The organism is Streptomonospora arabica, assembly GCF_039531585.1.
In the GTDB taxonomy this organism is placed as follows: Bacteria; Actinomycetota; Actinomycetes; order Streptosporangiales; family Streptosporangiaceae; genus Streptomonospora; species Streptomonospora halophila.
On sequence record NZ_BAAAQI010000028.1, the window covers coordinates 1 to 41,336 of the forward strand.

At 73.3% G+C, this 41,336-nt stretch carries 32 protein-coding genes; 14 read left to right on the forward strand and 18 right to left on the reverse strand.

Going from position 1 to position 41,336, the window contains the following annotated elements:
• Positions 1 to 118: 118 nt before the first annotated feature.
• Positions 119 to 1,087 (reverse strand): uroporphyrinogen decarboxylase, encoded by a 969-nt coding sequence (gene hemE / locus ABD284_RS24885; RefSeq protein WP_344148698.1) that lies wholly within the window; start codon positions 1,085 to 1,087, stop codon positions 119 to 121.
• Positions 1,088 to 1,565: 478 nt separating this feature from the next.
• Here hemE and ABD284_RS24890 point away from each other — a divergent pair, with 478 nt between their 5' ends.
• The 3 genes from ABD284_RS24890 (at position 1,566) to ABD284_RS24900 (ending at position 4,718) form a co-directional block, all read left to right on the forward strand.
• A complete protein-coding gene (locus tag ABD284_RS24890) occupies positions 1,566 to 2,147 on the forward strand; it encodes a DUF3000 domain-containing protein (protein ID WP_344148613.1) in 582 nt (193 codons plus the stop codon).
• Positions 2,148 to 2,300: 153 nt separating this feature from the next.
• Positions 2,301 to 3,581 carry an HRDC domain-containing protein gene (locus ABD284_RS24895; protein WP_344148616.1) on the forward strand — a complete coding sequence of 427 codons (1,281 nt, stop codon included), beginning with the start codon at positions 2,301 to 2,303 and terminating at the stop codon, positions 3,579 to 3,581.
• Positions 3,582 to 3,848: 267 nt separating this feature from the next.
• Complete coding sequence (locus ABD284_RS24900; protein ID WP_344148619.1) at positions 3,849 to 4,718, forward strand: tetratricopeptide repeat protein; 870 nt, start codon at positions 3,849 to 3,851, stop codon at positions 4,716 to 4,718.
• Positions 4,719 to 4,774: 56 nt separating this feature from the next.
• On the opposite strand, the gene ABD284_RS24905 is transcribed toward ABD284_RS24900, so the two are convergent.
• Positions 4,775 to 5,125, reverse strand: coding sequence for a hypothetical protein (locus ABD284_RS24905; protein WP_344148622.1), 351 nt, complete (start codon positions 5,123 to 5,125; stop codon positions 4,775 to 4,777).
• Positions 5,126 to 5,511: 386 nt separating this feature from the next.
• Between ABD284_RS24905 and ABD284_RS24910 the strand changes: the two genes are divergently transcribed.
• The 3 genes from ABD284_RS24910 (at position 5,512) to ABD284_RS24920 (ending at position 9,595) form a co-directional block, all read left to right on the forward strand.
• Complete coding sequence (locus ABD284_RS24910; protein WP_344148625.1) at positions 5,512 to 6,714, forward strand: thiolase family protein; 1,203 nt, start codon at positions 5,512 to 5,514, stop codon at positions 6,712 to 6,714.
• Positions 6,711 to 8,840 (forward strand): 3-hydroxyacyl-CoA dehydrogenase NAD-binding domain-containing protein, encoded by a 2,130-nt coding sequence (locus tag ABD284_RS24915; RefSeq protein WP_344148628.1) that lies wholly within the window; start codon positions 6,711 to 6,713, stop codon positions 8,838 to 8,840. Before ABD284_RS24910 ends, ABD284_RS24915 begins: the two co-directional genes overlap by 4 nt.
• 197 nt (positions 8,841 to 9,037) lie before the next feature.
• Positions 9,038 to 9,595: a hypothetical protein gene (locus tag ABD284_RS24920; protein WP_344148631.1), complete on the forward strand. Its 558-nt coding sequence runs from the start codon at positions 9,038 to 9,040 to the stop codon at positions 9,593 to 9,595.
• Positions 9,596 to 9,645: 50 nt separating this feature from the next.
• Here ABD284_RS24920 and ABD284_RS24925 read toward each other — a convergent pair whose 3' ends face one another.
• Positions 9,646 to 11,877 carry an MMPL family transporter gene (locus ABD284_RS24925; protein WP_344148634.1) on the reverse strand — a complete coding sequence of 744 codons (2,232 nt, stop codon included), beginning with the start codon at positions 11,875 to 11,877 and terminating at the stop codon, positions 9,646 to 9,648.
• A gap of 166 nt (positions 11,878 to 12,043) precedes the next feature.
• Here ABD284_RS24925 and ABD284_RS24930 point away from each other — a divergent pair, with 166 nt between their 5' ends.
• Both ABD284_RS24930 and ABD284_RS24935 read left to right on the forward strand, forming a co-directional pair.
• The gene (locus ABD284_RS24930; RefSeq protein WP_344148637.1) at positions 12,044 to 12,811 is read left to right on the forward strand and encodes a TetR/AcrR family transcriptional regulator; all 768 of its coding nucleotides are present in this window, start codon (positions 12,044 to 12,046) and stop codon (positions 12,809 to 12,811) included.
• Positions 12,812 to 12,999: 188 nt separating this feature from the next.
• Positions 13,000 to 14,031: a neutral zinc metallopeptidase gene (locus ABD284_RS24935; protein ID WP_344148640.1), complete on the forward strand. Its 1,032-nt coding sequence runs from the start codon at positions 13,000 to 13,002 to the stop codon at positions 14,029 to 14,031.
• Positions 14,032 to 14,061: 30 nt separating this feature from the next.
• Here the strand turns inward: ABD284_RS24935 and ABD284_RS24940 are convergent, their stop codons facing one another.
• The 8 genes from ABD284_RS24940 to ABD284_RS24975 all read right to left on the reverse strand — a co-directional run bounded on the left by ABD284_RS24940 (position 14,062) and on the right by ABD284_RS24975 (position 23,933).
• A complete protein-coding gene (locus tag ABD284_RS24940; RefSeq protein ID WP_344148643.1) occupies positions 14,062 to 15,423 on the reverse strand; it encodes an FAD-dependent oxidoreductase in 1,362 nt (453 codons plus the stop codon).
• Positions 15,424 to 15,613: 190 nt separating this feature from the next.
• Entirely contained in the window at positions 15,614 to 17,536 is a 1,923-nt protein-coding gene (gene dxs, locus ABD284_RS24945; RefSeq protein ID WP_344148701.1) for a 1-deoxy-D-xylulose-5-phosphate synthase, read from the reverse strand.
• Between the two features lie 111 nt (positions 17,537 to 17,647).
• Complete coding sequence (gene mug / locus ABD284_RS24950; RefSeq protein ID WP_344148646.1) at positions 17,648 to 18,283, reverse strand: G/U mismatch-specific DNA glycosylase; 636 nt, start codon at positions 18,281 to 18,283, stop codon at positions 17,648 to 17,650.
• A gap of 10 nt (positions 18,284 to 18,293) precedes the next feature.
• On the reverse strand, positions 18,294 to 19,016 hold the full coding sequence (locus ABD284_RS24955) for a sulfite exporter TauE/SafE family protein (RefSeq protein ID WP_344148649.1): 723 nt from the start codon (positions 19,014 to 19,016) through the stop codon (positions 18,294 to 18,296).
• A gap of 206 nt (positions 19,017 to 19,222) precedes the next feature.
• On the reverse strand, positions 19,223 to 20,494 hold the full coding sequence (locus ABD284_RS24960; protein ID WP_344148652.1) for a sugar ABC transporter permease: 1,272 nt from the start codon (positions 20,492 to 20,494) through the stop codon (positions 19,223 to 19,225).
• Positions 20,494 to 21,270: an ATP-binding cassette domain-containing protein gene (locus tag ABD284_RS24965; protein ID WP_344148655.1), complete on the reverse strand. Its 777-nt coding sequence runs from the start codon at positions 21,268 to 21,270 to the stop codon at positions 20,494 to 20,496. Before ABD284_RS24965 ends, ABD284_RS24960 begins: the two co-directional genes overlap by 1 nt.
• A 113-nt stretch (positions 21,271 to 21,383) precedes the next feature.
• Positions 21,384 to 22,496 (reverse strand): ABC transporter substrate-binding protein, encoded by a 1,113-nt coding sequence (locus ABD284_RS24970; RefSeq protein WP_344148704.1) that lies wholly within the window; start codon positions 22,494 to 22,496, stop codon positions 21,384 to 21,386.
• Between the two features lie 267 nt (positions 22,497 to 22,763).
• A complete protein-coding gene (locus ABD284_RS24975; protein WP_344148658.1) occupies positions 22,764 to 23,933 on the reverse strand; it encodes an ROK family transcriptional regulator in 1,170 nt (389 codons plus the stop codon).
• A gap of 58 nt (positions 23,934 to 23,991) precedes the next feature.
• Between ABD284_RS24975 and ABD284_RS24980 the strand changes: the two genes are divergently transcribed.
• Positions 23,992 to 24,594 (forward strand): nucleoside/nucleotide kinase family protein, encoded by a 603-nt coding sequence (locus tag ABD284_RS24980; RefSeq protein WP_344148661.1) that lies wholly within the window; start codon positions 23,992 to 23,994, stop codon positions 24,592 to 24,594.
• Positions 24,595 to 24,765: 171 nt separating this feature from the next.
• On the opposite strand, the gene ABD284_RS24985 is transcribed toward ABD284_RS24980, so the two are convergent.
• From ABD284_RS24985 to ABD284_RS24995, 3 genes are all read right to left on the reverse strand, one after another.
• The gene (locus ABD284_RS24985; RefSeq protein WP_344148664.1) at positions 24,766 to 24,981 is read right to left on the reverse strand and encodes a hypothetical protein; all 216 of its coding nucleotides are present in this window, start codon (positions 24,979 to 24,981) and stop codon (positions 24,766 to 24,768) included.
• A gap of 161 nt (positions 24,982 to 25,142) precedes the next feature.
• Entirely contained in the window at positions 25,143 to 25,529 is a 387-nt protein-coding gene (locus ABD284_RS24990) for a hypothetical protein (RefSeq protein ID WP_344148667.1), read from the reverse strand.
• Positions 25,530 to 25,635: 106 nt separating this feature from the next.
• Positions 25,636 to 27,483, reverse strand: a complete 1,848-nt coding sequence (locus tag ABD284_RS24995) for a molybdopterin-dependent oxidoreductase (RefSeq protein WP_344148670.1) — start codon at positions 27,481 to 27,483, stop codon at positions 25,636 to 25,638.
• Between the two features lie 219 nt (positions 27,484 to 27,702).
• On the opposite strand from ABD284_RS24995, the gene sigK reads away from it, so the two are divergent.
• Together sigK and ABD284_RS25005 are read left to right on the forward strand one after the other, a co-directional pair.
• Positions 27,703 to 28,278 (forward strand): ECF RNA polymerase sigma factor SigK, encoded by a 576-nt coding sequence (gene sigK / locus ABD284_RS25000; protein ID WP_344148707.1) that lies wholly within the window; start codon positions 27,703 to 27,705, stop codon positions 28,276 to 28,278.
• Positions 28,275 to 29,336, forward strand: coding sequence for an anti-sigma factor (locus ABD284_RS25005; protein ID WP_344148673.1), 1,062 nt, complete (start codon positions 28,275 to 28,277; stop codon positions 29,334 to 29,336). Before sigK ends, ABD284_RS25005 begins: the two co-directional genes overlap by 4 nt.
• Positions 29,337 to 30,638: 1,302 nt before the next feature.
• Here ABD284_RS25005 and ABD284_RS25010 read toward each other — a convergent pair.
• Entirely contained in the window at positions 30,639 to 33,203 is a 2,565-nt protein-coding gene (locus ABD284_RS25010; protein ID WP_344148676.1) for a serine/threonine-protein kinase, read from the reverse strand.
• Between the two features lie 364 nt (positions 33,204 to 33,567).
• Complete coding sequence (acnA, locus tag ABD284_RS25015; protein ID WP_344148680.1) at positions 33,568 to 36,303, reverse strand: aconitate hydratase AcnA; 2,736 nt, start codon at positions 36,301 to 36,303, stop codon at positions 33,568 to 33,570.
• A 464-nt stretch (positions 36,304 to 36,767) separates the two neighbouring features.
• Here acnA and ABD284_RS25020 point away from each other — a divergent pair, with 464 nt between their 5' ends.
• Positions 36,768 to 37,085: a hypothetical protein gene (locus ABD284_RS25020; RefSeq protein WP_344148683.1), complete on the forward strand. Its 318-nt coding sequence runs from the start codon at positions 36,768 to 36,770 to the stop codon at positions 37,083 to 37,085.
• Positions 37,086 to 37,107: 22 nt separating this feature from the next.
• Here ABD284_RS25020 and ABD284_RS25025 read toward each other — a convergent pair whose 3' ends face one another.
• Together ABD284_RS25025 and ABD284_RS25030 are read right to left on the reverse strand one after the other, a co-directional pair.
• Entirely contained in the window at positions 37,108 to 38,040 is a 933-nt protein-coding gene (locus tag ABD284_RS25025) for an LLM class F420-dependent oxidoreductase (protein ID WP_344148686.1), read from the reverse strand.
• 173 nt (positions 38,041 to 38,213) lie between these two features.
• Positions 38,214 to 39,518, reverse strand: a complete 1,305-nt coding sequence (locus ABD284_RS25030) for a class I SAM-dependent RNA methyltransferase (protein WP_344148689.1) — start codon at positions 39,516 to 39,518, stop codon at positions 38,214 to 38,216.
• A gap of 248 nt (positions 39,519 to 39,766) precedes the next feature.
• Between ABD284_RS25030 and ABD284_RS25035 the strand changes: the two genes are divergently transcribed.
• Positions 39,767 to 40,450: a potassium channel family protein gene (locus ABD284_RS25035; RefSeq protein ID WP_344148692.1), complete on the forward strand. Its 684-nt coding sequence runs from the start codon at positions 39,767 to 39,769 to the stop codon at positions 40,448 to 40,450.
• Position 40,451: 1 nt separating this feature from the next.
• Positions 40,452 to 41,123, forward strand: a complete 672-nt coding sequence (locus ABD284_RS25040) for a potassium channel family protein (protein WP_344148695.1) — start codon at positions 40,452 to 40,454, stop codon at positions 41,121 to 41,123.
• Positions 41,124 to 41,336 lie beyond the last annotated feature (213 nt).

Consider the following 41,336-nt stretch of genomic DNA (forward strand, 5'->3'; position numbering starts at 1 on the left):
GCGCATCTGCGCGCTCAACGCCGCGATCTGGCACAACTGGCTGATCGGCGCCCCGGTCAAGCGGTCACTGATCGCCTACGACCACTGACCGGGACACACAACAACTCCCATCAACGATCTAGCGGGCCGTCGCGGTGTGGACGTACTCCGTCAGGCGGGCGAGGACGTCCGGGTCGGTGTCGGGCAGCACGCCGTGGCCCAGGTTGAACACGTGGCCCTCGGCCGCGGAACCGGCGGAGAGGACGTCGGAGGTCCGGCGGGCGACCGCGTCCCAGGGCGCGAACAGCGTCGCGGGGTCGAGGTTGCCCTGCAGCGCGGTGCCCGGCTGCACCCGTTGGGCGGCCTTGTCCAGCGGCACCCGCCAGTCCACGCCGACCACGTCGGCGCCGGCCTCGCTGAGCAGGCTGAGCAGCTCGCCGGTGCCCACGCCGAAGTGGATGCGCGGGACGTCCAGCTCGGCCAGGCGCTCGAAGATCCAGGCGGTGTAGGGCAGCACGGACTCGCGGTAGTCGTCGGCGCTGAGCGCGCCCACCCAGGAGTCGAACAGCTGCACCGCGCCCGCTCCGGCGGCGGCCTGGACGCGGAGGAACTCCACGGTGATGGCGGCCAGGCGCTGCATCAGGTCGGCCCACAGCTGCGGGTCGCCGTACATCAGCGCCTTGGTGTGCTCGTGGTTCTTGGAGGGCCCGCCCTCGATCAGGTACGAGGCGAGGGTGAAGGGTCCGCCCGCGAAGCCGATCAGCGGGCGGTCGCCGAGTTCGCGCACCAGCTCGCCGACGGCCTCGGTGACGAAGGGGACGTCGCCGGGTTCGAGCGGGCGCAGCCGCTTGACCCCTTCGGCGCCGCGGATGGGCTCGTCGACGACGGGTCCCAGGCCGGGCTTGATGTCCAGGTCGATGCCGATCGCCCTGAGGGGCACGACGATGTCGCTGAAGTAGATGGCGGCGTCGACGTCGTAGCGGCGCACCGGCTGCATCGTGATCTCGACGATCATGTCGGGCCGCGCGCACGCGTCGAGCATGGGCACGTCGGCGCGTACCCTGCGGTATTCGGGCAGTGAGCGCCCTGCCTGGCGCATGAACCACACCGGCGTGTGCGGCACCGGCAGGCGCCGGCAGGCGCGGAGGAATGGAGAGTCGTGCAGCGTCACACCTCGATCGTGCCATGCGCGCGGAGCGCCCGTGTCCGCTCCGCGGACCCGCGCGGGGCCGCGGCCCGATCCGGCCGCGGAGGCGCGCGCGGCGGCGGGCGGCCCGGCCCCGGAACTCCGCGCACCCGCTCGGCGGTCGAGGCGCGCCGCCGGCCCGCTGCCCCGCGGTCGGCGCCCCCGCCGCGCCCGGTCCCAAGATCATTACAAATGGCCGACACGCCGGAAAAACTCCGCGTGATGGCCCGTGACTCGTGCCACCGTCATGGGGTACCCGCCGTCACGCGCCGCAACCTCCGGTGCGCTCTGCTTCGGCGGCGGGCCGCGGACGTGCGTCCGTCAGCTTCCCAGGCGCACGGGTCGCGGTCTCCGGTGCTGCCAGTGCCCCGCAAACAAGATTAAGGCTGTCGTTTCCATCATGCCCCCTCTCGGTAGGGTCGATGACGCGCCACCCGCGTTCCGACGAGCGGTCGAGAGTCTGCGCGCACCCGCGGTCCGATCGGAGATCGCGGTCGAGGACATCCCCGCCCCCAAGCGCCTCGCCCCGCACGCCGTGGCCATGTCGGCCACCGTCCGCTCTGAGGACGAGGACGCCGCGTTCGGCCGGCTGATCGTCCTCTACGACCCGGAAGGCACCCGCGACTGGCCCACCCCCTTCCGCGTCGTGGTCTGGGTCAGCGCCGACCTGGAGACCGAGATCGCCGCCGACCCCCTGCTCGGCCAGGTCGCCTGGAGTTGGCTGACCGAGGCGCTGGAGGGGCGCGGGGCCCCGCACCGCGGGCTCAGCGGCACCGTCACCCGCGCCACGACCGAGGGCTTCGCCGGCAAGGCCGACCAGCCGGTGACCACCGAACTGGAGCTGCGCGCCTCGTGGTCGCCCGACGCGGAGGAGCTGTCGGCCGACATGGAGGTGTGGCTGGACCTGCTGTCGGCCGCCGCGGGCCTCCCGCCGGTCGACGTCGCCGATATCACCCAGCGGCGCGGGCGCGCCGAGGGGTGAGCGCACCGGCGCTCTGATAGGGCCCGAACCCCCACCGCAGCGGCGTCCGGGCCGCGCGCACCGGCCGACGGCCGCGGGGCCGGTCACCGTGCCGCGTCCGCGCAAGCGCGCTCCGGGCGCGCCCGCGGCGCGGCGAGCGCATACCGTGGAGGGGTGGCGAACGTGCTGAACTCGAAGACAGGTACCCCCGATCCGGACAACGGGCAGGGCGATGCGCGCGAGGAGGCCGAACCCGAGGCGCCGCTGCTGCGCGAACCGCGCGAAGGGCTGCCGCCGGTGGTCGCCGACTCCGCGCGCCTGGACCGGGTCGCCGAGGCGTTCGCCGCGGGCACGGGACCGGTGGCCGTCGACGCCGAGCGGGCGTCGGGCTACCGCTACGGCCAGCGCGCCTACCTGGTCCAGCTGCGCCGCGCCGACGCCGGCTCCGCGCTGATCGACCCGGTGGCCTGCCCGGACCTGTCGGGCCTGGACGCCGCACTGTCCGGTGTGGAGACTGTGCTGCACGCCGCGCACCAGGACCTCCCGTGTCTCAGCGAGGTCGGGCTGAAGCCCGCCCGGCTGTTCGACACCGAGCTGGCCGGGCGGCTGCTGGGCTACCAGAAGGTGGGCCTGGGCTCGATGGTGGAGCGCGTCCTGGGGCTGCGCCTGGCCAAGGAGCACTCGGCGGTGGACTGGTCGGTGCGCCCGCTGCCCGAGGACTGGCTGACCTACGCCGCGCTGGACGTGGAGGTCCTGGTGGACCTGCGCGACGCGCTGCAGGGCGAGCTGGAGGAGGCCGGGAAGCTGGAATGGGCGCGCGAGGAGTTCTCCTGGGTGCTCCAGGCCCCGCCCAAGGAGCCCCGGCCCGACCCCTGGCGCCGCACCTCCGGCATCCACCGGGTGCGCAACCAGCGGGGACTGGGCGTGGTGCGCGAACTGTGGCTGGAGCGCGACCGCATCGCCCGCGAGCGCGACATCTCGCCGGGCCGGGTGCTCCCCGACTCCGCGATCGTCGAGGCCGCGACGGCGATGCCCGCCACCGCTCCGCAGCTCACCGCGATCAAGCCGTTCAGCGTGCGGCTGGCCCGCCGGTACGTCCCCAACTGGCTCAAGGCGGTCAACCGCGTGCGCGGCATGCCGGCGGCCGAGCTGCCCCAGCCCAGCGCCCCGGGCGACGGCCCGCCGGCCACCAACCGCTGGGCCGACCGCGACCCCGCCGCCGCGCGGCGCCTGGAGGCGGTGCGCGCGGACCTCTCGGCCGTCGCCGAGCGGATCGCGATGCCGGCGGAGAACCTCCTGCAGCCCGACACCGTCCGCCGGCTGGCCTGGTCGCCGCCCGAGCACACCGACGCCGGGTCGGTCGCCGAGCACCTGCGCGAGCACCACGCCCGCGAGTGGCAGGTCGGCCTCACCGCGGAACGCCTCGCGGAGGCGCTGCGCCGGGCGGCCGACTGAGCCGTCGGCGGCCCGCTCCGGCGTTCGCGCGCCTGCTCGTACCCGCTCGGGTACGGCGGGTCGCCTCCTTTGTCCGTCGATGGCGTTGTTAAACCCCCTGTTTACGCTGATGAGGCGAATTGTGGCTTAGATCACCACTGGGGACCCCGCGCCTTTATCTCGCATCAACCGGAGGGCGGATTATGTTATGGAATCGTGCTGTTCTTGATGCGAAGTGGCGAGGTTCCGTGGCGTGCGAGCGGTGTTACCGATTGGGGGGTGAGGCTTATGGCGTTCTGGCGTTCACTGCTGAACAGGGCCGGCTTCGCTCCCGCTGAGCCGGGGACCTCCACCCGCTCGGCCGACGGAGAGCACGGGCGCACCCCGGCGCTGCGCGCCGCCGCGCTGGAGCAGATCCTGCAGGAGCACGTCGCCGCCCTGGGCTCCGACCACCCGCGCACCATCACCTCGCGCAACAACCTCGCGAGCAAGTACGCCCAGATCGGCCGGCGCGAGGCGGCCGTCGCCCAGTTCGAGCAGGCCCTGCTCGACGCCGCGGTCCACTACGGCGAGGACCACGGGCAGACCGACGTCATCCGGGAGAACCTGGCCTGGAGCTACGAGGACTCCGGGCGCCACGCCGACGCCGCCGAGCAGTGGGAGACCCTGCTCAAGCGCCGCGACGAGCACCTTGGCCCGGTGGCGGGCGACACGGTCGCCGCGCGCAGCCGGCTGGCCATCAACTACCGCAAGAGCGGGCGCTACGACGCGGCGATCGCGCACTACGAGAAGGCCATCGAGGACGCGGGAGTCCCCGAGGCGCGCGAGGACCTGCGTTTGGGCCTGAGTCTGGCCTGCGCCTCCGTGGGCCGCGACGAGGACGGCATCCAGCAGCTGCGCATGGTCTTGGCCCAGCGGCGCCGCCGCCTGGGCGCGCGCCACCTGGACCACCTCCTCGTCCAGCACCGGCTGGGCCGCGCCTACACGCAGGCGGGGCGCCTGGAGGACGCGGTCGAGTCGCTGCGTACGGCCTACTTCAACGGGCTCTCGGCGGCGGGCGACCCCGACATCCGCATGCTGACCCTGCGCATGCGCCGCGACCTGGCCGGCGCCCTCAGCGCCCTGGGCCGCCACCGCGAGGCCGCCGCCCTCTTCTGACCAGGTCCCTCCCGCCCACGGGGCTCTCAAGCCGAGGGCCGCCACCGGAGCGGCACCTACGCAGCCCTCAGCTCGACCCCGCCGGCGGCCGGGGCCTGAGCCGGCTCGAAGGCCGGCCGATTGCCGGTACCCGCGCCTGCGGCGTGCAGAGCGGTACGCACGGTGTTGAGGAAGAACTGAGCGCCGTCTTCCTGCGTGCGGGCTTCGATCACCATGGTGATCGACATGCTGCGATCGGTGAGCCGACCGGCGACGCCGGGGTCGTGGACATTGCCGATGACGGCTTCGAGATCGAAGAGTTCGTCGACAACGCGGTCCACGAAGGCGTCGAAGCTCTCCGGCGTGTCGGAGGCCTCCGGTCCGCTGGTGGCGGTGAAGCTCAGGTCCATCGCGATGTGGTACTTCACGTCAGTCCTCCCAGCAGGTGCTCCGCCGAAGCTGTCGCATGGTGTTCTTCGGGTCGGGTCTGAAGGCGCCGAAGCGATCGCCTTGAAGCACCCCCCTCGGACACGGAGAGTGCATTCCGAAATGCTTTCCGCCTCCGATTCTCCGGCTATTTCGCTCCGCCGCCCTGAGTAGCCGCTCAAGCTCGGGCTCGGGACAGCGATTCTCGCGGACCGGCGTGCGGGGCGCCGGGGGTGGCCGGATGCGGCCACGGGGAGCTCCCTCCCGCCGGGGCGCGGTTTTTTCTCGGACACGGCGACGCTCGCGGGCCCTGCTCGCCGCACTAGTTACCGGCGAGTAGCATGTGCTCGTACCGGTCACCCGTCCGTTGGAACCAGGAGGGCAAATCGTGCCGCGAACTGCCCGCGATGTCGTTTTTGTCGATGGAGCAAGGACTCCGTTCGGCAAGGCCGGCAAGGGCCTCTACGCCGAGACACGCGCCGACGACCTCGTCGTGCGCGTCATCCGCGAGCTACTGCGCCGCAACCCCGGCCTGCCGCCGGAGCGTGTGGACGAGGTGGCCATCGCCGCCACCACCCAGATCGGCGACCAGGGGCTGACCATCGGCCGCAGCGCCGCGCTGCTGGCCGGGCTGCCCCGCAGCGTCCCCGGCTACGCCATCGACCGCATGTGCGCGGGCGCGATGACGGCCGTCACCACCAGCGGAGCGGGCATCTCCTTCGGCGCCTACGACGTGGCCATCGCCGGCGGCGTCGAGCACATGGGCCGCCACCCGATGGGCGAGGGCGTCGACCCCAACCCGCGCTTCCTCTCGGAGAAGCTGGTGGACCCCTCGGCCCTGGTCATGGGCAACACCGCGGAGAACCTGCACGACCGCTACCCCTCCATCACCAAGGAGCGGGCCGACGCCTACGCCCTGCGCAGCCAGGAGAAGGTCGCCAAGGCCTACGCGGACGGCAGGATCCAGCAGGACCTGGTCGAGGTGCTCGTACGCTCGGCCGAGCAGGGCTACGGGCTGGCCACCGCCGACGAGCCGCCGCGCCCCGAGACCACGCTGGAGGGCCTGGCCGGGCTGAAGACGCCCTTCCGCGCCCACGGCAACGTCACGCCGGGCAACGCCGCCGGTCTCAACGACGGCGCCACCGGCGCGATCATCGCCGCCGAGGACGTCGCCGCCGACCTGGGCCTGGACGCCCGCATGCGCCTGGTGGACTTCTCCTTCGCCGGGGTCGACCCCGAGGTGATGGGCGAGGGTCCGGTGCCGGCCACCGAGCGCCTGCTGCGGCGGCAGGGCATGAGCATGGACGAGATCGGCCTGATCGAGATCAACGAGGCCTTCGCCGTGCAGGTCCTGGCCTTCTTGGAGCACTTCGGCCTCGCCGACGACGACGCCCGCGTGAATCCGTGGGGCGGCGCGATCGCGCTGGGCCACCCGCTGGCGTCCTCGGGCGTGCGGTTGATGATGCAGCTCTCGCGCCTGTTCGCCGAGCGTCCCGACGTCCGCTACGGCCTCACGACCATGTGCGTGGGTATGGGCATGGGCGGGACCGTGCTCTGGGAGAACACCAACTGGGAAGGGAGCGCCAAGTGAGCGGCACCGACGAGCGGGGCGCGGGCGGCGCCCCCGTCTCCCGTGAGGCCCTGCGCGAGGTCTTCGCCGATGAGGTGGTCACCCGCGCGCTCTCCCGCGACGTCCAGCTTCCGTACGGCGCCGGCAAGGCGGTGCTGATCACCCTGGACAACGGGCACGACCACACCAAGCCCAACACCTTCGGCCCGGCCGGGCTGCTCAGCCTCGACGACGCGATCGAGGCCGCGCGCGCCCGCACCGACATCACCGCCGTGGCCGTCACCGGCAAGCCGTTCATCTTCGCTGTGGGCGCCGACCTGACCGGCGTACCGCAGGTGCAGAACCGCGACCAGGCCTACGCGGTGGCCAAGCTGGGCCACGACGTCTTCCGCAAGCTCGGCGAGCTGGACGTGCCCACCTTCGCCTTCGTCAACGGCGCGGCCATGGGCGGCGGCGTCGAGGCGGCGCTGCACTGCCGGTACCGCACCGTGTCCTCGGGTGTGCCGGCCTTCGCGCTGCCGGAGGCGTTCCTGGGCCTGGTGCCGGGCTGGGGCGGCACCTACCTGCTGCCCAGGCTCATCGGGGCCGAGCAGGCGCTGAAGATCGTCATCGACAACCCGCTGGCGCAGAACAAGACGATCAAGGGTCCCCAGGTCCGCTCGATGGGCATCGCCGACGCGATGTTCGAGCCCGCCGACTTCGTCGAGGAGTCGCTGCGCTGGGCCGCGCAGGTCGTCAAGGGTGAGATCACGGTCGAGCGGCCCGAGGTCGACACGGGCCGGGCCTGGGACCAGGCGATCGACAACGCCCGCTTCATGCTGGAGGGGAAGCTGCGCGGCGCCGCGCCGGCGCCGGTGCGCGCGCTGGAGCTGGTCGCGGCCGCCAAGGACCGCAGCCGCGACGAGGGCTTCGCCGCCGAGGACGAGGCGCTGGCCGACCTGATCATGAGCGAGGAGCTCACCGCCGGCCTCTACGCCTTCGACCTCAACCAGAAGCGCGCGCGGCGCCCTGCCGGCGCGCCCGACCCGTCGCTGGCCCGCCCGGTCACCAAGGTCGGCGTGGTCGGCGCCGGCCTGATGGCCGGCCAGCTCGCCCTGCTGTTCGCCCGGCGCCTGGACGTGCCGGTGGTGCTGACCGACCTGGACCAGGAGCGGCTGGACCGCGGCGTGGACTACGTGTACGGCGAGGTGGACAAGCTGCTGGCCAAGGGCCGCGTCAGCGCCGACAAGGCCAACCGGCTCAAGTCCCAGGTCAGCGGTTCGCTGACCATGGACGCCTTCGCCGACGCCGACTTCGTCATCGAGGCCGTCTTCGAGCGCATGTCGGTCAAGCAGGACGTCTTCGCCCAGGTGGAGGCGGTGGTCTCGCCGGAGGCGGTGCTGGCCACGAACACCTCCTCGCTGTCGGTCACCGAGATGGCCGCGAAGCTGCGCCACCCCGAGCGGGTCGTCGGCTTCCACTTCTTCAACCCGGTCGCGGTGCTGCCGCTGCTGGAGGTCGTCCGCGGCGAGCGCACCGACGACGCGACCCTGGCGACCGCCTTCGCCACCGCCAAGCAGCTGAAGAAGACGGCCGTGCTGTGCAAGGACGCGCCCGCCTTCGTCGTCAACCGGCTGCTCACCCTGTTCATGGGCGAGGTGCTCGGCGCCGTGGAGGAGGGCACCGAGCCCGAGGCCGCCGACCGCGCGGTGGCGCCGCTGGGACTGCCGATGTCGCCGCTGATGCTGCTGCAGCTGGTGGGCCCCGCCGTCGCCCTGCACGTGTCGGAGACGCTGCACGAGGCGTTCCCGGACCGCTTCGGCGTCTCCGGCCAGCTGCGCCGGCTCGTCGAGTCGGGCCGGACGGAGATCTTCGGTTCCGACCTCCAGATCGACCCCGAGGTGCGGGAGATGTTCGCCGGCGGCGGCGACAACGCCTCGGGCGAGGAGGAGATCAAGCAGCGGGCGCTGGAGGCGCTGGCCCGCGAGATCCGCATCATGCTCGACGAGGGCGTGGTGGCCGAGCCGGCCGACATCGACCTGTGCCTGATCACCGGGGCCGGCTGGCCCTTCCATCTCGGCGGGATCACGCCCTACCTGGACCGCTCCGGCATCGCGGAGAAGGTCAACGGGGCCCGGTTCCACCCGGACGGCCCGAAGGCGGTCTGACCCGCCCGCCCCGGCACGGGCCGGTCCTGCGCTCCGCCGCGGGACCGGCACCGCCGGCGGCGCACCGCGGACCGGGCGTTTTCCGAGGCCGAACGCGCCCGCGCCGGTCCTCTCCCGCCCCTCCTCCGCTCCGTTGTCCCGCGGCTCCCCCGCCCGCACCCGAGACGCACGGCGTCCGAAGTCCTATGCTGGGGGGCATGGCGGGCGCGACGGCACCCTTCGTCCTCACCAACCGCTTCCGCGTTACGTGGGAGGGGGCGTGGCTGGCTGTCGCATGCACCGTGTTCACCGGCACCGGCGTCGCCCTGATGCTGCGCGGCGGCCTGGTCGACGTCGTCATGGGCCTCCTGGCGGTCCTCGTGTTCGGCGGAGCGGGCGTCGTCTCGATCGCCCGCCTGCTCTCGCCGCGCCCCGTCCTGGTGCTCGACGGCGAGGCGGCGCGGTTCCCCGCGCCCTGGCCGCGCTCGGCCCGCGAGGACATCGTGCTGCCCTGGCGCGACGTCGCGCTGCTGCGCGCCTGCACCCAGGTCGTGCCCCACCGCGGAGGCACGGTGAGCATGCACTACCTGGACTTCGTGCCCACCAGCGAGGCCGACCGGCCGTTCCGCACACCGCCGCCCTGGCGAACCGACCACGCCGTGCGTGTGCGGCCCACCTGGAACCACAGCCTCGACGAGATCGTCGAGGCCGCGCACGCCCACCGGCCCGGGCTGCGCTTCGAGGACCTCCGCGATCCCCGCGGCGACCACGTCTGAGCGGCGCGCGCCTCTCGCGCGCCTCCCGAGCGCCGACGGTGCCCGCCGGCTCAGCCCACCCGCGCGGGCTCGCGCTCGCGGTCGCGCGGCTCCTCCTCGCCGGTGTCCTCGCCCTCGGTGATGCCGATCCGGTCGTGCAGGCGGCGCAGCGGCGCGGGCAGCCACCAGTTGGCGCGGCCCAGCAGCCGCATGGTGGCCGGCACCAGCAGCGCGCGCACCAGCGTGGCGTCGACGACCACGGCCATGGCCAGCCCGATTCCCATGATCTTGAGGAAGAGCAGGTCGGAGGTGCCCATCGCGGCGAGCACGACGACCAGCAGCACGGCGGCGCTGGTGATGATGCCGCCGGTGCGCTGCAGCCCGGTCGCCACCGAGTGCGGGTTGTCGCCGGTGCGCGCGAACTCCTCGCGGACGCGGCTGAGCAGGAACAGCTCGTAGTCCATGGCCAGGCCGAACGCCATGATGACGATCAGCACGATGAACGTCGGGTCGATGGTGCCGACCGCGGTGAAGTCCAGCAGGCCCGAGAGGTGGCCCTCCTGGAAGCCCCACACGACCACACCCAGCGAGGCGCCCAGCGACAGCGCGCCCATCACCACGGCCTTGACGGGCAGCACGACCGATCCGAAGGCCAGGAACAGCAGTACCAGCGTCACCGCCACCACGAACACCAGAGTCGCGGGCAGGGCGTCGACGATCGCGGCGACGTTGTCGATCTGCATGGCGGCGGCCCCGCCCACCAGGACCTCGTCGGCGCCCTGCGGCGGTGCGGCGCCGCGGACGTCGCGCACCAGCTCGGCGGTGGCCGGGTCGTCGGCGTCACCCTCATAGGCCACGGTGATGTGCGCGACGCCGTCCCCGGTGCGGGCGACCTCGGCGGCTTCGGCGCCGTCCAGCCGGCCCAGGCGGTCGGCGAAGTCGGACAGGGCCTCCTGGCCGGCGCCGCCGGTGACGGCGACGTCGATGCGCCCGATGCCCCCGGCCGGGAAGTCCTCGCGCAGCGACTCCATGGCCTGGCGGCTGCCGGCCTCCTGGGGCAGGTAGCGCTGGTCGGTGGAGCCCAGCTCGGTGTAGGCCAGCGACGAGGCGAAGACCAGCAGCACCGCGCCGACGGTGACCAGGTAGAGCGTCGGACGGCGCATGACGCTGTGGGCCAGGCGCGCCCAGCCGCCCTGGCGGTGGCGGGCCTCGGGAGTACGACCCTGCTGCCCGCCGGCCTCCTGCAGCGCCGCGCGGCGCCGGCGGCGGCCGAACAGGCGCAGCGCGTCGATGCGCCGGCCGGCCACCGACAGCAGCGCGGGCAGGGCGACCAGGGCCGCGAGCACGTCGAAGAGCACCACGGCGATGCCGCCCAGGCCGATGGAGCGCAGGATCGGCTGGGGGAAGAACAGCAGCCCGGCGAAGGCGATCATCACCGTGACCCCGGAGAAGGCGACGGTGCGCCCGGCGGTCGACAGGGTGCGCGGCACCGCCTCGCCGACCTCGGCACCGCGCGCCAGCTCCTCGCGGAACCGGCTGACCATGAAGAGCCCGTAGTCGATGGCCAGGCCCAGTCCCAGAATCGTGGCGACGTTGACGGCGAACACCGAGACCTCGGTGACGTGGGTGAGCGCGCGCAGCAGCGTCAGCGAACCCAGGATCGCCAGCCCGCCGACGGCCAGCGGCATCAGTGCCGCGACCACGCCGCCGAAGATCGTCACCAGCAGCACGAGCAGCACCGGCAGGGAGATCAGCTCGGCGCGCACCACGTCGCTCTCGGCCTTGGCGGAGAGCTCCTGCTGGATGGCGACCTCGCCGCCGAGGCTGGTGTCCAGCGGCCCGGCGTCCAGCTCCTCCTTGATCGCCTCGTAGTTGTGCATGCGCTCGGCGTCGGAGCCGCCGGCCAGCGTGATGGGCACATAGGTCGCGTGCCGGTCCTCGGAGACCAGGATGCCGCGCTCGGTCCTGCTGAGGTCGTCGTCGAGATAGGTCTGCATCGACTTGATGCGGTCGTCGGGCAGGTCCTCGCGCAGCTTCTCGATCTGGGCGGCGAAGGAGGGGTTGTCGATGCGGATCTCGTCGCTGCGGTAGACGGCCACGACGTCGACGGCGTCGTGGCCCAGCTCCTTTGCCAGCAGCTCGCTCGCGCGGGAGGACTCGGCGCCGGGCGCTTCGAACCCGCCGTCGCTGACGGCGCCGAAGAGGCCGGTCCCCCAGAACGCGGAGAATGCGGCGAACACCGCCGTGGCGGCGAGCACCGTGATCCGCCACCGGTAGCCGAAGCGGCCGAGAGCTGCGAACATGTCCTATTCCCCATCGTCGCGCAACGTAGAGTGGGAGAAACGTGAACACCGTTAGCGGATTACGACGTTCACCGGAGAACACGCTGTTCACGGTTCGCCTGTTCCGCCACACTAATCTCCTACACGGCCTCCCGGAACGCCCGGCGGGGGCCGAGAAGGACGAGGTTTGACCAGACAGCCCGCATTTCACCAGGTCGAGAACGCACCTTCGGGCTCTCGGCGCGAACGTGTGCGCCAGGCCACATCGCGCGAGATCAAGGAGATCGCGCGGCGGCACCTGACCGCCCACGGGGCATCAGGCGTGTCCCTGCGCGCCATCGCCCGGGAGATGGGCATGACCGCGCCGGGCCTGTACCGCTACTTCGCGAGTCTCAACGACCTGCTGGAGGCGCTGCAGGCCGAGCTCTTCGCCGAGCTCGGTGCCGCCGTGGACGCGGCGGAGGCCGCGCAGCCCGAGCCCGACACCGACGGCCGCCTGCTGGCCGCGCTGCGCGCCGTGCGCGCGTGGGGGCTGGCCAACCGGCCCGAGTTCGCACTGCTGTTCGGCCCGGCCGGCACGCCGCCGGCGTCCTCGCCCGAGGAGAGCCCCGCCGCCGAGGCGGGCCAGCGGTTCGCGTCGACCTTCGTCGCCCTGTTCGACCGGCTCATCGCCGAAGGGCGCTTCACCGTCCCCGACGAGCCGGAGGCCTCGCCCGCCTTGTGCGCACAGCTGGACGCCTTCGCCAGCCTCACCGGGTTCAGCGGCGACCGCGCCTCGGCCGGCGCCGTCCGCGTGCTGCTGAGCTGCTGGGTGCGCTTCTACGGGATCGTGTGCATGGAGGTCTTCCAGCACCTGGGCTTCGTCTCCGACGACATGGAGGCCCTCTTCGAGGCGGAGCTGCGCGATCTGGCCGCCGGCCTGGGCGTGGCCTACCGCCCGCCCGAGGCCGGCTGAGCCCCGCCGCGGCCGCCCGCTCCCCCGACTGATCGACGCCCGCGCTCTCCCGGCCGCTCCCGGTCACACCCCGGGGCCGGGAGCGCGGGGTTGTACGCTACGCTCCGCTGTGCGCCCGATTAGGGTTGTTGGTCACGCTTGCCCCCCTCGCACAGCCGCATAGCCGCACAACCGAGAAGAGTCCCCCCGTGGAGCCCACCCCTGACGGCGAACGCCTGCCGGGGCCCGGCAGCCCTTCTGCGCCGACCGTCCCCCGATCCCCGCAGGCCGCGCCGGGCGCCGCGGCGCCCGGCGCGACCGCCTGGCCCGCCGCCGCGTGGGCCGCGAACGGCCCGCCGCCGCGCCCCGACCGCACACCGGTCGTGTGGGTGGCCGTGGCCGCCGCCGCGCTCACCTCGGTGACCACCTTCACGGTGTGCGTGCTGCTGGTGGTGCTGGCTCCCCCGGCACAGCAGCCGCAGCCCGCACCGGCGGCCGCGGACCCCGCCCGCCACACCAGCGAGGAGTTCGCCGCCCGCCCCGCCGCGGTCGAGGTGGACGTGACCGACCACCCGGCCTACGACCTGCCCGCCCCCGAGCCGGTGGCGTGCTCCCTGCCCGCGCTCGACCCCGATTCCGCCGACTCCTGGCGCGCCTTCAGCGGCACGCTCTCGGGGTGCCTGACCGAGCTGTGGCGGCCGCGGCTGGAGGAGCTGGGCCTGCGCTCCGTCGAGCCGGAGTTCCGGGTCACCCGCACCAACCCCGACGCGGGGTCCGGCCGCCAGGGCATGACCCTGGCCTACTACGAGGGCGAGCCGATGGCCGTCACCGTCGTGCTCCCCAACGTGACCAAGCTGGCCGCGCAGGTGCCGCAGACCGACCAGGTCGGCGTGTGGAGCCAGCTGCTGGCCCACGAGTACGGGCACCATGTGCAGCAGCTCGCCGGCATCCTCGACGTCAGCTACGCCCTGGAGCGCGAGGCGCCCGACGAAGAGGCGCGGATGGAGGCGCTGCGCCGCACGGAGCTGCAGGCCGAGTGCCTGTCCGGCGTCGCCATGCGGGGGCTGGAGGGTGTCGGCGACGACGAGATCGACCGGGTCGGCGCGTTCATCGCCGGCGGCAACGACCTGGACACCCACGGCTCGGGCGGCAACCGCCGCCACTGGTTCGACAGCGGCGCCCACCAGGACACCCTCGGCGCCTGCAACACCTATGCCGCGCCCGATTCCGAGATCCGCTGAGGCGCTCCCGCGCGGGGCCTGCCGGGCGCCTCAGCGGCCGATGGCGCCGTACATGTCCGACCAGCTGCGCAGCTTGACACGCTCGCCGCGGCCCAGGGCGGCGCCGAGCTCGGCCTCGGCGGCGTCGATGCTCAGCCAGTCGCCGTAGTAGGCGACCTCGGCGCCGCTGCCCCGCAGTACGTCCTCGACCGGCTCCAGCCCGCCGGAGGGGGCGGCGGCGCGCAGCTCGCCGGCGTCGTCGAGCAGGCTGCGCACCGTGGCGGCCGCGTCGGACTTGTTGGTGCCGATCACGCCGGTGGCGCCGCGCTTGACCCACCCAGCGACGTAGTCGCCCGGGCGCACCCCGCCGTCGGTGCCCAGCACCCGGCCCTCGCTGTGCGGGACGGTGCGCGTGTCCTCGTCGAAGGGCACCCCCGGCAAGGGGATACCCGCGTAGCCGATCGACCGGAAGACCATGCCGGCCTCGACCGTGTCGAAGGCGCCGGTGCCGCGCAGGCGCCCCTCGCCGTCCAGCTCGGTCTCCTCCACCTGCAGGCCGGCGGTGCGCTCGCCGCCCAGCACCGCGACCGGGCGCGCCCAGAACCGCAGCTCGATGCTGCGGGGGAGGTCGCGGGCGGGACGCGCGGCCCACTCGGACAGGATCTTGAGGTTGGTGCGCGCCGCGCGCGCGGCACCGAGCACGGCACTGCCGTTGGGATCGACGTCGACCTGCTCGGGCCGCACCCGCACCTCGGCGTTGTCGAGCCTGCCGAGGTCGCGCAGCTCGGGCGCGGTGAACTTGGCCTGCAGCGGGCCGCGCCGGGCCAGCAGGGCGATGCGCCGGATCTTGCTGGCGGCCAGCACATCGAGCATGGGCTGGGGGACGTCGGTGCGGTGCAGCTCGTCGGCGCTCTTGGCCAGGATGCGCACGACGTCCAGGGCGACGTTGCCCGCCCCGACCACCGCGACCTCCTCGGAGTCGAGCAGGAAGGACTCGACCTCGGAGTCGGGGTGGCCGCAGTACCAGTTGACGAAGTCGGTGGCCGCCACGCTGCCCGGCAGGTCCTCGCCGGGAACGCCCATCCGGCGGTCGACGCTGGCGCCGGTGGCGAAGACGACCGCGTGGTAGGCGCGCGCCAGGCCCTCGCGGGTGAGGTGGCGCCCGAACTCCACGCCGCCCACGAACCGCACGCCGGGGCGCTCCAGCACCTCGCGCAGGGACCGGGCCACACCTTTGATCTTGAGGTGGTCGGGCGCGACACCGTAGCGCACCAGACCGTAGGGGGTGGGCAGCCGGTCGACGATGTCGACCGCCACCTCTTCACGGCTCTGCCTGGTGAGCGCGTCCGCGGCGTAGATACCGGCGGGGCCGGCGCCGATCACCGCCACCCGCAGGGGCTCGGGAGTGGTCATGGCCCCATTCTGACCCATAGCCCCGGCATCGCGCCGCATCGCCGGCACGGCGGTTCCGGCGCCGCGCCGGGCGCCGGTCGGGCCGCCGGGCGCCGCCTGGGACGGGGCCCGGCGCCCGGCGTCGGGAACCGGGAGGGGGCCGGGAGCGGCGGGCGGCGGTGCGGCCCTCCCGTGAAGGAGCGCGGGACCGCTACTTGCTCGCGGTCTCCTCGGCGGCCCGCCGGTCGGACTGGCGCGAGACGGTCTCGGTGAGCTTTCGGGCCAGGCTCTGGGGGGTCAGGCCCAGCTCGGCGAGGATGTCGTCGCGCTTGGCGTGGTGCAGGAACTCCTGCTCGATGCCGAAGGTGCGCACCGGGATGTCCAGTTCGGCGTCGCGCAGCGCGCGTGCCACGGCGTCGCCCACGGCGCCCACACGGCCGTTGTCCTCGACCACCGCGACCACCCGGTGGCGGGCGGCCTCCTCGACGAGCACCGGGTCGAGCGGCTTCACCCAGCGGGGGTCGACCACGGTGACGCCGATGCCCTGGTCGGCCATGCGGTCGGCGACCTCGCAGCAGGTCTGGGCCATGGGTCCCACGGCGACGAGCAGCAGGTCCTCGCTCTGGCCGCCGCGGGTGGCCCGGCGCAGCACGTCCATCGAGCCGGTGCGCCCAACCGCCTCGATCTCGGGCGCCACCGCGCCGGTGGGGTAGCGCAGCACGGTAGGTGCGTCGTCGACGTCGACGGCCTCGCGAAGCTGCTCGCGCAGCCGGGGCGCGTCGCGCGGCACGGCCAGCCGCAGCCCGGGCACCACCTGCAGGATGGACAGGTCCCACATGCCGTGGTGGCTGGCGCCGTCGGGGCCGGTGACCCCGGAGCGGTCCAGGCAGAAGGTCACGCCCTGGCGGTGCAGGGCGGCGTCCATCAGAACCTGGTCGAAGCAGCGGTTGAGGAAGGTGGCGTAGACCGCGACGACGGGGTGCAGCCCGCCCATGGCCAGCGCGGTGGCCGAAGTCGCGGCGTGCTGCTCGGCGATGCCGACGTCGAAGCAGCGGTCGGGATAGGCCTCGGCGAAGGGCGCCAGGCCCGTGGGGTGCAGCATCGCGGCGGTGATTCCCACGAGGTCGGACCGTTCGGCGCCGAGGGCGACCATCTCCCGGCTGAAGACCTTGGTCCACTTCTGCGGTGCGGGCGCGGGCTGCTCCCCCGTCGCCGGCGCGGGCTTGGCCGCGCCGATGGCGTGGAACTGGTCCTCCTCGTGGTTCTCGGCGGGGGCGTGGCCCTTGCCCTTCTGGGTCAGGCAGTGCACGATCACCGGGCCGCCGAAGTCGCGCGCGCGGCGCAGCGCCTTCTCCACCGCCTGCTCGTCGTGGCCGTCGATGGGGCCGAGGTACTTGAGGCCGAGGTCCTCGAACATCATCTGCGGCTGGATGGCGTCCTTGAGGCCCTTCTTCAGCCCGTGCAGCGCCTCGTACAGCGGCTGGCCCACCACCGGCGCCCGGTTCAGCGCGGTCTTGGCCAGATCGAGGGCCTGCTCGTAGCCCTGGGTCATGCGCAGGGACGCGAGGTGGTCGGCCAGGCCGCCGGTGGTCGGCGAGTAGGAGCGGCCGTTGTCGTTGACGACGATGACCACCCGGCGGTCGGGGGCGGACGCGATGTTGTTCAGCGCCTCCCAGGCCATGCCGCCGGTGAGGGCGCCGTCGCCCACCACGGCCACCACGGTGCGGTCGGAGCGGCGCTGGATGACGTTGGCCTTGGCCAGGCCGTCGGCGTAGGACAGGACCGTGGAGGCGTGGGAGTTCTCGATGAAGTCGTGCTCGGACTCCTCCCGCGAGGGGTATCCCGACAGCCCGCCCTGGCTGCGCAGCTTGGAGAAGTCCCGGCGGCCGGTGAGGATCTTGTGGACGTAGGACTGGTGGCCGGTGTCGAAGAGGACCGGGTCGCGCGGCGAGTCGAAGACCCGGTGCAGCGCGAGGGTGAGCTCGACGACGCCCAGGTTGGGACCCAGGTGGCCTCCGGTGCGGGTGACCTCGGTGATGAGGAACTCCCGGATCTCGGCGGCAAGCCGCGGCAGGTTCTCCGCCGGTAGCCGCTTCAGGTCCTCCGGATTGCGCAGCGAGTCGAGTTGCGTCAACGTCTCGTCAGTCCCCTCGTCCGGCGTGTCCGGCACAGCGGTGCCTCCTGCGCGCCCGGCACGCCCATCCTGCTCGGTTGCACCGAGTCTATGAGCCGCTCGATGCACGTGTTAACCGAACCCGCCACCCGTCCGCGCGGCCGCGGCCACCCGGCGCATCTCGGCCGCGATGCCGTCGGTGCTCCAATGGGCGTTGAGGCCGCTGGGGTTGGGCAGCACCCACACCGGCGTACCGGCGATCGGCTCCGGGCGCGGGCCGATCCGGGCCGCCGGGTCGCCGAACGCCTGGCGGAAGGCGGTCACCCCCAGCACCGCCAGCGCCCCGGGCCGGTGCACGCGCAGCGTGCGCTCCAGGTCGGCGGCGCCCGCCCGCAGCTCTTCGGCGCTCAGCTCGTCGGCGCGCGCGGTGGTCCGGGCGGCCAGGTTGGTGATCCCCAGCCCCCATTGCGGGAGCAGGTCCTGCTCGTCGGGGCGCAGCCGCCGGGGGGTGAGGCCGGCCCGGTGCAGCGCGGGCCAGAACCGGTTGCCGGGGCGGGCGAAGTGGTGGCCGCTCCAGCCGGAGTAGAGGCCGGGGTTGATGCCGCAGAAGAGGATGTCCAGGCCGGGCGCGAGGATGTCGGGGATCACGGCGCCGCGGGCGGCCGCGAGCTCCTCCTTGCCGGGGCGCCGGGCGGGCCTGCCGCCGGGGCCGGCCTCCTCGGGCTCCCGGGGCTCCTGTGCGTCCTCCGGGCTGCGTGGGGCGCTCATCGCCCCGAACCTACCCCAGCACCGACTGCACCAGCAGCACGGCGCCGGAGACGGTGACCACCGCGAGCAGGGCGGTCCGCATGCGGCCCGCGTCGACGACGCGGCACAGCGGGCGCCCGACCAGGAACCCGACCACCACGAAGGGCATCAGCCACAGTCCTGCGGCGGCCTCGTCGGCGTGCAGTTCGCCGCCCGCGGCCAGCATGCCCAGCGACATCAGGGCGCTGACGAGGAAGTAGGCGCCCAGGGTGCCGCGGATGCGGCTCGCGCTCTCGTGCTGGTAGAGCAGCGCGACGGGCGGCCCGCCGATGGAGGTCGCGGTGCCCGTGAACCCGGACACCAGTCCGGCGGCCAGCAGCGACCGGCGCCGGATGCGCACCCGCACCTCGCGGACCGACAGGGCCACCGCGACCAGCACCATCGCGCCCACCCCGCCCGCGATCACCTCGGGGTCCGCGGTGGCCACGAGCCACACCCCGGCCAGCGAGCCGGGGGTGCGCCCCACGACGGCCCAGAACAGCCCGTGCCGGTCGATGCCGCGCCATTCCACCGCCACCGTGAACGCGGGCAGTACACAGGTGGCGATCAGCATCGCCCCCGGCATCAGGGAGGGCTCCAGCAGCGCCACCACGGGCGCGGCCAGCAGGCCCAGCCCCAGGCCGACGCTGGACTGCACGACGGCGCCCAGCAGCACGGCCGTGCCCGCTACCAGAAGGAAGGAGAGTTCGGGCATAGGAGGCCGACGCTATATCCCCCTTTGTCCGATCGGAACTGAGGGGTAGGGCCATGGGACCTCTTCCGGCTCCGCCCCTGCACAGGGCGGCGCCCCCAGAGGGGAGGGGCTCTGGGGGCGCCGGGGGCGGCCGCACCGCACCGGGGGTGGGAGAGGGACGGGGCGGCCGGGGATGCGTGCGCCGGGAGTGCGCACGCGGGGGTCGATCAGCCTCCTCGTGCGTGCGCGCGGCGGCTGCGGCGCGACATCGCGTCGAGGGTGACGGCGATCAGCAGCACCAGGGCGGTGATCATGAACCGCACCGGGGTGCCCATCTGCAGCAGGTACAGGCCCGAGGTGATGGCGCCCAGCACCAGTCCGCCCAGCAGGGCGGAGTAGGCGTTGCCGCGACCGCCGAAGAGGCTGGTTCCGCCGATGACCGCGGCGGCGATGCCCATCATCAGCTCCTCGCCGGCAGCGGTGTCCAGGCTGGCCGAGAAGGAGCGCGAGACCAGCATGATGCCGCCCATGGCCGAGAGCATCGAGGCCAGGGCGAACACCGAGATCCGCACCCGGTCGACGTTGATGCCGGCGCGGCGGGCCGCTTCGGCGCCGCCGCCGACCGCAAAGACCATGCGCCCGTAGCGGGTCTTGCGCAGCATCAGGTCGAAGGCGACCACGAACCCGACGAAGATCAGGAACGCCAGGGGCACGCCCTTGTACTGGTTGAGCACGTAGACCGCGCCGAAGACCGGGACGGCCAGGGCGAGGCTGCGCACCGCGATCTCCAGCGGCGACATGGCGACGAGACCGGCGGCCGCGCGGCGGCGCTCCCCGTAGAGGGTGAAGACCACGAACGCGCCCACCGCCACGGCCGCGATGCCCCAGCCGAAGGCCGGCACGAAGAACGTGTGGGTGAGAGCGGCGATGGGACCGCTGTCGCTGATGTTGATCGTGCCGTCGCTGCCCAGCAGCTGCAGCTGCACCCCCTGCCAGCCCAGGAGGCCCGCCAGGGTGACGACGAACGCCGGCACGCCGACCTTCGCGAACATGGTGCCGTGCAGGATGCCGATGACCAGGCCGGTGGCGGCCGCGGCGGCGATGGCGAGCCATTCCGACACGCCCATCCGCACCGCCAGCACGGCCAGGACCGCCGCCGAGGCGCCGGCCACCGAGCCGATCGACAGGTCGATCTCGCCCAGCAGCAGCACCATGATGACGCCCGTGGTCATCAGGCCCACACCGGCGATCTGGACCGTCAGGTTGGAGAGGTTCTGCGGCGAGAGGAACCGCTCGTGCATCAGCTGGAAGACGATGCAGATGAGGATGAGGCCGACGATCACCGGCAGCGGGCCGAGCTCGCCGCCGCGGATCCGGCGCTTGATCGCGGCCAGCAGGCTCGCGGGGCTGGTGCGGGTGACGATCAGCCGCGGGTCCTGATCGAACGCGGGGTCCTTGCCGGTTCCGGCGTCACTGGAGGCGGGTGCTTGCTGTGCCATCACGCTTCCTCCGTCCGGGTCGCAGAAGCGCGGCGGGAGACCGGGTTGTCGGACGCGCCGGTGATGGCCGCCACGATCTCCTCGTAGCTGGTGTCCTCGACGCCGAAGTCGCCGGCGTTGCGTCCCAGGCGCAGCACCGCGGCCCGGTCGGCGACCGCGCGGACGTCGGCCATGTTGTGGCTGATGATGAGGACGCCGAGTCCCCGGTCGCGCAGGCGCTCGATCAGGTCGAGCACCTGGGCGGTCTGGGCCACGCCCAGCGCGGCGGTGGGCTCGTCCAGCAGCACGACCTTCGGCTCGCCCAGCAGCGAACGGGCGATCGCGATGATCTGCCGCTGCCCGCCGGAGAGGGAGGCGACGGGCACCCGGAGGCTGGGCATCTTGACCGAGAGGGAGTCGAGCAGCTTCAGTGCCCGCCGCTCCATCTCGACCTCGTCGAGGGCGCCGAAGGCGGTCTTCTCGACGCCCAGGAACAGGTTGGCGACGATGTCCAGGTTGTCGCACAACGCGAGGTCCTGGTAGATCGTCGCGATCCCCAGGCGCTGGGCGTCGGCGGGCCGGCCGATCTCGACCGGCTTGCCCTCCCAGAGGATGTCGCCGCTGTCGGCGGGGTTCACCCCGGCGATCACTTTGACGAGGGTGGATTTGCCCGCGCCGTTGTCACCCAGGAGGGCGACGACCTCCCCCGGGCGGACCGAAAGGTCCACCTGGTTGAGCGCCTGTACAGCGCCGAAGCTCTTGGATATCCCGGACAGTTCCAGGACTGGTCTACTCAATGTCGCGTCCTTTAGGCTGCGCCCACGACGGGAGTCGCGTGTCTCGTGTGGTCCCGTTCTCAAGACGGGCGCCGGTTAGCGGACCGGCGCCCGTCCTTCGCGCGGCGTACGCGCTACTGCTCGTCGATGCTCTTGCAGAAGTCGCTGTCGGCGAACCGCTGCGTGCAGATCTCGTCGACGGTGTAGAAGCCGTCGGAGATCACGGTGTCCTCGATCTCGTCGACGGTCACCGGCACCGGCTCGATCAGCACGGACTTGACCTCCTTGCCGTCGCCGTCCTTGACCTTGGTCAGGCCGTAGTCGTCGCCGCCCTGGTACTTCTCGCCGGTGGCCGCGGCCACCGCCATCTCGGCGGCGATGCGGGCCTCGGGCCGGATGGCCTTGTAGACGGTCATGTACTGCTCGCCGCTGACCAGGCGCTGGATACCTGCGATCTCGGCGTCCTGACCCGTGATGGGGGGCAGGTCGTCGACGCCGGCGCTCTTCAGCGCGGCCACGACGCCCGCGGCCATGCCGTCGTTGGCGACGTAGACCCCGTCGATCTCGTCAGCGCCGACGGAGGTGATGGCCTGCTCCATCTCGGTCTGCGCCTCGTCGGGGTTCCACTCCGGGGTGTCGTACTCGGCGGCGATCTCGACCTGGCCGTCCAGGACGTCGTGCGCGCCCTTCTTGAACAGGGCGGCGTTGGGGTCGGTCGGCGAGCCGTTGATCATCACGATCTTGGCGTCCTCGCCGGCGCCCTCCTCGTCGAGCGCCTGGAGCAGCGACTGGCCCTGCACCTCGCCCACGCGGCGGTTGTCGAAGGAGACGTAGTAGTCCACGCCGCCCTGGGCCAGGCGGTCGTAGGCGACGACCGGAACGCCCTGGCTCTTGGCGTTCTTGACGATGCCCGAGGCGGACTCGGCGTCGACCGCGTCGAGCACGAGCACGTCCACGCCCGAGGTCAGCATCGCCTCAGCCTGGGACTGCTGCTTGGAGGTCTCCTGGTCGGCGTTCTGGTAGAGAAGCTCGCACTTCTCGCAGATCTCCTTGAGCGACTCCTGGAAGTACGGCTTGTCGAACTCCTCGTACCGCGCCGTCTTGGTCTCCGGCAGGAGCAGTCCGACCTTGAAGCCCTCCTCCACGCTCGCTGTGCCGCCTTCGTCCGAGGCGCCGGTGGTGGTGGCGCCGCAGCCGGTCGCGAGCAGGGACAGTGCCGCTGCCGCCCCGACCGCGGCGCGGAACATGAATCCGCTTCGCTTATTCAACGGGTTGACCTCCTCTTGCGGTCCCCGAGCCGGATTGCGTGGGGGACATCCAGCGCAGTTGTGCGCCGGATCACTCGGTGGACCAATGCGGTGAAGTCAAACCCCTCCGCGTGTTGGCGTCAAGCCTTGAACACATAACCGAAGTGTCACAGACAGTTCATTCAACCGCTGAAGCCAGAAAAACCGCAGGTCAGAGCCATGATGCCCGAAAAGTGAAGGTCGGTGAACCGTGCTGCGATTTTACGGTCAGGTCTCCGCGGCCGCGGCGGCCGCCAGCAGCAGCGCGCCCCGCAGGGCCGCATCATCGCCCAGGTCACCGCGCACGATGCCCATCTGCGAGAGCGCGCTGCCCAGCGTTCCCAGCTCCAGCGAACGGCGCACCGGCTCCAGCAGCGCCTCGCCGGCCTCCATCAGCTCGCCGCCCAGCACCACCAGCTCCGGGTTGAACGTGTTGGCCAGCACGCCCAGCCCGCGCCCGAGCGCGGCGCCGGCCTCGGCCACCACCCTGCGGCACCCCGGGTCGCCCTCCTCGGCGGCGGCGACCAGTTGCGAGACGTTCGCGGGCGTCTGCTCGCCCTGCTGGGGGAGCATCCCCAGCAGGTAGGGCGAGCCCAGCACGGTCTCCAGGCACCCGCGGTTTCCGCAGCGGCACACCTGCCCGCGTTCGTCCAGGCCGATGTGCCCGATCTCGCCCGCCGTGCCGCCGGCGCCGCGGAAGAGCCGACCGTTCACGACGATACCGGCGCCCACGCCTTCGCTGATGTGCACGTAGATGAGGTGCTCGCAGCCCGCGGCGGCGCCGCCGCGCATTTCGGCCAGCGCGCACAGGTTGGCGTCGTTCTCCGCCTGGACCGGCACGCGCAGCCGCGCCGACAGCGCCTGGGCCGGGCGGAACCCGGCCCACCTCGGCATGCAGGTGATGGCGCCGATCTCGCCGGTACCGAGGTCGACGGGGCCGGGCACGGAGGCGGTGGCGGCGGCGATGGTCGCGTGGTCCACCCGCAGGCGCGTCAGCAGCGTCTCGACCAGCCACACCGCCCGCCGCACGGCGCGCTCGGGCTCGGCGCCGGTGTCGTAGGCGATGCTCTCGCGGGCCAGCACCGAACCCTGGCTGTCGCCCAGGGCGGCGGTGAGGCGGTCCAGGGTGAAGTCCAGCGCGACGACGGCGCCGGGCGGGCGGATCAGCGTGACCGCCCGGGCCCGGCGGCCGTTGGAGGAGGTCTCGCGCACCGAGACGGTGCCCGCCGCGCGCAGGTTGCGTACGATGTTGGAGACGCTGGCCGGCGAGAGTCCGGTGCCCCGGGCGAGTTCGGCCTGGGTCAGGGTCCCTCCGCTGCTCAGCGCGTCCACGACGCGCTGCTGGTTGGCCCGCCGCAGCGCCGCCTGGGAGCCGGGTGTCACCTCGACGTCGGTCACGGGCCCTCTCCTCAGGTGCTGAACGCAGGCGCTGCTGGTGAAAGGGAGCTTACAAGACTTGAATTCAGCGCGGGAGCCGGGCCCCGGCCGCTGCGCGCCCGCGCTGAGCACAGCCGGCGACGACTGGGTCCGCACCCTGGCCGCGATGCTGAGCGACGCGCAGGCGCGGGCCGGAGGCCGCCGGGTGATGGCCGTGGAAGGCCGGTCGGGAGCGGGCAAGACCGAGCTCGCCGGACGCGTCGCCGCCCACATCGGCTGCCCCCTGCTGCACATGGACGACGTCTATCCCGGCTGGCAGGGTTTGGAGGCGTCGGTGCCGCTCGTGCGCGAGTGGATCCTGGAGCCGCTTGCGCGCGGTGAGGACCCGCGCTGGCGGCGCTACGACTGGGAGCGCGGCGCGCCGGGGCCGTGGCAGCGGACGCCCGTCGAGGGGCTGCTGGTCATCGAGGGCTGCGGGTCGGGCGGCCGGGAGCTGCGCCCGTTCCTGTCGCTGCTGGCCTGGGTGCACGCACCGCACGACGTTCGCCAGGCGCGACTGGACCGGCGCGCCGACGCCGCCGCCTACGCCCCCTACCGTTCGATGTGGGCGCGCCAGGAGGAGGCGTTCTACGCCGGCCACCGGCCGCGCGAGCACGCCGACGTGGTCGTACACAACCCCTGACCCGGCACGCACGCGCTGATCCGGTGGTCAGGGTGGAGCGCCCCGAGCGCGGCGAGGGACGCCGGAGCCTCCCACACATGTAGGCACTGCCGTCCAGGTTCGGCCTGTTCGGCAGCCCACGGCAACCCGTGAGCGGGGTTCCGGTCTTGACGCGAACCCTTTGCCTGCCGTCTAGTACCCGCCGCCGTCCTCGCCGTCCTCGTTCTCGCCGTCCTCGCCGCCGTCCTCGCCCTCGCCCTCGCCGCCTTCGCCCTCCTCCTGCTGCTGGGAGTCCTCGCCGTCGCCGCCCGAGTCGTCGTTGCAGGCGGCGAGCGAGAAGACGGCGGCCAGGCCGATGGCTCCCGCGGCGACCAAGCGCCGCAGCGTGCCCACGTTCCGCGTGTGCATCCGGCTCCTCCTCGAAGTGGGACGCCCCGCGCCGATGCCGTCGGCCGCGTATTCCGGCCGATCGGCGCATGTCGGCGACGCGGCGAGTCTAACCCTCCGTACCGGCGGCGGCCAGGAACCGCGGCGGCGGGCCCGCTGCCTGCGCCGCGGGCCCGTGCGGGCTACCGGTCGTCCTGCATGTCCCCGCCTTCGTCCTGCATGCCCTCGTCGCCGCCCATGGACTCCCCCTCGTCCATGCCGTCGCCGGAGCCCTCGTCGGCGGAGTCCTCGCCGCCCATGCCGTCGCCGGAGCCCTCGTCCATGGACTCCTCACCACCCATGTCCTCCTCTCCGCCGTCCTCCATGCTCTCGCCGCCTCCCTCGTCCTGCATGCCCTCTTCCGCGCCCTCGTCCTGCATGCTCTCCTCGCCGCCGCCGTCCTGTTCGGCGCTGACCTCGTCGCCGCCGCCCGAGCCGCCGTTGCAGGCGGCCAACGAGAGAATCGCGGCCAGGCCGATGGCTCCGGCGGCGACCAGGCGGCGCAGGGTGCTGAGGGGTCCGGTGGACATGGGTGTCTCCTCGTACTCGTTCGATCACATGGTGGCGCCGCCGCAGGACACGGCGGGGCCGGGCCGCGGGGCCGGGCGGCCCCGCGGAGTTCGTGGGGAGGCCGTCCTAGGAGACGGTCACGTCGACGGTGTGGTAGCCGGTGGCGCCGTCGGGGGCGGGCCGCGCCTCGTCGGCGGTCTGGGTATGGCCCGACCGGTCGGAGGCGCGCACGCTGATCCGGTGCTCGCCGGGCTCGGCGTCCCAGTCCAGGACCCACTGGCGCCAGGTGTCGGCGGTGTCCTCTGCGGCCAGGCGCGCCGGCTGCCACGGGCCGTCGTCCACGCGGACCTCGACCCGGTCCACACCGACGTTCTGCGCCCAGGCCACGCCGGCGACGGGCACTGTTCCGGCGGCCACCTCAGCGCCCGCGCGCGGGGTGCCGATGCGCGACTGGGTCTTGATCGGCGCCCGCTGCGCCCAGCCGCGCGGCACCCAGTAGGCGTCGAAGGCGTCGAAGGTGGTCAGCTCCATCTCCTCGATCCACTTGCACGCCGAGACGTAGCCGTAGAGGCCGGGCACCACGACCCGGGCGGGGAACCCGTGGTCGGCGGGCAGCGGCCGGCCGTTCATGCCGATGGCCAGCATGGCGTCGCGGCCGTCCATCACCGCCTCGACGGGGGTGCCGATCGTCATGCCGTCCGTGGAGCGTGAGACGAGCTGGTCGGCCCGGCCGCCCTCGCCGGGCGGGCGGACGCCCGCCTCGCGCAGCAGTGCGGCCAACGGCACGCCGATCCAGCGCGCGTTGCCGACGTAGGAGCCGCCCACCGGGTTGGAGACGCAGGCCAGGGTGACGTCGCGCTCGACCAGGTCGGTGCGCTCCAGCAGGTCGGCGTAGGTGTACTCGCGCTCGCTCGCGCCGCGGCCGTGGATGCGCAGCCGCCAGCTCGTGGCGTCGATGCGCGGGATCGACAGGGCGGTGTCGACGCGGTAGAAGTCGCCGTTGGGCGTGAAGAAGGAGCTGAGCCCGTCGACGTCGAGTTCGGCTCCATCGGGCAGCGGCGGAGCCGGGGAGTCGGGGCGGGGCAGCCGGACCGCCTCGCGGCTCGCTTCGACACCGGCCTGCGCGGTGGCGTACCACCGGCCGCCGGTCCCGGCGCCCGCCGAGAGCAGGGCCGCCGAGCCGGCCAGCAGGACGAACCTGCGGCGGTCGAACCCGCCCGGAGCCGCGGTCGGCGCGGCTGTCGGGCCGCTGTCGGCAGGCGCGGGGGCTGCCTGGGCACCCGCGGAGGGCGGAGTGTCGGCGCCGGTCGGAGTGCCGGCTTCGGACAGGGAGTACGCGCCGGCGGCGGTGTCGGCAGAGGCGTCTGCGGCCGCGGGCTCCGCGTCCTCGTCGGCGTCCCGCGCTCCGGCCGTATCGGCGGCGAGCCCCTCGGCGGCGACCGCGTCCTGCCCGCCCGGCTGCGCTGCACCGGGCGCGGACGGGCTCTGTGGCGGAGCGGCACGCACCAGCACACGCAGCAGGATCAGCGCCACCACTCCCCCGGCCACCGAGGGCAGCGCGTAGACTGCGTCCGCCTCCGGCCGGGTCAGGGCGGCGGCCCCGGCGATCACGGCCAGCGCGGCGATCCCGGCGTCGCCGACCCACGCGCGCCGCAGCGCTCCGACGCCGATCGCGGCCGCGAAGAGCGCGAGCAGCACCGCGGTGCCGGCGACGAGCAGCGGCCGGTCGGCCTCGCCCACCGCAGCGATCGCGAACTCCCGCAGCGCCTGCGGGGTGAGGTCGATGACGGCCTGGCCGACCGCGATCAGCGGGGTCGCCTGGGGGCGGACCAGGGCACCGGCGATCTCGGCCGTACCCAGGGCCGCGCCTGCGGCGATCAGGCCGCACAGCGCGCCGACGAGCGGGCGGGGGCGCTCCGGCGGCGGCTGGGCGCCTGCCGGTTCTGCCGCCGAGGTGTTTTGATGATCGGACACGCCCCTGCTTCGGAGCTGCTACCGGTGGGGAGACGACCCGTTCGATAACGAAGAGGTAACAGCGTTCGCGCGGGTCGGGCACCGGGGTCGCCTCCGCCGCCGCGACTCCGAATGCAGGAGGGAACACGACGAGACGTGCCGGAACCGAGGACGGTGACACGGGTGGAGCAGGCGATACCGGCGCAGCCGCCGCGCCGCGCGCAGGGGCCCGAAGGCGAGGTGAGCGGCCGGGACGGTCCCGACGGCGAGCACCGGCTGGTCGGGTTGCTGCAGCGCACCGCGTTGGGCGAGCTCGACGCCTTCGAGGCGGTCTACCGCGAGCTGGCCGGCCCCGTCTTCGGTCTCGTCCGCCGCGTCATGCTGGACCGCGCCCAGGCGGAGGAGGTCACGCAGGAGGTGTTCACCGAACTGTGGCGACTGTCCGCGCGCTTCGACCCCGAGCGGGGCGGAGTGCGCGCGTGGGTGCTGACGCTGGCCCACCGCCGCGCCGTGGACCGGGTGCGCTCCGAGCAGTCGGCCACGGCCCGCATGGAGGTCGCCGGGCGCATGGTCCCGGAGTCCTCCCCTCCCGACGACGTGGCCGAGCAGGTGGAGCACCGCCTGGAACGGGAGAAGGTGCGCCGGTGCCTGCGCCGGCTGACCGACATGCAGCGCGAGACGGTGCGGTTGACCTACTACACCGGCTACACCCAGCGCGAGGCGGCTGAACTGCTGGGGGTGCCGCTGACCACGGTGAAGGGCCGACTGCGCGACGGGCTCATCCGGCTGCGCGACTGCCTGGGGGTGATGGTGTGAGCCTGCCGGAGCGCGACGTGCACGGGCTGACCGCGGCGTACGCGGTCGACGCCCTGAGCGGTGAGGAGCGCGAACGCGCGCGGACCCATATCGAGGAGTGCGCCGACTGCCGCCGCGACCTCGCCGAGTTCCACGCCACAACGGTGCGCCTGGCCTACGCCCAGGCCGAGCGGCCTCCTCAGGCCGTGTGGGAGCGGCTGCGCGCGGCGGTGCCCAACGTGCGCCGGCTTCCGCCGGAGACGGAGGACTGCCGGCCGTCCGCGCCTCCCGGAGCGGGAGGAGGCGCCGGCGCGTCCGACGGCACCGGCACCCGCGAGAGCCGGGAGGCCGCGGGTGGCATGGAGGACGTTGAGCGCTCTGCGGAGCCAGTGGGCCGTGGGCGTCGTGCGCGTGCTGAGGGCACGACGGCGGCGGAGGGCACGACGGCGGGAGCCGGTGAGGACGTCCGAGGGGGACACGCGGACCAGGAGGGCCGAGAGGGCCGAGAGGGTCGAGTTGGACAGGGTGACCGAAGTGGCCGGGGTGGCCGAGAGGGTCGGGGCGACCAAGGAGGCCGCGAGGGCGCGGGCGACGCTCGGGTGGTCGACATGGCCAGCCGCCGGCGCCTGCGGGAGCGGTTGCCGTGGCTGATGTCGGCCGCCTGCGCGGTGATCGCCCTGGTACTGGGAGGCGCGGTGCTGGTGATGGGCCAGCGCATGCAGGAGATGAACGAGCACACCGCCAAGGTCGAGGCGCTGCTGGCCGCATCCGACACCCACATGGAGGAGCAGCCGGTCACCCATAGCGGGGCGGAGGCGACGGTGTTCACCTCCGAGAGCAGCGACATGGTGATGATCATGGTCAAGGGCCTGCCGCCCACTCCCGAGGGCATGGGCTATCAGATGTGGTACGTCGACGACTCCGGGATGCGCTCGGCCGGGATGCTGGAGCGCTCGGGCGACGGCATGTACTCGGGCATGGCCGGCGACCTGGGCCCGGCCGAGCAACTGGGCATCAGCCTCGAACCGGCCGGCGGCATGCCCGAGCCCAGCGGCGAGCCGATGAAGGTGGAGCTTTAGCGGCTTCTCCACGGCGGTGACCAGCGGCGCCGAGCCGGACTCAGCCAGGCCCGGCGCCGCTCGTCGTCGCCTGCCGAAGGCCAGCCGAGCCCGGTGCCCAGCGACCACGGGTACCGGCGCCCGGCGGCGGGCCGCACGACGAGGAGCAGCAACAGCACCGATGACCGCGCCCCACGACCACCGCTGCCGGCGCCCGGCGGCCCGCACAACCAAGAGCAGCAACAGCACCGATGACCGCGCCCCGCGACCACCGGTACCGATGTCACGCGGTTGCACACCCGACGAGGCAGCAACGCCACCCGTTGGCCAGGCCCCGGCGACCACCAGTTCCGATCTCCGGCGGCGGGCCGCACGACGGAGAGCAGTAAGTGCGGGCGAGGGACAGCGCTGCGGCCACGCCCCCGTCGGTTGGACCGATCCCGGTTTCCGCACACCGCACAGATTCAGGCAATTCGGTCATACCGACCTACAGAACCTCCCCGCAGCACGCACGAGCCGAATCCAACCAGCATGGCGACGCCCTCACACCGCCAACATTCCGCAATACGAAAAACCGCGTGACCATTTGCCCGATTTGCCCAATACTGCAGTCGCCACAGACACCCCTACGGCGACGAGACCGCGCAAACCAGCGCTCAGAGGCCCCTGAGAGGTGCATCAGAGGCATCTCGTCGCCACCGAGGTCGACCCAGGGCCTTCTAGGTGGGGCGCATTCCGGACACTCGAACTCATATCACCCCGCTCGAAGGGCGGCTGCGGCACACCAGTGCGCCGCCATAAGGCTTAGGGCGGATTCGTCGCCATTTCGGTCACGTGCCCATCCCAAATATCCAATCCGCCCCACCGAATCTGCCCTCAGCGGCCGATGACGGCAGTCTGGCGCTGGCGCGCTCTTGCCTATGTGGTGACCGCAGACCCCACCACCCACAGCCCTCGCCGCCCCCGCGACGCCCGCCCAACCCGCGACCACCCCAACCGGTCCACGCAGGCGCCACCACCCACCGCCTTCGCCTCCCCCGACGCCCGCCCAACCGACAAGCACCCGAACCGGTCCACGCAGGCGCCACCACCCACCGCCTTCGCCTCCCCCGTCTCCCGCGCAACCGGCGCACACCCTCAACCGATCACCACAGGCCCCACCACCCGGCGCCCTCGCCGCCCCCGACGCCCGCCCAACCCGCGAACACCCGAACCGACGACCGCAGACCCCACCACCCACGACCCTCGCCGCCCCCGCAACCGGCGAACACCCACCACCCACACCGTCAGACCGAGCCACCGCCGGTGCGGTCGGCTCGGCTGTTACAGGTGGCAGGCGCTGCGCACCGACTGGAGCTCGGCGCGGATGCGTTCGAGGCCCTGGCCGAGTCGTTCGGTGTGGTCGCGTAGCTGGTGGAAGCGCGCCTGGGCCGCCTGAACCGCCGTGGGGAAGCCCTCCCGGGGACCGCTGAACAGCCCGACGGTCCAGGCGACGATCCGCGACAGGAGCCAGGTTCCCAGCACGACGACGCCCAGGCCGACCGCGTCGTAGGAGTCGGGAGCCTCCAGTGACACGGCGACCTCCAGGACGATGACCGCCGCGGCCAGCACGAGTACCACCAGCGGACTGCGGCCGATCCACGCCTTGGCGCGATGCAGCCGGGTTTCGCGGGTCCAGCGTGCCGCGGCCGCCTCACGCTCCCGGTCGGCCTCGGCGAGCGCCGACCTCCACTCGGCAGTACGCACACCGCTTTCGCGGGCCGCACCCGTCAGCGAAGCGACGGTCGCGGCGATACCCGCTCGGGCGGCCGGGTCCTGCTCGCGCGCGACCGCGCCCCACAGCGCGGCGTACCACTCCTCCACCTCCGCGTGGCCGCCCGCGTCCGGGCGCATCGGGCGGTCGGGGTCCAGCAGGAGGGAGAGGATGAGCGCGGAGTCGACGGCGGCGTGCTGCGCCAGGCGCGGCACCGCGTCCTCCAGCCGGCGGCGGAAGCCGCTCGCGGCCCGCTCGGCAGCCGCGAGGCCATCGGCCAGTCGGCGCAGGTCAGCCGATCCCGGGGCATCGTGCAGGGCCAGCAGGCGCAGCACCTCCGGGCGGGCCAGGAGCAGCAGTTCGTTGTCCGCCGGCGCGCCGGTGAACGCCGGCCTGATCCGGGCGAAGCGCTCGCGCAGGTCGGCGAAGCCGGCGGGTCGGCCGCGGAACACCGGCGGCAGATCCGGGCGCTGCTGGGCGACGAACCAGGCGACGGCGCGGTTGGCGTCTTCGGGGCGGCGGCGGAAGATCGAGCGGTCGGTGGACGTGTCGCCGACGTCGTCGACCATCCACGCCTGCAGCGCGGCGCGCTCCTGCTCATCGCTGAAGACGCCGACCGCGGCCGTCCAGTCGGTCTGCATGGCGGCGGCGAGCGCCCCGGGGTCGGTGCAGCGGTGCCCGGCGAACCAGTACGGCGGCACCCCCTCGAACCCGCCGCGGTCGAGGTCGACGGTGGCGCCCGTACGGCCGGGCGGACGGGCCGGAGGCGCGGGGTTCTGATCGCCGAACACGTCGGAGTCGGAAGCGGCGGAACCGGAAGCCGGAGCAGGCGGCACCGGAGCAGCCGGGACCGGGGAAGGCGGACCGTGCGAGGCGCCCGCCGGGCTCGACGGTCCGGGCTGCGAAGGCGAACCGGGTGCTTGCGGGGCCCCGCCGGCGGGTGCCGCGCGCGTGCCGCCCGGGGCGAGGCCGGTGTAGAGCAGTGTGCCGGATCTCTCCTCCGGCCTTTCGCGCCCCACCGGCCTTGCCGGCTCTCCGGACCCGTCCGGCTCTTCCAGGCCTTCCGGTCCGCCCCCGCCTCGGCCGGCGCCCTGGGCCGGTGCCGCGTGCGCGGCCTCGGCGCGCGCGGTCTCCACCCGGGTCGCGCCGTCCCGGGCGCCCTCGACCCGCGTGCGCTCCTCGCTCCCCACGCGCGTGGCCGCCTCCGCCTGCGCAGCGGCCACTCCCCCGGCCCGCGCGGCCGCGTCCGCCTCCACCCGTGTGGCCTCCTCGGGCGGCGCAGGCGCGCGCTCGGCGCCGGTCCGCTGCGCCCGCTCCCCCGCCGCCCCCGGCACGGACGTGCCCAGCAGCATGTCCAGCAGTCCGCGCGCCTCGGGGCGGCGGGCGGGGTCCTTGTCCAGGCACGCGAGCACGACGGGCAACAGCGGTTCGCCGAGGTCGCCGGTGTCGGGCTCGCCGGTGAGCACGCGTGTGGTCCGGGCCGCCTGGGTGGGCGCGGCGAACGCCTCGCGCCCGGTCGCCGCGTAGACCATCGCCGCACCCCAGGCGAACACGTCCACGGCGGGGGTGAGCCTGGCCCCTTCGAGCTGCTCGGGGGCCATGTAGCCGATCGTGCCGACGATGCCGCTGGCGGTCATCGACGTGGCCTCGATCGCGCGGGCGATGCCGAAGTCGATGACCCGCGGACCGTCGCCGGCCAGCAGGATGTTGTCGGGCTTGAGATCGCGGTGCACGACGCCCGCGCCATGGATGGCGGCCAGGGCGGTGGCGGTGGCCACGGCCAGCCGGTGCAGGTCGGCGCCGCGCCGCGGGCCGTTCGCGCGCACGTCGGCTTCCAGGGTCGGCCCGTCGATGTACTCCGTGGCGATCCAGGGCTGCTCGGCGCCGGGGTCGGCGCCGAGGATCGCGGCCACGCAGAAGCCGCTCACCCTGCGCGCCTGCTCCACCTCGGCGGCGAAGCGGCGGCGCATGTCGCCGTCGCCCGCCCACGTCGCGTGCAGCAGCTTGACCGCCGCCCGCGCGCCGTCGGGCGCCTCTGCGAGGAAGACCTCGCCGAACCCGCCGCGCCCCAGCGGTTCGATGAGCCGGTACCGACCGGCGAAGCGATCGCTGTCCCCGGTGCCGCCCTCGCTCATGCCGTCCTTCCCGCCGACTTCTCCGCTGCTTGGACGACATTATCGGTGTCTCCGGATCGCGCAAGGCGGATGCGCCGGATCACACCGCAGGACCGCCGGACGGACGCCGCCGCACCCCCGACCCGCGGGCCTGCGGCCCTCGGCCCCACCCCCGCCGGCCCGCTGCGGCTCCCGCGCACACGTGGGGCCGCCGCCCGTCTGCGACGGTCGGCGGCCCCGCGGGCGTCCCGGTGCGCCCCGCCGGCTGCCGCCGGGCGGAGCGCCCCTACCGCCCGCCCTGCCATCCCCGGCCGGGTGTTCGCCGGCCGAGTCCTCCTCGACCGGCTCCTACGCGCTTTACGCGCCCGGCTGCTCGTTCACGGCCCTACTCGCTGATGAGCTGCCGCAGCACGTACTGCAGGATGCCGCCGTTGCGGTAGTAGTCCGCCTCGCCGGGCGTGTCGATGCGCACGTCGGCGTCGAACTCGATCCCGGTGTCGGTGGCGACCTTGACCGTCGACGGCACCCGGCCCTCGTTCAGCTCGGTGATGCCGGTGATGGTGAAGGCCTCCTCGCCGGTGAGCCCGAGCGAGTCGGCCGACTGCCCCTGCGGGAACTGCAGGGGCAGCACCCCCATCCCGATCAGGTTGGAGCGGTGGATGCGCTCGTAGGAGCGGGCGATGACCGCGCGCACGCCCAGCAGGCTCGTGCCCTTGGCCGCCCAGTCGCGCGAGGAGCCCGAACCGTACTCCTTGCCGCCCAGCACCACCAGCGGGGTGCCCTGGGCGGCGTAGTTCTGCGCCGCGTCGTAGATGAAGGCGACGGGCGCGTCGGCGGGGTCCTCGGCCTGGGTGAAGTCGCGGGTGTAGCCGCCCTCGGTGCCCGGCGCGATCAGGTTGCGCAGGCGGATGTTGGCGAAGGTCCCGCGGATCATCACCTCGTGGTTGCCGCGCCGCGAACCGTAGGAGTTGAAGTCCTTGCGCTGGACGCCGTGGTCCTTGAGGTACCGGCCCGCCGGGCTGTCGGGCTTGATGGCGCCGGCCGGCGAGATGTGGTCGGTGGTGACCGAGTCGCCGAGCTTGGCCAGCACCCGGGCGCCGGCGATGTCGGTGACCGCCTCCGGGGCGGCGCCCATCCCGTCGAAGTACGGCGGCTTGCGCACGTAGGTGGAGTCGGTGTCCCACTCGAAGGTGTCGCCGGTGGGTGTGGGCAGCGACCGCCACCGCTCGTCGCCGGCGAACACGTCGGAGTAGGCGCTCTCGTACATGTCCGAGGCGATCGCCGAGCGCATGACCTCTTCGATCTCCTCGGGCGCGGGCCAGACGTCGGCCAGGTAGACCGGCTCGCCGTCGGATCCGGTGCCCAGCGGCTCGGTGGTGATGTCGATGTCCATCGAGCCGGCCAGGGCGTAGGCCACCACCAGCGGCGGGGAGGCCAGGTAGTTCATCTTGACGTCGGGGTTGATCCGGCCCTCGAAGTTGCGGTTGCCGGAGAGCACCGAGGTGACCGCGAGGTCGTTGTCCTGGACCGCCTTGGAGATCTCCTCGGGCAGCGGGCCGGAGTTGCCGATGCAGGTGGTGCAGCCGTAGCCGACCAGGTTGAACCCGAGCTTGTCCAGGTACGGAGTCAGCCCCGAGCGCTCGTAGTAGTCGGTGACGACCTTGGAGCCGGGGGCAAGCGAGGTCTTGACCCACGGCTTGCGGGTCAGGCCCTTCTCCACCGCGTTCTTGGCCAGCAGGGCGGCGCCGAGCATGACCGAGGGGTTGGAGGTGTTGGTGCAGGAGGTGATCGCGGCGATCACCACGCTGCCGTGGTCCAGCTCGGTCCGGGTGCCGTCGGCCAGGGTGACCGACACCGGGTTGCTGGGGCGCTGGCCGTTGACGGGCCGGGCCGGGGCGTCGGAGGCCGGGAAGGACTCGTCGGAGGCCTCGTCGACCGGGCTGATGACGTAGTTCTGCACGTCGTGGCGCCAGGTGGGCTTGGCCGCCGACAGCGCGATGCGGTCCTGGGGCCGCTTCGGGCCGGCGATGGAGGGTACGACGTCGCCCAGGTCCAGCTCCAGGTACTCGGAGTAGGCCGGCTCGCGGGAGGGGTCGTGCCAGAGGCCCTGCTCCTTGGCGTAGGCCTCGACCAGGCGGGTCTGCGCCTCCGGCCGGCCGGTCAGCGTCATGTACCGGATGGTCTCCTCGTCGATGGGGAACATCGCCGCGGTGGAGCCGAACTCCGGGCTCATGTTGCCGATGGTGGCGCGGTTGGCCAGCGGGACCGAGGCCACGCCGTCGCCGTAGAACTCCACGAACTTGCCGACCACGCCGTGCTCGCGCAGCATCTCGGTGACGGTGAGCACGAGGTCGGTGGCCGTGGTTCCGGGCCGCAGGGTGCCGGTCAGCTTGAAGCCGACGACCCGCGGGATGAGCATGGAGATCGGCTGGCCGAGCATGGCGGCCTCGGCCTCGATGCCGCCCACGCCCCAGCCGAGGATGCCCAGGCCGTTCTGCATGGTCGTGTGGGAGTCGGTGCCCACACAGGTGTCGGGGTAGACCTGGCCGTTGCGGACCATGGCCACGCGGGCCAGGTGCTCGATGTTGGCCTGGTGCACGATGCCGGTGCCGGGCGGGACCACCTTGAACTCGTCGAAGGCGGTCTGGCCCCAGCGCAGGAACTGGTAGCGCTCGCGGTTGCGCTCGTACTCGATCTCGACGTTGCGCTCGAAGGCGTCGGGGCGGCCGAAGATGTCGACCACCACGGAGTGGTCGATGACCAGCTCCGCCGGAGCCAGCGGGTTGATCTTGCCGGGGTCGCCGCCGAGGTCGCCGACGGCCTCGCGCATGGTCGCCAGGTCCACCACGCAGGGCACACCGGTGAAGTCCTGCATGATCACCCGCGCGGGGGTGAACTGGATCTCCTGGGTGGGCTGGGCCTGCGGGTCCCACTGGCCCACGGCCCGGATGTGCTCGGCGGTGACGTTCGCGCCGTCCTCGGTGCGCAGCAGGTTCTCCAGCAGCACCTTCAGGCTGTAGGGGAGCCGCTCGGCGCCGTCGACGGCGTCCAAACGGAAGATCTCATACGACTCTTCGCCAACGCGGAGCGTGTCACGGCTGCCGAAGCTGTTCGCGGACACGGTGTTTGCCTCCTGATCTCGCCACTTTCTCCCGGCATCCTGCCGTAACGCAGGGGCCGGGACATCACTGAGGCTGCCCTAATCGAGATGGCCCTGAGTGCGCCTGCGGCACCACCCCACGGCACGCCGGTTTTTCCCGTTCTACCAGCGATGTCGGCCCGGCCCTCCGCGCCGCGCGCGTACGGGCGCCGGCACGCGGCACTGCTGCGCGCGCAGGGCGGCCGGTCCGTCCCTGATTCCCACCGCCTCATTTTTATCTCGATATCAAGGTATCCGAGCGGTATCTCGACATCAAGTTAACGTGGCGCGAAAGGCCGGGGCCGGACCGGGAACCCCGCCCCGGGTGCGGCGCGTCTTAGAGCCGGTACACACCGGGCCGGTGCGCGGACCCGACACCGGCCGCCGCGAGCGGAGTCCGCACCGTGCGCGCTCACGAGCCCACCCCCACCCGAGGAGCCCCCGCGATGCGCTCACTGCGCGACCTGGCCATCTTCGTCCTCTGCGGCAGTGCGCTGATCGTCTGGGGGATCATCACGCTGCTCTCGCCCGGCGCCGTCGAGGTCGCCTCCGCCGGATCGCCCTACTGGACCATCCCGCTGGGCGCGGCGATGCTCGCGGCCGGGCTTGCGCTGGACTCCCGCGCCCGGCGCCGCCGCTCCGCCGCGGCGCGAACGCCTGGGCCGGTGCCGCCGGCGCGGACGGAGCGGCCCGAAGCCGACGCTGCGGCGCCCGCCGAGGAGGGGCCCCGGGGTCCCGAGGGCACCGCTCCTCCTGCGGGCTGAGGACGGATCGCCCCCGGCCGGACTACTGCAGCTGCCGGGAGACCTGCGAGGCGAGCAGTTCCAGGTGGTCGAGGTCGGACAGGTCGAGCACCTGCAGGTACATCCGCTCGGCGCCGATCTCGGTGAACCGGCCGAGCTTCTCGACGATCTCAGCCGGGCTGCCCGCCAGCCCGTTGCGGCGCAGCTCCTCGGGCGCGCGCCCGATCGCCGCCGCCCGGTGCTCCACCTCGGCCTCGTCGCGGCCGCAGCAGACCACCTGGACCGCGGAGTAGGTCATCGCATCGGCGCGGCCGGCCGCCTTCACCGCCGAGCGCACCCGGTCGAAGGCCGCCGCGGTGTCCTCGATCGAGGCGAAGGCCACGTTGTACTCGTCGGCGTGCGCTGCCGCCAGCCGCGGGGTGCGGATGCGCCCGGTACCGCCGATGAGCACCGGCGGGCGCGGAGCCTGCTGGGGCTTGGGCAGCGCGGGTCCTTCGCCGAAGCGGTAGTGCCGCCCCTCGTAGCGGAACGTCTCGCCCACCGGCGTGGCCCACAGCCCGGTGATGACGTCCAACTGCTCCTCGTAGCGGTCGAACCGCTCCCGCGCCGAGGCGGGGAAGGGGATGCCGTAGGCCGCGTGCTCCGGCTCGAACCACCCGGCGCCGAAGCCGAACTCCACACGGCCGTTGCTCATCCGGTCGACCTGGGCCACCGAGATGGCGAGGGGGCCGGGGTGGCGGAAGGTGGCCGCGCTCATCAGCGTTCCCAGGCGCACGCGGGAGGTCTCGCGCGCCAGTCCGGCGAGGGTGACCCAGGAGTCGGTCGGCCCGGGCAGGCCGTTCCCGCCGCCCATCCGCAGATAGTGGTCGGACCTGAAGAAGGCCTCGAACCCCAGGTCCTCGGTTGCCTTTGCGACCGCCAGCTGCGTCTCGTACGTCGCACCCTGCTGCGGTTCGGTGAAGATCCTCAAGCGCATGGGGACCATTCTCGTGCCGGCGGCCGCAAAGGCCGAACCGCAACGCACGAAGTACCGGCGCCGCTTCGGCGCCGTGCGGACGCGCCGCGCGCACGCGCTCGACGCATAATCGACGCATAATCGACGCACGCCCGCGCCGGGCCGGCTCACCGGAGCGCTTCGACCTGCGGCGCTCAGTCGCGGCGCAGCACCGCCAGGCACTCCACGTGGTGGGTCATGGGGAAGGAGTCGAACGCGCGCAGCCCGGTCAGCTCGTAGCCCTCCTCAACGAACGCCGCCAGGTCGCGGGCCAGCGTCGCCGGGTCGCAGGAGACATAGGCCACCCTGCGGTTGCGCAGCTCGGAGAGCTGCCGCGCGACCACCGGGCCCGCGCCGGCGCGCGGCGGGTCCAGGACCGCGAAGTCGACCCGCATGTCCACCCACTCCCGCAGCTGCGCGGCGGTGTCGGCGTGCTCGACGCGCGCCCACGGCATGTCGCGCAGGTTGTGGCGGGCGTCGCGGACCGCCTCGGCGTCGCTCTCGACACCCAGGACGCGCCCCTCGGAGCCCACCGACTCGGCCAGCGCGGCGGTGAACAGTCCGGCGCCGCAGTAGAGGTCGAGCCCGGTCTCGCCCGGCTCGGGGGCCAGCGCCTCGACGACCGCCTCCGACAGCACCTCCGCCGCCGACGTGTGCACCTGCCAGAACCCGGCGGCGCTGACACGGAACTCGCGCCCGCCCGCGTTCTCGCGGATGTGGCGGCGCCCCCGCACCTGCTGCACCCGGCCGTTGCGGAAGCGCCGCAGCAGCGCCGCCGAGGCCTTGGGCTCGGGCAGCGGGGGCAGCTTGGCGCCTTCGGGGGTGACCACCAGCGCGGTGTCGCGCGTGCCGGCAGAGGCCACCGCCTCGACCTCGCGCACCTTGGGCCACTCCAGCTCGGCGACACCGAGCGCGTCGACGCGGGGGTGGGCGATGCGGCAGTGGTCGACGGGCTCGATCTCGTGGGAGCGGTGCCGCCGCAGCCCCGCACGGCCCGCGGAGTCGACGGCGAAGCGTACGCGGGTCCGCCAGCCCAGGCCGTCGGGCGCGCCGGGCAGCTCCTCCACCTCGACGTCGCGGTCGATCTTGGCGATGCGGCTCAGCTGCTCGGAGACGACCAGCCCCTTGAGCCTGCGCTGGGCCTCCAGCGACGCGTGCTGCCAGTCGCAGCCCCCGCACCTGCCGGGACCGGCGAACGGGCACGGCGCCTCGACGCGGTCGGGCGAGGCCTCCAGCACCTCCACGGCGTCGGCGCGCAGGAACCGCGAGGCCTCCTCGGTGATCCGGGCGCGCACCAGCTCGCCGGGCAGGGTGTGGCGTACGAAGACGACGCGCTCGTCGTGGCGCGCCACGCACCACCCGCCGTGGGCGACGCCCTCGACGCGCAGCTCCAGTTCGGTGCCGACGAGGCCGGACGCGGAGGCGCGCACGGCGGCGTTCGGATTTCGGGCAGGGCTCAACGCAGACGACCTCCGGGAGAGACGGGTGGGTGACGGGTGAGTTCGGGCTTCGCGCGGGTGACCCCCCACGCAGCGCCACCGCCCATCTTCGGGCCACTCTAGCCGAGCGCGCGGACCGGACGGGGCCCTGCGAGCTGCGCGGCGCGCGCGACCGCGGCGCCCGCGGGCCGCGCGATGGGTATACCGTCGCCCAGGGGCCGGGCGGCGGCCGTGCCCGACCCGTGAGCTAGGGCAGGAGCGAGTTGGCAGTGCACATCGTGATCTTGGGATGCGGGCGGGTGGGGTCGACGCTCGCGCACACGCTGGAGGACCGCGGCCACACGGTCGCAGTGATCGACCAGGCCCCCGACGCGTTCCGCAGACTGCGGCCGGCCACCGCCAAGGCCGCCGTGCGCGGCGCCGGCCAGGACCGCGACGTGCTCGTGGCGGCGGGCATCGAGACGGCCTCCGCCTTCGCCGCGGTCAGCAGCGGCGACAACTCCAACATCATCACCGCACGGGTCGCACGCGAGACCTTCGGCGTCGAGAACGTCGTGGCGCGCATCTACGACCCGCGCCGCGCCGCCGTCTACCAGCGGCTCGGCATCCCCACAGTGGGCACCGTGCACTGGACCGCCGACACCATCCTGCGCCGCCTGGTGCCCGGCTCCCCCGGCCTGGACGTCGGCCCGCTGTGGCGCGACCCGTCGGGCAGCCTGGTGATGACCGAGGCCCCGCTGGCCGCGCCGTGGGTGGGCCGCCGGGTCGAGCAGCTGGAGGGCGCGTTCCCGCTGCGGGTGGCCTACCTGGTGCGGGCCGGGCACATCCTGCTGCCCCGGGGCGACGAGACGCTGCAGGCGGGCGACGTGCTGCACGTGCTGACCCGCTCCGCCGACATCGACCGGATCCAGGCGCGCCTCGGCGAGGGCGCCGACGACAGGCAGGGAGACTAGGATGCGTGTCGCCATCGCCGGAGCGGGCAGCGTCGGGCGCTCCATCGCCGCCGAGCTGAGCGACAGCGGACACGAGGTGCTGCTGATCGACCGCGACTCCCGCTCCATCGGCGTGGACGAGCTGCCGCGGGCGGAATGGCTGCTGGCCGACGCCTGCGAGCTGGCCTCGCTGGAGGACGCACGGCTGGACGGCTTCGACGCCGTGGTCGCCGCCAGCGGCGACGACAAGGTCAACCTGGTGGTGTCGCTGCTGGCCAAGACCGAGTTCGGCGTCGGCCGGGTCATCGCGCGCATCAACGACCCGCGCAACGAGTGGCTGTTCACCGAGGCGTGGGGGGTCGACGTCGCCGTGTCGCCGCCGCGGATGATGGCGGCGCTGGTCGAGGAGGGCGAGGACGGGGAGGATCCCGGGGAGGCGCTGAGCGCGCTCTCGCTGCCCGAGACCGACCTGCTGGAGTTCACGCTGCCCGCCGACTCCCCGCACGCGGGGCGGCCGCTGGGCGGACTGGCGCCGGCCCTGCCGGAGGGCATCGTGCTGGTGGCGCTGGTGCGCGAGGGCCGGGTGCACACGCCCGACCCGCAGACGCCGCTGCGCGGCGGCGACGAGCTCGTCTTCCTCAGCAGCGCCGAGTCGGTCGAGGAGCTGGGCGCCCTGCTGGAGTCCGAGCTCTGACCAATGCTCCCGGCCGGCGCCCTGCGCAGCGGGCGCCGGCCGCACCCGCGTGGGCCGCTCGCCGCGGACGGATCCGCCCGGGCGCGCGCTAGATCGTTGATGGGAGTTTCCCGAACCGGCTGCGGGCATGGCGAAGGGCGCCGAAGATCAGTGTGTGAAGACAAACCTCGACGCCCTTCTCACCGCACTCTATGTCCACCTGGACGACCACGT

Bases quoted from the DNA above. Each gene is read 5' to 3' on its own strand.
- ABD284_RS24970 (WP_344148704.1), bottom strand. From the start codon at position 22,496: ATGTTCCGCGCCGCGGTCGGGGCGGCAGCGGCACTGTCCCTGCTCGCG.
- ABD284_RS24960 (WP_344148652.1), bottom strand. From the start codon at position 20,494: ATGGCACAGCAAGCACCCGCCTCCAGTGACGCCGGAACCGGCAAGGAC.
- mug (WP_344148646.1), bottom strand. From the start codon at position 18,283: ATGAGCGCCCCACGCAGCCCGGAGGACGCACAGGAGCCCCGGGAGCCC.
- ABD284_RS25040 (WP_344148695.1), top strand. From the start codon at position 40,452: ATGCGTGTCGCCATCGCCGGAGCGGGCAGCGTCGGGCGCTCCATCGCC.
- ABD284_RS24940 (WP_344148643.1), bottom strand. From the start codon at position 15,423: ATGACCACTCCCGAGCCCCTGCGGGTGGCGGTGATCGGCGCCGGCCCC.
- ABD284_RS24890 (WP_344148613.1), top strand. From the start codon at position 1,566: ATGCCCCCTCTCGGTAGGGTCGATGACGCGCCACCCGCGTTCCGACGA.
- ABD284_RS24925 (WP_344148634.1), bottom strand. From the start codon at position 11,877: ATGTTCGCAGCTCTCGGCCGCTTCGGCTACCGGTGGCGGATCACGGTG.
- ABD284_RS24900 (WP_344148619.1), top strand. From the start codon at position 3,849: ATGGCGTTCTGGCGTTCACTGCTGAACAGGGCCGGCTTCGCTCCCGCT.
- ABD284_RS24955 (WP_344148649.1), bottom strand. From the start codon at position 19,016: ATGCCCGAACTCTCCTTCCTTCTGGTAGCGGGCACGGCCGTGCTGCTG.
- ABD284_RS24990 (WP_344148667.1), bottom strand. From the start codon at position 25,529: ATGTCCACCGGACCCCTCAGCACCCTGCGCCGCCTGGTCGCCGCCGGA.
- ABD284_RS25025 (WP_344148686.1), bottom strand. From the start codon at position 38,040: ATGCGCTTGAGGATCTTCACCGAACCGCAGCAGGGTGCGACGTACGAG.
- ABD284_RS24920 (WP_344148631.1), top strand. From the start codon at position 9,038: ATGGCGGGCGCGACGGCACCCTTCGTCCTCACCAACCGCTTCCGCGTT.
- ABD284_RS25010 (WP_344148676.1), bottom strand. From the start codon at position 33,203: ATGAGCGAGGGCGGCACCGGGGACAGCGATCGCTTCGCCGGTCGGTAC.
- ABD284_RS25020 (WP_344148683.1), top strand. From the start codon at position 36,768: ATGCGCTCACTGCGCGACCTGGCCATCTTCGTCCTCTGCGGCAGTGCG.
- ABD284_RS24985 (WP_344148664.1), bottom strand. From the start codon at position 24,981: ATGCACACGCGGAACGTGGGCACGCTGCGGCGCTTGGTCGCCGCGGGA.